Source organism: Aequorivita todarodis (assembly GCF_028561335.1).
Lineage (GTDB): Bacteria > Bacteroidota > Bacteroidia > Flavobacteriales > Flavobacteriaceae > Aequorivita > Aequorivita todarodis.
The window spans coordinates 115,343-173,013 of the sequence record NZ_JAQQTG010000006.1 but is presented as its reverse complement, the minus strand read 5'-3'; the positions used below and the strand labels follow the sequence as shown (position 1 = coordinate 173,013).

Genomic DNA, 57,671 nt, shown 5'->3' with positions numbered 1-57,671 from the left:
AGGAAATAAAAAAAGCAGAAAAGGCCATAAAATCCAACGAATACACGGAAGCATTGACCTATTTAAGCGAAGCAGAGCCAATGCTTGGCTCAGTAGATAATGACGTAAAAGCCCAATATTACGCAGCAAAGGGAGAGGCATTATTGGGTTCTGGTGTCTCAGATTACACCAAATTAAAAGGTGCGGCAGAAGCTTTCAACAAAGCACTTGAAATGAATCCAAAAATGGACGCCCAGTTAGCTGGCCCAATACAAAATCTTCGCGCGGCATTGATTAATGGTGCCGTAAAGGATCAAAATGCAGGTCAGTACCAAATGGCAACTGATAAACTTTATACCAGTTATTTGGTGAGCAAAGATCCTTCCGATTTATATTATGCCGCGAGCAATGCAGTTAACGGGAAAGATTATGACGCAGCCCTAAAGTATTATCAAATGGCTTTGGATTCTGGCTATACTGGTGAAACTGAAGAATTTGTCGCAACAAATAAAGAAACAGGGGAGGTTGAGGCCTTTGAAAGTGAAAACATACGAAATATTGCAATAAAATCGGGACAATATATTAAGCCCGAAAAACGTGTGACCGAATCTAGAAAAGGTGAAATTCTTAGAAATATGACCCTTATTTATATAGAAAAAGGCGATAACGAAAAAGCAATGGAATTAATGAAGGATGCCCGTGCAGAAAGCCCTAATGATATTTATCTTATGCGTGCTGATGCCGATATGAGTTATAAAATGGGTAATGTGGCGAGGTATAATGAGTTGATGGGCAAAATTGTGGCATCTGACCCTGAAAACCCAGAAATCTATTTCAACCTTGGTGTTGGCAGTGCAGAAATTGGAAATAAGGAAGAGGCTATCAAATATTACGAAAAAGCGTTGGAATTGAATCCCGAGTACGAAGCGGCGTTAATTAACATAGCCGTTCTAAAACTTTCTGGGGAAGATGCTCTGGTTGAAGAGATGAACAGTTTGGGAAATTCTAGGGCAGACAACCAAAAATATGATGAATTGAAGCAACAGCGCAAAGACATATACACAGATGCGTTGCCATATTTGGAAAGAGCGCTCAAATTGAAACCGGATAGTCAAGAAGTTGTCAGAACACTAATGAATATTTATGGACAACTTGCAGATGATGCAAAATATAAGGAAATGAAGGCTAAGCTTGAAGCCTTGGAAAAACAAGGATAACAAGCGGTATTCCTAAATAGAAAAGCAAAAACCCCTGAAATTTCGGGGGTTTTTCTTTTTAAAGCCGCATTTTTAGGGCGTATGACCAAAATATCCCAAAAGCAATTTTTGCTATTTATGAATGTGAAAATTGGCTAATTATATTAAATAATTCTCTTTATAACCCGCAGCTTATGTGTGTGATTGCGCAGTTCATAATTAAAAATACCGCTGTGGTCCAATCTGTCAATGCGCACTTTTCCGTGGGCATGGATAATGTAGTTGTCTGCCATAATAATACCGACATGCGTAATTTTTCCTTCTTCGTTATCAAAAAAGGCCAAATCGCCCGGCTCACTTTCTTCAATAAAACTCAAGGCTTCTCCCTGTGTAGCTTGTTGGCTGGCATCACGGAGCAATTCGTAGCCGTTCAGTTTATAGACCATTTGGGTAAAACCACTACAGTCAATGCCAAAAGGCGTTTTGCCGCCCCACAAATAAGGTGTGTTTAAATAAAGCAGTGCGGTTTCAATTAAATGTTCCTTCGGAAGTATTCCAGAAACCGATTTTCCTTCAAAATGATTTTTTAAATATGGAGCACCGGAAACATTGCTTCCCAAACAAATAGAAAAAAGTTGATTGTCTGAAGTGGTAATAAAATCAACCAAATCTGAGGAAAGTCTCAGTTCCTTCCTTTCAAAATCTGAATAATCCGCTTCCGCGATGGTTAGATATTGCTTCTTGTCTATCCATCCTTCATAGTTGTCAAAAGCCAAACGGATACGGCTCCATTTTTTTCGGGTTTCCAGTATTTTGAAATGTTCGCCGTAAAGCACTTGCGTTACCATTTCGCTCACATCGGAAGCCTCGGCACGAAGTGGGACAATGCTTAAATTGCAGATACCGTAATCCATTCAGAAAGTATTGAAATACGGAATTAAATTCTTTCAATTACCATTGCAGACGCACCACCGCCCCCATTGCAGATTGCCGCGGCACCAATTTTGGCATCGTTTTGTTTCAAGACATTCAAAAGCGTTATCAAAATACGGACACCACTGCAACCAAGCGGATGGCCCAAGGAAACGGCGCCACCGTTTACGTTTACGTTGCTGTCGTTCAATCCTAAAATCTTCATATTGGCAAGACCCACTACCGCGAATGCTTCGTTGAATTCAAAATAATCCACATCCTTAATATCTATTCCGGCTTTTGCAATTGCTTTTGGAAGTGCTTTTGCGGGGGCGGTGGTAAACCATTTTGGCTCCTGGGCGGCATCGGCATAACTTTTTATATATGCCAAAGGTGTTAAGCCCAATTCTTTCGCCTTTGCCTCGCTCATCAAAACCATTGCCCCGGCACCATCATTTATGGTTGAGGCGTTTGCGGCCGTAACCGTTCCGTCTTTGGTAAAGGCAGGGCGCAAAGAGGAAATCTTGTCCATCTTTACGTTTTTGTATTCTTCGTCTTCCGAGACTATAACGGGTTCTCCACGACGCTGTGGCACTTCCACGGGAACAACTTCCTCCTTAAATTTCCCATCGGCCCAAGCTTTTGCGGAACGTTCGTAAGATTTTATGGCAAATGCATCTTGGTCTTCCCGTGAAAAATTATATTCGGTAGCGCAAAGATCGGCGCAGGTGCCCATTGCGTTATGGTCGTAGGCATCTACCAGACCGTCTTTTTGCATGCCGTCAGTCAAAGTTGCGGGTCCAAATTTTGTTCCGCTGCGCATATGTACGTAATGGGGAATGTTGCTCATGCTTTCCATTCCGCCTGCCACCACGATATCGGCATCGCCAAGCGCTATCGTTTGTGCGGCCTGCATCACGGCCTTCATTCCAGATGCACAAACCTTGTTTACGGTTGTACACGGTACTGCATCTGACAGCCCCGCACCCAAAGCAGCTTGCCGTGCAGGCGCTTGGCCCACGCCAGCTTGTACCACATTGCCCATAAAAACTTCCTGGACCAAAGCTGGATCGAGCTTTATTTTTTCCAGGGCGCCTTTAATAGCCGCAGAGCCCAGCTGGGTTGCGGTCAAGGAAGAAAGGCCTCCCATAAAACTTCCAATGGGGGTTCTGGCTGCGGATACGATAACTACTTTATTGCTCATGCTACTGTTTTTTAATTTGAAATAAGGACTGCGAAATTACGGATTTCCATCTTAAAAATCAATCTTTACAACTATTGGTTTTGGGATAACTCGTTCCTTATTTATACCTTTACTTTAAGTTATCATTTTATGAAGAACCTTTTTTCTTTGTTCGCCAAAAACCAATCCCTTATTTACAAGGTTTTTCTTTTTATAGTTGCCACGGTCTTAATTATTTATCTCTTGCCGAAAGGCGGCCAGTTTAAGTACAATTTCCAGAAGGGAAAACCTTGGCAGTATGAAAACCTGTATGCGCCCTTCAGTTTTACCATTAAGAAAAACGAAGACACCTTAAAAAAAGAGCGGGAGGAAATTCGGGCCAATGCCATTCCATATTTTGAATATAACAGTGATGTGCAAGCGGATGTTGCTGAAAACTTCCGAAGCGATCTCGAAACAAAATACATAGACAGCCTTTATAAAACACCAGAAAAAACCGTTGAAAGACTGGGCGAAGCCTTTATTGCCGAAGCCTATAAAAATGGCGTTACCGATGAAATTCACGCATACGATGACGACAAACTTATTTACCTAAAAAGAGGAAACGAGATTGAGGAGCGCAGCTACTCACAATTGTTCAAAAAGGAGAATTTGAACAAGAGGGTGCGCGAGTTGGTAGAAAAAAATAAAGTTGAAGACGTTCAGGTACTCCTTTATAATATTTTGAACGAAGTTTTTGAGCCAAATGTAAAATTAAATTCAAAACTGACCGAAGCTGCCATAGACGCTGAAATAAAAGCGCTTAACCCCAACCGAGGCATCATTGAAAAAGGGGGGCGTATTATCGCAAAAGGCGAAGTGGTGGAAGGCGATAAATTCCAAATTCTTGAATCGCTGAAGGCCGAATTTCAAAGCCAGATTTGGAGCAAAAACAATTATCTGTGGCTTTTGGTGGGCTATTCCATGCTGGTTTCTTTGGTGTTTTTAATGCTTTTTCTTTTTCTGAAAAATTACAGGCCCTACATATACAACAATAATACAAAGGTCACTTTTATCTTCTTCAACATCTTTTTGATGGTTTTTCTTACCACGCTGGTGCTGAAGGTCCATTCCGACTATGTTTATGTTGTGCCAATATGTATTCTGCCGCTGATCCTGAAAGCATTTTTTGACCCGCGCGTGGGGCTTTTTGTGCATGTGCTGACCATTCTTTTGCTCGGCTTTATCGTCCCGAACAGTTTTGAATATATGTTCCTCCAGTTTATTGCGGGAATCGTTACTATTCTTACCGTTTCAGAATTATACAAAAGAGCAAACCTCTTCATTTCCGTAGGGCAGATAACGCTTATTTACATCCTTGGCTACTTTGCCTTTTTTGTAATTCAGGAAGGAAATATTCAAACATTGCAGTGGGAGAATTTTGGATATTTCATCTTATGTGGCTTGGCAACCCTTTTTGCGCATCCGCTGATTTATTTTTATGAAAAGATATTCGGATTGGTTTCCGATGTTTCGTTGCTGGAACTGAGTGATACCAATTCAAAATTGCTGAAAGAGCTTTCAAACAAAGCGCCGGGAACATTCCACCATTCCTTGAACGTGGCAAATTTGGCGGAAGCTTCCGCAAACGAGATTGGCGCCAATAGCATGTTGGTCAGGGTAGGGGCACTCTATCACGACATTGGAAAAATGCTGAACCCGACTATGTTTACCGAAAACCAGGCAAATTCAATCAATTCACACAACGAATTGGATCCGAAGGAAAGTGCCAAAATAATTATAGACCATGTAATTAAAGGCATCGAAATAGCCCGAAAGAACAATCTGCCAGACAGGGTTATTGATTTTATAAGAACCCACCATGGCACCAGTTTGGTCTATTATTTCTATAAAAAGGAACGGGAGCAACAGGGCGAGGCAAATAAGGAAGATTTTATATATCCCGGACCGATTCCCTTTTCAAAGGAAACAGCAATTTTAATGATGGCGGATAGCGTGGAAGCGGCGAGCAAAAGTTTGAAGGAGCCCTCTTCGTCCATTATAGATGAGTTTGTTGAAAAGATAATCAACAACCAAATGGCGCAGGGCCAGTTTTTGAACGCGAACATTACTTTTAAGGAAATTGAAATGATAAAGAAAGTTTTGAAAAAGAAGCTGAACAATATTTACCATCTTCGGGTGGAATACCCTGAATAAAATGCACATTTCCCGTAACGGAGCATTCCGCATTTCATTTCATTTTTTTAGTTTAAGATGGTTTTTTACTTATTGAATTTTTTGTATTGTAATATCCGAATAATTAGGTAAAAAAGACGGAGAGGGTGTTGTGCCCTTTCAGCGGGCTATTGCCGTAAACTCACTACAACACCTGCATTAAGTTCGATGCTATCCGGCGATTGATAATACCCCAAATATCCATCATTTAAAGTAGCACTGTCCTGAAAGGAAGTTTAGGCTTTATTAAAAGTGCATTAACATAAATTCTAAAAATTAATATGATTGTATTTTCTGGGGAATTATTTCTTAGGGCTTAGGGACCAAAGGCAGGCACAGGATGATGCCCCAGATAATGATGTGGAGGGTGGGGGTTAGGTATTTTGAATCTATTGAAAATTTCATTGCCATACCTTGTAATAATGACTATAAAATTAACAAATTCAACAGTTTGAATAGGGAAGTGGCCACATAAACGATAAGTAAATATACCAAAGGGCAAATTGTTGCGACGAAACCCGAAAAACGCATTTTTGGCATTAGCCAATCAATCGGCAGAAAAGATATAGGCTTACAATTCAGACCTAACTATACATCCTTATTATACTTGTTCCTATATTCTACTGGGGTAAGCCCCGTTATTTTCTTGAACACGTTTCGGAATGCCTTGGTATCTGAATAGCCTACATCGTACATTACTTCGGTTATGTTCTTACGGGAACTTTCGAAGCTGCGTTTGGCCGCCTCTACCTTTACCCGTTGCAGGTATTCGATGACGGTGTTATCGGTGGCCTGTTTAAAACGGCGTTCAAAGCTCCTTCGGCTTACCGCGACCTTTTCCGCCAGCTCGTCCACGGTTATCTTTTCTTGATAGTTTTCCTCGATATATTCCTGTGCCTTTTTCACTTCGGCATCACTGTGGTCTTTTTGCCCCGTAAACATCATAAAAGCCGCCTGACTTTCACGATCGATGTCGATGGCGAAATACTTGGAGGCCAGTATTGCCGTGTCCCTGTCCGTATATTTTTCCAAGATGTACAGTAACAAATTCCACAAGGAGTTGGCCCCACCGCTGGAATAGATACCATTTTCCTCGGTAATCACGCCCCCGTCCACGACTTCCACTTCGGGAAACCGCTCCTTGAACTCGTTATAATATGCCCAATGTGTGGAGCATTTTTTCCCGTCCAAGAGTCCGGTGGAGGCCAATAAAAAAGCGCCTACACAGAGCGAGGCAACTTCTGCTCCATGCTTGTATTGATCGGTAATCCAAGGAAGGGCATCTTTATTCAGTGCGATTGCATTTTCCATATCCCCAAAAATGGGCGGCACGATAACCAGGTCGGCCTGTTTTGATTCTTTTAAGAGCACATCCGTAGTGATGGAATAGACGCCATCCTGCGCTTTCACATTTTTTTGGTTGCCGACCAATTGCACTTTGAACAAGGGCTCCTTTCCGGCTGCTTGCAGAAATTGGTTTGCAGTGGTAAAAAGATAACGGGGGCCTGTAACTCCCTCTGCTACGGCCGTTTCGGGAACTAATATGGCTATGTTTTTCATACTTCAAATATAAAAATTATTGGCGGAATCGCCCCTTTCATTCGCCGTTATCATACCCTATTATTTTAAATTATTGTTCCCAAATTTGTACTGTAAACATTTAAAAACAAATATCATGGAACGAATTACGGTTAAAAACACGGTAAAATCTTCAGCAAATAAAGTATGGGAATTATGGTCAAATCCTGAGCACATTGTAAAATGGAACACCCCATCGGAAGATTGGTACGCGCCCCGAGCTGAAAATGACCTGCGGGTCGGCGGAAAGTTTCTGTCGAGAATGGAGGCTAAGGACGGCAGTTTTGGTTTTGACTTTAGTGGGACTTATGATGAAGTCGTACCTCAAAAGCGCATAGCTTACACCATGGACGATGGTCGAAAAGTGGAAGTGGATTTCAAGGAGCAAAAGGGCGAAACGGAAATCGTAAGCACCTTTGACCCCGAGACCCAAAACCCGATTGAAATGCAACGGGACGGCTGGCAGGCCATTTTGGACAATTTTAAAAAATATGCGGAAAACACCAACTAAATATGAATACCACTATAAAACTAAAATGAAATGAAAACTAACAAGATCCTATTTTGGACGGCGACCATTATCATCTTCCTCTTTGAAGGTGTGATGCCGGCATTGACCTCACAAACGGAATTAGCAAAGGAAAGCATCCGCCATTTGGGCTATCCCGACTATTTTGGTGTTGCCCTCGTGGTTTTTAAGGTACTTGGGGCTTTGATTTTAATTATTCCATCCATACCCAAACGGTTAAAGGAATGGGCCTATGCTGGGTTCACCTTTGATTTCCTCTTTGCCTGCATCAGCAATTGGGCAGTGGACGGCTTTGGGTTCAACGCGGTTTTCCCATTGATCATTTTGGCCATTTTGATGGTATCCTACCGCTATTACCACAAAATAACTAAAGCCGCTAATCCCGAGGTAGATACGGCCAATGTTACATAATCAACTTGATTTGCCAATAAAGTCAACTTGTAAAGTCGAAGCAGGAGAATTTAATGAAAGAAAGAATGGGACAATTGATTACATACCTCACGTTTAACGGCAATTGCAGGGAGGCAATGGAATTTTATCAGCAATGTCTTGGCGGGGAATTGCGTTGCCAAACGGTCGGAGAATCCCCTAAAACGGATGAGCTACCAGATGAAATGAAAAGGTATATCGTACAGGCATTTCTTAAAAAGGACAATTTGATGTTGATGGGTACAGATATGACTGATGAAGAAGTATTACGGGGGAATTCGGTTTCCATTTTATTGGACTGTAACGATGAGAGCCGAATCAAAACCTATTATCAAAACTTGCAAAAAGGCGGACAAGCGACCCATCCCTTGCAGGAAACCCATTGGGGCGATCTTTTTGGGGAGTTGACCGATAAATATGGCAACCATTGGTTGTTTCATTGCAAACGAAAAAAGAAAATGCACAACATTAAAAATCAATTATTATGAGAACTATAAAGAGAATACAAAAAATCACGCCATTTCTATGGTTTGATAACCGCGCCGAGGAGGCAATGAACTTTTATGTAACGATATTTCCGAATTCGGAAATTACCCAACTGAAAAAATGGCCGGAAAAAACGCCTTTTCCAGCGGAATCGGCCAAACCCGGCACCGTACAACAAGGGGTGTTTACCCTTGACGGGGTTCAATTCTGTGCTTTCGATGCCGGGCCGATGTTTAAATTTAACCCCTCCATCTCATTCTTTGCCATCTTTGAGACCCATGTCGAGGTAGATGCCGTTTGGAGCCAACTTATCGATGGTGGCCAGATTCTAATGCCGCTCGACAGTTACGATTGGAGCGAACGCTACGGCTGGGTCAGCGATCGATTCGGGGTTTCGTGGCAAATCTATAAGGGCAAACTCAAGGACGTGGGCCAACGCATTAGCCCGCTTATCATGTATTCTGGGAAACAGCGTGGCAATGCGGAAGGAGCAATGGAACACTATATGTCCATTTTTAAAAATGCCTCATCCGAAGGGGTGGCCAAATACACCGCGGGCGAACCCGGCCCCGAGGGAATGGTCAAGCACGCACAATGCAAGCTGAACGGACAGACCTTTATGATGATGGACAATGGCACCGATGCCGATATTCCCTTCACCGAAGCTATTTCTTTCTACGTGAATTGTGAAGACCAAGAAGAAGTTGATTATTTCTGGGACCGTTTTACCAAGGAAGGCAGCGAATCGGTTTGTGGGTGGCTCAAGGACAAGTTCGGGGTGTCATGGCAGATAGTTCCCCAATTTCTTACCGAGAAACTCGCCCTTGACGAACCCGAAAAGCGGCAAAAACTTTTCGAAGCCATCAGCCAAATGAAGAAGTTAGACGTGGCGAAACTGGAAGAAGCCTATAATCGGTAGCCATTACTAAAAAATGTATAATTAATAAATTAGGAAAACGTGAAAATCCAATATGTAATACTTAAAGTAGATGACCAGGACAAGGCGTTGAAATTTTATACGGAAAAATTGGGTTTCGTAAAAAAGGAAGATGTTACGGGTGGAATGAGATGGTTGACCGTTATCTCAAAAGAGGGTATGGAAGGTATTGAACTTGTTTTGGAGCCCAATTTCCCACCCTCCGATAAGGTTCAAAAAATGCTCTTTGATGCTGGATTTCCTGCGGCCGTGTTGGGTTCGGACAACATTGAAGAGGAATATAAAAGGCTAAAGAAGAAAGGGGTAAAATTTCGAGGCAACCCCAAAACGTTGCCAAATGCTACTTTCGTTCCCTTCGAAGATACTTGTGGCAATATTATTATGTTGGTTCAACGCATTACTTAAAAAACACTAAAAATGGAAAACGCAAAAAAGATTTTGATTCGGGATATCGAAAACACTTTCGATACCCTTTTGGACGAGCTGTCCAAGTTTGAAAAAAAAACCCTAAACGAAGTTCCCTTCGAGGGAAGCTGGACGGCAGGGCAGACCGTGGAGCACATCATTATTTGCGGTAGCGGCATCCCCGATTTGCATACCACCGAAACGAATCGCCCTTATGATGAAAAAGTGGAAGCCATCAAAGACCTGTTCCTCAATTTTGACTTGAAATTCAAGGCCGACCCATCGCTTGAACCGCGTTCAACCTCCCATACAAAAGATGGGTTGGTCCAAAAAATTAAGGAAATCAAAGACCATCTGAAAAATATAGCCGAAACAAAAGAATTGAAAGCTCTTTGCGAAGATATGGAATTCCCTTCCTTTGGGTTTTTGACCCGCTATGAATGGCTTCGCTTTATCCTGTTCCATACGCAAAGACATATTCACCAACTCAAAAATATTGGTGGGTTTGTGAACGAACCCAAATCCTTATAAAAAAATTGATAAATTAGTTTTTGTTTTAATCTGTTCATAATGACCCGAGTCGATCGATCAATTGTGAAAAAGAAGCTACCGTTAAAGCGTGTAATTGCCACGGCTTTATTTGTTGGGACACTTGACATATCTGCTGCAATTATAAATTTTTTGGCACAAGGCGGGCAGGATATTACCAGAATTTTCAGGTTTATTGCCAGTGGGGTATTTGGTCAAGCCGCTTTTGAAAGTGGAAGCTACATCATCTTTATGGGAGTGTTTTTTCACTATTTGATAGCTTTTATTTGGACAGCTTTGTTCTTTTATGGGTATCCAAAGCTGAAATTTCAGAAGGCAAATCCTTATGTAGTAGGCATTGTTTATGGACTAATTGTCTGGGCAATTATGAACTTGATTGTATTGCCAATGAGCGGAATTCCAGAACTTAACCAAAAAATATCTCAAAAATTGATTGCGATTTCTATTCTTATTATTTGTGTAGGTTTACCAATTTCTTTGATTTACAGATCCAAGATAAAAACAACCAGCGTAAATTGAACTTAGAATTTATTCAATTACGGGGGTATTTCATACCAAAAACCTTCTAAGCAGAGGATTGGACGTGATCGCGACAGCTCCGAAATTTCGGAGGAACCTGTGACCACCCAGATTGGAAATCGGGATGGGCTATCCAGCAGAGCTGATTGGGTTTTAAATATTTTTTATGGCCATAATACGCTCAAAAAGAGAGTGCTTTAATTTTATGAAAAAAACGTAAAATTTTTGTTGCGTTATAGCATTTATAAAGTTACATTTGCAACCGCATTTTAGGATGACACGTTCATAAAAAACTGGAGAGGTGCCGGAGTGGTAACGGAGCAGATTGCTAATCTGTCGACGGGCAACCGTCGCCAGGGTTCGAATCCCTGTCTCTCCGCATTATAGAGTTAAAAAAACTCCAAAATTACAGTGAACAATAGTTAATTGCTGTTCACGGGGTGTAGCGTAGCCCGGTTATCGCGCCTGCTTTGGGAGCAGGAGGCCGCAGGTTCGAATCCTGCCACCCCGACAAAAACCGGACACACAGTTCGGTTTTTTTGTTTATTACCGGTCGCGTAGCTCAGCTGGATAGAGCATCTGCCTTCTAAGCAGACGGTCACAGGTTCGAATCCTGTCGCGATCACTTTAAATCCCCAATTTCAGGGGATTTTTTGTTTTTGGGATTTAAATTTTGGAACAAATCAACATTTCCTTTTTGTCCTCCATATTGGTTCCAAAAAATAAATAGACATCGCCACCATCTGTAATTTTCCACTTTTTGCGAAGCGTTTCCACAGATTCGGGAAAATTTCTTGTGGTTATATTCGCTTTTTTGAAGGAAAGCGCAGCCCGCATTTCAGACTTGGAATAAGGAATTACTTTTTCAATCGAAAAACTTCTTCCCGGGAAATCAACTAAGGTTTCACTCGTGTAAAGATGTGTGTTTTTGTGGAGCTTGTTTACTTTCAGTTTTTCGGAAATTAAATCGAAAGCCCCACTTTTTAAAATGGCAGCGTTTGGCTCGTACAGATATTTTTGCGGCAAACTGTACTTTGCTGTTGCGGCTTCGTTCCAAATAAAATCAAAATTTTCGGCACCCAATTTTGTAAAATTGATCGTTTTGATCTTTAGTTCTTTGGAATCGCCTTTTTTCAATAGCCAAAGCAATTCCTTCACTTCGTTGTCAATAGCAACAATATGAATCTCTGAAACGTCCTGCAACTCGTTTAAACCTACTGAAATATCCAGCATCGGCGATGTTTTCAGAAGAAATTGGTCACACTGCTTTACTATTTCAGAAATATTTTCAGGAATATTTGGTTCACAATCCGCAAGAAAAAAAACCTTTCCCTTACGGTCGTGGCGGCGGGACGGGTCTGCGTATATTATATCGTATCGATTGCCCATAACCGCTTGCAATCCATCCTTTACAAGACAACGGATATTTTTCCTTCCGAAAACTTCAAAATTGTGTTCCGATAATGCTGAAAGCGTTTCGTTTGTTTCAAAATGGTGCACGGTCCGGAATTTTTCAGAAAAGAAAAAACTGTCAACCCCAAAACCGCCGGTTATATCGGCAATCGTTTTACCGTTCACCAATGAAGTTTTGTATTCTGCAGTGATTTCAGAAGAAGTCTGCTCCAGATTTAGCTTGGGAGGAAATAAAATGTTTTTGGTCTTGAACCAAGTCGGCAATTTTTTTTCAACCCGTTTCCTGCTTTCTATTTGCTGTATCAGCTCTTGCGCCCTAACGTTTTCAAACGGGCTTCCTGCGAAAGCAAGTTTGGAAACATCCCCTTCAAAATTTCTGATAAAATCCTGTACTTCGCTATTTAAAAGTGCCTTATTGAACAAATTTCACATATTTCGGGTAAGCCGGTCAACAATTTTATATTCTGAAAGAAATTCCTTGGCAATTACCTTGAGGGCCGTATAAGTGGGAACGGCGAGTATCATTCCCGGAATACCAAAGACAAAGCCTCCAATGAGAATTACGATAAATATTTCCAGCGGGTGGGAGCGCACACTATGGCCAAAAATAACAGGCTGCGAAATGAAATTGTCAAAAAGTTGTGCAAGAGCATATCCGCCCGAAACGATAAGCAATATGGGCAAGAGTCCGCTGGAAAAATCAGCGCCAAGGTTGTTTGAAATTACTACGAGCAGCATTAAAATCCAGGCGATTATTGGGCCCAGATAGGGGACTATGTTTAAAAAAGCACAGATCAAAGCAACGGCAACCGCATCGCGGATATCCAGGTAGAGAAGCAATACGGAGTAAAACAGCGCCAGTATAAAAATCTGCAGCAACAGCCCGATGAAATATCGTGAAAGCAACTCTTTGATCTTTATTAGTATCCGTTTAAACTTTTCTTCATTTCCGCTTTTTGCAAAAACAAGAACACAGCGGGCTATTAAGTATTCGTCTTTCAGAAGAAAAAAGGAAATGAACAGTACCGAGAATATGCCTACCAGTGTCCCGCCAATATTTCCGAAGAAAATATCAATAAAGCTCGGGATGATTTCCTGATCAAAATTTCGGACGTATGTTGTGCGCTTTATGGCCTCGACTATCTGAAAATGATCTACGCCAAGGTAATCACTGGCCTGGATGTTCAGCTCGTTCAGGTCTCGTTTAACCTGTTCAAAATCAATCTGGGAAATATGTTTTCCCTGTTCAATAATGATTGGGACGAAAATGCTAAGCAGCAAAGAAAAAGTCCCTATGATAAATAAAAGTGTAATGACCGAAGCAAAAGTATTGCTGAATTTCAGTTTGCGTTTTAAAAACAAAACAACGGGACGGCCTATTAATGAAAGAACAAGAGCTACGCCAATGTAGAGAATAAGCGCTTGGATTTCATATAAAAACCAGATGGAAATAAAAATGCCCACCAGTACAGCCAGTGCTCTTAAAATACCAAGGGTTATTGCTTTTGCTGTGGTCTTCACTTCGTAAATATACTATATTCACAAGTAGAAAAAATCAAAATTTTGTTAAGGGTGTTGGGTGCTGGATGACGGGAAGTTCACGATTATGAAGTCAATTCTCAAAAACATATTTAATAATATTGGCGCCCATCTGCAATGCCTTCAACCTTACTTCCTGCGGATCGTTGTGCACTTCGGGGTTTTCCCAACCGTCGCCAAGATCGGTTTCGAAGGTGTAGAGTAAAACCAATCTGTCTTCCACAAAAATACCAAAAGCCTGTGGCCGGCCACCGTCGTGCTCGTGGATTTTGGGCATTCCCTGCGGGAAATTGTAAAAATAACTGAACAACGGGAAATTCGCGGGAAGTTCCTTCAATTCCTTGTTGGGGAAGATTTTTACGAGTTCCTTGCGGATGTATTGGTCCATGCCGTAGTTATCATCTATGTGCAGAAAACCGCCGCTCATCAAATAGTTTCTGAGATTCTCAGCCTCTTCGGCAGAAAAATAGACATTTCCGTGCCCCGTCATATGCACGAAGGGATAATCAAAAATATCTACATTCCCGGGGGTAACGGTCGGAATCTTTGTCTTTAAAGCCGTATCAATATGTTCGTTGCAGAATTTTGCCAGATTGGGCAAGGAGGTCGGGTTTGCATACCAATCGCCACCACCGCCGTATTGCAAAAGTGCAATTTCCTGGGCTGAAATGCTTCCGATGAAAGTTAAAAAGAAAACCGAAAAAAATGTTATCCGCATAGTTCTCAAAAGTACAAATTCAAAGAGAATATTTAAAGACCAAATCCCAAAGGTTTTCAAAACCTTTGGGGCTTACTTCCCATTTACAAAAGCAACGCTATGACAAGCCACAATTGCTGCAGTTTCCGTGCGCAAACGGCTTTCGCCCAAGCTGACCGGAACAAAGCCATTCGCTTTTGCAAGTTCAATTTCTTCGGAAGAAAAATCGCCTTCGGGACCGATCACAATCGTAATTTTTTGATTTGGAAGTAAAACAGCTTTCAGGGATTTTTTATCTGTTTCCTCGCAATGGGCAATAAATTTTAAACTTTCTGAAGATTTTCCTGAAACGATAAAATCCCTAAATGAAACAGCTTCATTCAAAAGTGGAAGATATGCTTTCAGCGATTGTTTCATCGCGCTTTGTAGGATTTTTTCGTAGCGTTCGGGTTTTATGGTTTTTCGTTCGCTGTGGTCGCAGATTATCGGGGTAATTTCTGAAATGCCGATCTCCGTTGCTTTTTCCAAAAACCATTCGTAGCGGTCGTTGAGTTTTGTGGGCGCTACCGCTACATGCAGTTGATAGGGCAGGGGTTGCTGCATTTCTTCCGAAAGAATTTTCACCAAACAACCCTTTGGATTTGCGTTTAAAATTTCCGCAGAAAAAAGAGAACCTTTTCCATTGGTGATGCTGAACGTATGGCCTTCCTTCATCCGCAATACTTTTACAATGTGGCGGCTTTCCTCTTTGTCAAAGGTTATTTCTTTGGTAGATTCGGAAATATTTGGATTGTAAAAAAGTTGCATTTGTTTTAGTTTTTCTTTTAAATATACCCCCCAGCCCATAAAGGGTAGAAGTCTCGCTCCCCTCTTAGGGGCCGGGGGTTACAATTTTGTCTTTGCGTGCGCAACGCCCATTTCGGCCCATTGCTGTAATTTTTCCTCGGTATCAAAACCTTGGGTTGTTACAAAAATAAATTCCTTCATCGGTTTGCCCGTAAAATCCATTGGGCCGACAAATGGATTGGTCAATACTTCCTCCATTTTTTCACGCGGCACGCGAACCATAAGCCGTTCCTTGGTTTCGCCAACGCACATTTTCCCTTTAAAAAGAAAGCAGGTACCTCCGAACATTCGCTTTTCTTCAATATCCTTTTTCCACGGATTGAGCGCGATTCTAATTCGTTTTAATATTGCTTCGGAGTTGGGGGTCATATTTTTTATTCTGTTGCTTTATAAGGCTCTAAGTGTATATAAATTCCTATAATAAAAAAGATTGTTAATGATGCAAAGCCGAAATTTTCACCTACAAATGGTAGGGCAAACCAAACTAATCCACAGGTACCAAAAATGCTAAATATCCATTCGCTGACATGTATTTTAATTGCATAAATTGCGTTTAAAATTAGGCTAAGAATTCCTACTGCCCAACCAATATTAAATAAATTAAAAATTGTTGTTTCTGAAATTTCAAACGCAAGAGATAAAAGCAGAAATGCATAACTAATAATTAAAGCTAATAAACCAAGGTATTTTAATAGTTTCATTATCAGCTCTTTCAAAACTTCATCCGCGCCGAAGCTACCACATTATTTTCAGCAAAATTTTGGGTCTTGTATTTCAGTTCGCCCACCATGGCAATCATTGCGGCATTATCGGTACAAAACTCAAATTTGGGGATGTGGGTTTTCCAACCGTACTTTTTTTCGGCTTCTTTTAAAGCGTTACGAATACCGCTATTTGCAGAAACGCCGCCACCTATGGCAACTTCCTTTATTCCGGTTTTTTTGACGGCATTTTTCAGCTTGTCCATTAAATAATCTACAATGGTAAATTGAATACTGGCGCAAATATCTGCTATGTTTTCCGAAATAAAATCAGGGTTTTGGGCCACTTCCTTTTCAACAAAATAGAGCACGGAAGTTTTCAGACCGCTAAAACTGAAATCCATCGGGCCAACTTTTGGCTTTGGAAATTTAAACGCTTTTGGGTTTCCCTGTTGGGCATATTTGTCAACCAACGGACCGCCGGGATAGGGCAGGCCGAGTATTTTCGCACTTTTGTCAAAGGCTTCGCCCACGGCATCGTCTATGGTTTGGCCTATTATTTCCATTTCAAAATAATCGGTCACTTTCACAATCTGCGTGTGGCCGCCGCTGATGGTCATCGCCAAAAACGGAAAGTTAGGGGCTGTTTGTCCTTCGGCCTTAATGAAATGGGCCAAAATATGTGCCTGCATATGGTTCACATCTATCAGCGGAATGCCCAAACCCAAGGCCAAAGATTTTGAAAATGAGGTGCCTACAAGCAAGGAACCCATCAAGCCAGGTCCGCGTGTAAAAGCGATGGCGGATAACTGATTTTTATCGATATTTGCTATGCGTAAGGCTTGGTGGACCACAGGCACAATATTTTGCTGGTGGGCGCGGGAGGCAAGCTCGGGGACCACCCCGCCGTATTGTTCGTGAATTGCCTGTGTGGCAACAACATTGCTGCGTATTTCACCGTTGTTGATTACGGCCGCCGCGGTGTCGTCGCAGGAAGATTCAATACCGAGGATGTAACAATTTTTTTGTGTCAAAGCAAAAGGGGTATATTTATTGGTCGTAAAATTAAAACTTTAAAAGCGTATCAAAAAACTTCGGAAAATAATAGTTCGCACCTTCGTAATCATTGTATTGCTGCTCGTGCTTATAGTGATTATTTTTTCCATTCCCGCAGTGCAAACGTGGGTCGCCAAAAAAGTGACCACCAATCTTAACGAAACCTACGGAACCGATATCAACATAAAACGGTTGGGCCTAAACTGGAAGGGCGAAGTGGATATCCGCGAGGTTTATATTGCAGACCATCACCAGGATACCCTAATTTACAGTAAGGAAGTACAGACCAACATCATCAGTTTTCAAAATTTGATACAGGGCGAACTAGGCTTTGGAAATATTGAGCTGGACCACGCCAAACTCTACATTAAAACGTATAAGGACGAAGAAAACGACAACCTTTCCATCTTCGCAAAAAAATTTGATACCGGCAAGCCAAAAACTTCTCCTTTTTCACTTTTTAGCAATGATGTAACCTTAACCAATAGTAGGGTTAAAATGACGAATGAAAATCTGGAAAACCCTGAAATTTTCATTTTAGAAAATGTAAATGTGGTTGCGGATAATTTTAATATTGAAGATACAGATGTAAAGGCCAATATCAAAAACCTATCCTTAGCTGCTTCTTGGGGAATAACCATAAAGGATATGCAGACGGATTTTTCATATACTGAAACGAATATCACGCTGAAAGACCTCAACCTTGAAACCGCAGCATCTAAAGTTATGGGAGATGTGGATTTGGACTATTCCAAAAATGGCATGGCTGATTTCGTAAATGATGTTGTGATTACCGCAAATTTGAAGGATTCAAAAATTGCAACAAACGATTTGAACGCCTTTTATAATGAATTTGGTCCCGATCAGCTGATTTTACTGGATACCGAGCTAAAGGGAACTTTGAACCATTTTACGGCAAGCAACCTTAAATTTCGCACGGACGGTACAAATATTGAAGGCGATTACACTTTTGAAAACATCTTGGATCCCGAAAAGGAATATGCCATTGTCGCCTCCAAACACAATATTTCCACCAATTATTTTGACCTGAGAAGGTTCATGCCAAGGGTTTTGGGCGATGTGGTCCCCGTTGAGCTCAAAGAATTGGGCAATTTTAACCTGAGTGGGAATACTTCAATAAGGGGCAATGAACTTATTACAAAAAGCAATTTGTTAAGTGGAATTGGGCAGGCCAATGTAGATTTAAAAATGGGCAACATCAACAATATAGACAACGCCTATTATAAAGGAAACGTGGTTTTGAAGGAATTTAATCTCGGCAGGATTGCAAATACCACTTCGCTCGGAAAAATGACCGCCAACCTTGATTTTGACGGCAGTGGCTTTAACAAAAACACCGTAAACACCGAAATTTCGGGTACGGTTTCTTCCTTTAATTTTGAAGGATACAACTATAAAAATATCGTGGTTTCCGGGAATCTGAAAAATCCGCTTTTTGACGGCGAACTTTCCATAGACGACCCCAATTTGAAACTTGAATTTAAGGGATTAATAGACGCTTCTGCTAAGACAAACCATTTGGATTTTGAGGTTGATGTGGAATTTGCAGAATTGAATAAACTGAACTTGATAAAGCGCGACAGCATATCAGTTTTCACGGGAAAAGTGGTTGTGGATATGGATGGAAAGACAATTGACGACGTTGTGGGGACCATAAATTTCAGCCAAACGTTTTATCAAAACGAACGCGACAACTTTTATTTTGATGATTTCACGGTAACTTCTTCTTTTGATGGCCCAAAACGGACCATTGAAATTAACTCGCCCGATATTATAAATGGCCAAATCTCTGGAGAGTTTTTAATTGAAGATATACCCAATCTTTTTCAAAACGGGATAGCGAGCATTTATGCAAACTACATACCGCAAGAGGTTACCACGAACCAATACATCGATTATGAATTTGTGGTTTACAACAAGATTATTGATGTCTTTGTGCCCCAGCTGCAACTTGGAGACAATACCCGTGTGAAAGGTTCCGTGTCTTCTGATGAATCCAAATTCGAGCTCGATTTTCGCTCCCCGGAAATTATTCTTTTTGATAATTATATTAGCAAACTAAACATTCAGGTAGATAATGATAACCCACTGTATAACACCTATATATCTGCGGATTCGGTTTATACAGGTTTTTATAATTTAAAGGATGTAAACGTCATCAACAAAACTTTGAATGATACCATGTATGTAAGGTCCGAGTTCAGGGGCGGGGAAAAGAAAGAAGATCTTTTTAACCTTTCGCTTTACCATACTATTAACCCTGCGGGGAAATCTGTTATAGGTGTAAAAAAGTCTGACATTACCTATAAGGACAACGTTTGGTACTTAAATGAAAACAATAACCGATTGAACAAAGTTGTTTTCGACGATAATTTTAAGGAAATTAGAATAGATTCCTTGGTGCTGAGCCACAATGAACAATTGATACAAATGGCGGGCGTACTGCGGGATTCCACGTATAAAGACTTAAAAGTACGTTTCAAAGACGTAAATATTGGCGACATTACCCCAGAGATAGATAGTCTTCGACTTAAAGGAAATATGAACGGAAAGTTTGATTTTCTTCAAAAAAATGGGGCGTATTATCCCAACAGCGCCGTTACCATCGACGACGTAATTATTAACGAAATTCCCTTTGGCGATTTGGATTTGAAAATAGACGGCAATGAAGATCTTACCAAATACAGAATAAACACTTCGCTGACCAACAACAAGGTAAAGTCAATCAACGCGGTTGGCGAGATAGACGTTTCTGCCAAAAATCCGCAAATACAGCTAAATTTGGACCTCAACCAGTTCAATATGCAAGCCTTTAGCCCCTTTGGCGGCGATGTGATAACGGACATCCGTGGACTGATATCAGGTAATGCCCGGGTTTCTGGCAATTACAAATCGCCCGATATTTTGGGGCGTTTTACTATGGAGCACAGCGGATTGAAAATACCCTTTCTGAATACCGATTTCGACATTGAAAACAATGCACAGATCATTGTAACCAAGAATAAATTTGAAATTGCCCGTACAAACATAAAGGACACAAAATATGAAACCGAAGGTATTCTATACGGAAATGCCACGCACAATAATTTCGGAAATTGGGGACTGGATTTACACATAGAGGCCCCTGAAAGATTATTGGTCCTGGACACGCCACCCGAGGAAGATGCTTTGTATTACGGAACCGCATTTATTAGTGGAAGGGCAGATATTAACGGCCCAATTGACGAGTTGGTCATAGATGTTGAGGCTACTACCCAACGCGGAACCACGTTTAAAATTCCTATTAGCGACACGGAATCTATTAGTGATGATTCCTTTGTACATTTCCTTTCACCAAAAGAAAAGGAAGCGCGTATCAATGGGGAAACATTAATCAATGAGGAATCAAAAGGATTATCGCTCAATTTTGAATTGGATATCAATAAAAACGCCGAAGTGGAGGTTGTTGTGGACCAACAAAACAATTCTACCTTAAAAGGACGCGGGGCAGGGATTCTTCTCATTGAAATTAATACCAATGGAAAATTCAAGATGTATGGCGATTTTCAAATTTATGAAGGGGAATTTGATTTTAGGTACGGCGGCGTAATCCAGCGCAAAATTGGTGTGGTCCCTGGCGGAAACATAACTTGGGACGGTGCCCCTGAAAAAGCAAACCTAAACTTGAGCGCAATCTATAAAACGCAGGCCAATCCATCTATTTTGCTGGACAATCCTTCCGTAAATAGAAAAATTCCCGTGAATGTTATTGTAGGATTAAATGGAGAACTTGCCCAACCGGCTCTAAAATTTGACATAGAGTTTCCAAATGTAAGCTCAACGCTAAAAAGCGAGTTGGAGTACAAACTTAAAACCGAAGAGCAGAAACAGAACCAATCCATATTTTTATTGGCAACCGGTAACTTTGTGAATGATAATTACGGTGGTTCCAATGCTTTTGCGGGAACTTTGGCAGATAGGGTTTCAAGTTTGGTAAATGACCTTTTTGCAGATCAAGATGGAAAGTTCAGTCTTGGCGTTGGCTACACCGTTGGCGACGATACCCCCGATCGAGAAACCGCTGATTATGTAGATCTTACAATCTCCACCAAAATTACGGAACGAATCCTAATCAACGGAAAGGTGGGCGTGCCCGTTGGTGGCGCCAACGAAACTTCCGTCGCGGGCGATATTGAGGTGCAATGGCTCATCAATGACGACGGAAGCCTGCGGATGAAGTTCTTTAACAGACAGGCAGCTTTACAGTTTATAGGGGAAGACCAGATATTTGAGCAAGGGGCAGGTATTTCGTATTCGGTCGATTTCAATACTTTTCAGGAGCTGATGCAAAAACTATTCAATAAGAAAGTTGAATTGGAATCTGAATTGCCGGTAACTCCCGATGATAATACGTATCCAGTTGACTTTAATCCAAAAGCAACGAAGACGGAAGAGGAAGAAACGGGAGAGTAGTGCTTAGGGGTTTATTCTAAATTTCATAATGTTTAAGAAAGGGCAAAAAGTAATTTTCTTCGCTAATTTGTTACAATAGTCCTAAAAGTCAAATTAACTTTTTTAAGACATGGGCGGGATGCCTGCGCCAGCGCTGCAATGTATGTGATGTTAATATTTAAAAAAAAATGTCATAGTGCAAAATCAATTCCGTAAAAAATTACTTCATAAATGACGATTGATGTAATCCATTTGTACTCATTTTCATTCGGTTCTCTGAGTAATTTTAATAAGTCTGCATATACCACTTCTCTTTTCCGAACAATATCTTTCTCATAAGGGTTTACTGCGGGAAAGTCATATAACCGATTTCTCACAAAATTTCTTCTATCAGTGTTCTTTACCACATATGCAATTTCCTGTCCTTGGATTTTTACAATATAAGAACTCAAGGAGTTTTGATTTCGATTTATAGAACCTATATTTTTGTTATCCATATCTACCAAATTAGTTTGATTGACAATTTTGCCCAAATACGAACCATTATATTTTATCAATGTTTCACTTCCGGAGTGGTCGTAATAGATTTCAAAATCACTTGTTACCGCAATGATTCTTGAGGTAGCATTTGAAGCTCCTCTGTCTATTCTCCTAAATGAAATTATACGCTCATCATTTAAAGTTTTGATATATCCATTAAATTTTCTGGTAAAACCCTTTTTGAAATTATAGTCTAAATTATTTGAAATTTTCTCAATAGATTTTGATTCCCAATCAATTAAATTTTTCCTTTGAGAACGCGCCTTCAAGATCAATTCTTTTTTTTCCCTATCAAGAAGTTGGATTGATTGTTCTGAGCTCGATTTTTTAATTACATATTTTACAAAGAATACAATTCCAATTATAGGAATTGAAATAAATAATATCAAGAATATGAGAAGTAATATTTGAAATGTTTCCAATTTGCTATCGAATTTTTAGAATAATTATCATTGGTTAAAGCAATCAAACGGAAAAATTTGTTTAACGGATTCTTATGGAATAGAATTCAAATATAAATTTAATTAAAATTCTCCATTAAAAATGGTAACAAACAATCATCAATCCCCATTTCAACTCCATATTCTCAAGAACTCTATCGCTGTACCGTGAAATCCAAAGTTCTATTTATAACGCCATAATTTTTCGCTATTTCTTAACAATCGTCCTAAAGGTCAAATTAACCCGAGGGGTATTTACTTTGGTGGTTGGCGGCAACCTGTGCAGCCAGTGCGTTTGTGTAGTGCCTTTCATAATCAAAAGGCTGCCGTGTTCCAGGTTTAGGGAAATGGTTTCCTTGGTTTGCTTGTGCTTAAAGGCAAACTTGCGTTCGGCGCCAAAACTTACCGAGGCAATGGCGCCGTTCTTTTTAAGATCCTTCTCCGCATCGCTGTGCCACGCCATGCCTTCCTCACCGGAATGGTAAAGGTTTAACAAACAACTGTTAAAAGTTTCGCCGCTTTTTTCTTCCACGGTCCTTTTTAGCGCTGAAAGTTCGGGTGTCCAAAGACTTGCTTTTTTTGTGATTTTGGAATAGGTATATTCAAACTCCGTATCGCCGTACCACGCTACCTTCCTTTTGGTGATGATTTTTTTTCCGAAGATGATGGCTTCGTCGTTTTTCCAATCGATTGTATTCAGCAGGATTTCAAAATAACGGTCGGCTTCTTCTTCAGAAAACACTTTTCCGAAGTAATTTACCGTGCCGTCCCTTGGAAGGAGGTTTTCTTCTGAATTTACTTTAAAGTTGAATAAATTTGTTTGGCACATGGATGTTAAGGATTATTCATTTAGAATCTCGGTGTAATGTTCCGGGAAGGTTTTACCACAGAGATTCACAGAGAACCACAGAGGTTCACAGGGAAAACTGTTCAAAAGTACTAAAACGCAATATTAAAATCCAGCCGGATGCGGTTGCCGTTTTCCTTGGCAATACCGTAAGGCACTATTTGCTCGACAGTAAAGAAGCGCATTTTTAAATCCATATTTTCGGCAAGGGCGTAGCCTGCCATAATTTCCAAGCCCTTAAAGTTTGTGAGCCTTCCGTCCGGAGAGTTTTGCGAAGTATAATCCCAGCGGGCCCAATCGTTTTGGGCAAGATAATCAACAGCAGCAAAACGCTCCAAATACGTATAGGTTAATTGCACTTTCCAATCGCCTTTCTTATTAAGCGCGCCGATACCTGCATTGGCAACATAACCCGTTTTTTGATCCCGTAAAACTTTCGGGATGGAATCGTTGCCATTGTAATCCTGTACGTTTTGATAATAGTCGAAACCAGCGGTTACTTTTGGGTTTTTCAGAAGCACAACATTGGTTCCAAGATGGACAACTGAATAGTCTATATTAAAAGTATCGCCGCCATCGGGAATGTCCGGCATATTTTTGAAATAGTAAAAAGCAGGGAAAAACTTCAGCCTATTTTGCCAATGCGAGGAAACGAGTTGGAATCCTTCAAAATAACTATCCTTTCCCAAAGAAGAATTGCTCATGGTAAAAATGAAATGCCCCGTATTCACTTTTAGGGATTGTACAAATTCATTCCCAAAATCGAATTTCCCCGAAAGGGAAACGCCTTCGGGAAACACATTATCGCTCCAAAAAAGCTCGTTCTGTTTCTCGAAAGGAAAGGTGTTTTTCCCAATCCAAGCGCTGAGCCAGTTATAGTTGAAGTTGGCATAAATCTTTTCAAAAGCAATGGGCACGCTGCTAAATTGATCCCCCAAAGTGAGCTGCGGATCCTGCTGTTTGTTGGGCTGCCCGGTACGGATGCGCATTCCGAAGGATACCCAATCTTTAAAGTCATAAGTTGCGCCCACTCTCGCCCGGTATCGCAAACGGGTCCGGTCATCGCGTTGCGAGCCGTCCGGTTTTTGGGAATCCCAGTCTTGCTCCACCCGAAATCTAAAATCGGCGGTAAACTGAAGTTTCTTTTGAATGCTGTCGTTTTGGGCGTTTAAAAAAATAGGAAACAACAGCAAAAGCAGGAGGTAGGTAGTTTTATTCAAAATTGCAAAAAATTGGTTGGGTGTTGATCATTTTGAAATTAAATGTAGTCGAAAATTATTTAGCCCCAAAATTTTAAACATAGTTGTAGTTTTAATAAAAGATAGTATCTTAGATGTTCAAAATGAATTGATTGTCTTCTCCTTTTTACGGCTAACCGGTGTTATTTGTAAACGATCAATAAATAACCAAAACTCTTTAAATATTTAATTATGGGTGTTCTATTACTTCTTTTAGGTGTTATAATAGTAATCGTTCTTTTGCTCGTTGTAATCTTCAACCGCTTTGTTAAAAACAAAAATATGGTGAAGGATGCCTGGAGCAATATAGACGTTGCGCTGAAACGCCGTTACGATTTGATTCCAAACCTTGTGGAAACCGTAAAAGGCTATGCCGCGCACGAAAAAACAACCTTGGAAAATGTTATCAATGCCCGTAATGCCGCAATGGCCGTGCCTGCTGACGATATTAACGGACAGATTAAAGCTGAAAACCAGCTGCAGCAAACCTTGCGCAGTATTTTCGCTTTGGGCGAGGCCTATCCAGATTTAAAAGCCAATGCTGGTTTTTTGGATCTTCAACAAAAATTGAACGAGATAGAGGAAAACCTGGAGCGCAGCCGTCGCTATTACAACGGTACGGTCCGCGAGAACAATACCTATGGCGAAAGTATGCCGGGCGTATTGTTTGCGGGAATGTTTGGCTATAAGCATTTCGATTATTTTGAAGCGGAGGCTGCCGAACGGGAAAATGTGAAGGTTAGTTTTAATTGAAAAAGTTTATGGGTTTATGGGTTTATAAGTTTATAGGAGATAATTCAAGAATCGAATAAGCCAAACCTAATCTGGAATGAGTAATAACACCATCATAAAAAAAGTAAACTTAAACTTTCAGTTTAATAAAAAACTGTTCCTGTTTCTTTTTGGGTTTTTATTTTTTCTGAAAGGATTTTCCCAAGGCTTTGACGTAAACCATTGTCAGGTTGATATTTACATCAATGAAGACGGTTATTTTGATGTGGTTGAAAACTACGATCTAAACTTTACGGAATACAAACACGGTATTTACAGAAATATTCAAGTGAAATACGATTTGCTTACCGAAGATGGAAAGCTTGAAAAACGCAGAATTAAAATCAGGAAGATTGATGTGCCATCCCACAAATATCAAGCAGATCCGGATTTTGTGCAAAAGCTTAGCAATAGTCTTCAAATTAAAATTGGCGATAAAAATAAAACAATTATTGGGCCGCAGCATTACCAGATAAAATACAGGGTTTACAACGCCTTTCTATTTGAGGATTCCCAAATTCGTTTTTATTGGAATATAAAGCCCGAGGGTTGGTATGCCGTGTTTCGGCAGCTCGACTTTACCGTGCATCTTCCCAAAGGCGTGACCGGCGACATAGACACTATTTTTGTTTACTCAGGAAATAGGGGTATAGACACCCCAAGCAATGATTTTGAGGTAAGTTATGATGACGGCGTTTATACCGCCAAAAGCGGCCCCAACTTTCTTTCCGTTCCCGGGCAAAGCGTAACCGTATTGCTCAATCTTCCTTTGGGTTCTGTAAAGGAACTGAAACCTTGGTGGCCTTTTTGGACCGATTATGGGTGGACGCTGATTCTGGGCGCCATGCTGTTTGCCTTTTATTGGGTTTGGAACAAATACGGAAAGGATGATAGGGTAGTAGCCACTACCAGTTATTTCCCCCCAAGTGGTGTGGATCCGGCAATGGCGGGTTTTTTAATTGACGACAGCGCAGATACTCCAGATCTTATTTCCTTGATACCCTATTGGGGCGCAAGAGGCATTATCAAAATGGAACAGATTCCCAAAAAGGGCTGGTTCGGAAAAGACGATACCAAGCTTACCCGGCTGCGCCCTTTGCCCGTTGATGCGCCCAAATATGAAGAAACTATCTTCCGGGGACTCTTTGGGATTGGTTCCGGTACTAGTGAAAAGGAAGTCTTGGTCAGCAGTTTGGTAGATAGCTTTTACACAACAATGAATTCCGCAAAGATGATTTTAAAGGACCAGGCCCAGATTTATTATGATGCACAGGCCAAAAAAATGCAGACCAAAACCGTGATAGGGGTTTTGCTTCTGGGGGTCCTGCTATTTTTTGTTTTTTTATTCTTTTGGGGACTTTGGGCAGCTTTGGCTGTAATTCCTGTTGTGATTTTCCTGTTGTTTATGACAGTTTATATGGTGAAGAAGAATGCAAGGGGCAATGATGTTTTCTCGGATTTAAAAGGTTTTAAAAACTTCATAAAGATTGCGGAGGAAAACAAACTGAAAATGCTGTTGAAGGACAGCCCAAACTATTTTGAAACCACGATGGGCTACGCGCTCGCATTTGGCCTTTTTGACCAATGGGCAAAGAAGTTTGAAGCGCTCGATATACAACCGCCCAGTTGGTACACTTCATCTGCGGGTGCATTTACGATGCACAATTTCTCCAATTCATTTTCAGATTCTATTTCATCGGCACAGTCCACGATGGTCAGTTCGCCATCCAGCAGTGGCTCTTCGGGAGGGGGAGGTTCCTCGGGCGGCGGTTTTGGTGGCGGCGGCGGCGGAAGCTGGTAATAGATCTAAGAGGAAAAACATAACTGCGAAGATTTTAATTTGTTTGCATATTTCTTAAGTGAAAGGCTTCGTTTTCAATTCGGATCTTTATAGACTGGCTTTTCTCAATCGTGTTTTGGTTCAGACAAATGACAATAGTTGTTTTTTGTTTCGTCCAAAGTCTGTGAAATCAGGCTGAAGCTTTCTTTTTTTACCAGTATCCCTTTTTTCAGCATAACAATTAGTTTCTATTTTTATTGAATGTTGGATACGGAATAAAATCGGTTTCGTCGCCTTCAATTTTAGGAAAGGATTGTGCTTTCCATTTCTCCTTGGCGTCCTCAATGCGTTCCTTGCTCGAAGAAACGAAGTTCCAGTCTATAAAGCGTTCCTCGGGAAAAGGTTCGCCGCCAAAAATATAAATGGTGCTGTTTTCCTGAATGGTAAATTCGCAAAGTGTGCTATCCTTGGCCACCAATAATTGTTTGGGCTCATAGACATTTCCTTCACTTTCAATGGCGCCTTTTAGAATATAAAGGCCCGATTCGCCATAAAGTGCTTCGCCGATATTCACGACCTGCCGGGTCTTGCTTTTTATTTCAATCATAAACAGTTTGCTGAAAACGGGTACCGGTGATTTTCTTCCGAAGGCTTCGCCAGCAACGAGTTTAAATTGAAGATCGCCCTCGGTCCAACTGGGAATTTCCTGTGCTTCAACGTGCGTAAACTGAGGCTCCATTTCCTCTAAATGTTTTGGCAATGCTACCCAGATCTGCAGTCCGTGCATGTGCAATTTTGAAAGTCTTAGATATTCGGGGGTGCGTTCGGAATGGACAATTCCTTTGCCCGCCGTCATCCAGTTTACCGCGCCGGGTTTTATTTCCACTTTGTTGCCAAGAGTGTCGCGGTGCATAATACTGCCCTCGAATAAAAAGGTGAGGGTAGAGAGGCCAATGTGCGGATGCGGCCACACATCGAAATTTTCCCGCTCGCTTAATTTTACGGGACCCATATGGTCTATGTAAATAAAGGGTCCCACCATTCGTTTTTGACGGAATGGCAATAACCGCCCCACCATAAATTTCCCGATGCTGGCGGCTCTTTCTTCTATTATCAGTTTGATGTTTGACATGTGGTTTGAAAATCAAATTTAACGTTTTTCCAATTGGCTCTGCAATTTGTTTTCAACAACCGTCAAGAGTGCTTGGAAATTGTTACCGTATTCTGAAGCAAAAGGCTTCCGGTTAGGGAAATGGTCAATCAGGAACATTACAAATACAGAAAGAAATTTACCCTTCAGTGTTTCTCTTCCGAAGATTGGATAACGCTCATACAGAACCATCCCGAAATTATGAAACAGCCCATAGCGCTGCGGGGCAATAAAACCCTTTGGGTAAAAACCCCGACGGATATTATCTGGATTTAAGCCATTTTTTGTAACTTAACTTTTAACGGCCAATCATGTTTACATCGTTGGTTCTATATTGCTTCCCTTGAATCCCCGCTACAACTTAAAAGTCATAACCGGAAGTTTTGATTGGTTGGCCAGATCTTCGGAAATACTTCCCCTTAAAAGCCGATTCAATCCTTTTCTCGCGTTTGTGCTTATCGCGATTACGTCCGCATTGGTTTCTTCGGCATATTGCATTAACCCGTCCTCAATGGTATGCCCCGCTATAAATTTGACCTTATTCGCACCTCCTGCTTCGGAAAACTTTTTCAATTTGGCGGAAAATTGCTTGGAACTGAGAAAATCGTTAAACGGGCGGTTGACATATACCGGTTGGATCTCGCAGCCCAATTTTGACAGAAGTGACTTTGCCTTTTTGTAGGCGGGTACACTTTCTACGCTCATATCGGTCGCAAAAATCACGTTTTTAAGACTGAAATTTTCTGGGGAAGATTTTATAATTAGCACGGGAGTACTGCTGTTCCGCACCATTTTTTCGGCATTTGACCCTGCAAAAATTCCATCTTGTATTGAAAGGCCTTGGGAACCCATAATTATTAAATCGGCATTTATTTCGTGGGCCAAAGCATCAACCTCATTGTACACTTTATGACGCTTGATTACGGGGATTACGTTAATGCCTTCCAAATACTTCTTGTCCAAAAACGGCTTGAGTTGCTTTTCGGCCAATGCGAGCATGAAGAGCATTTTGTTCATATTTTGGGAATCCGATTTTGAAATTATGGATTCAGATAACTCCAACATGTGCAAAACATGAAGGGTAGCATTGTGCTCTTTGGCCAAAATGGCGCCCGTTTCCAGCGCAAATTCTGATTGTTTCGAAAAATCAACAGGAATAATAATGTTTTTCATTTTCTATATATTTTATGGTTTATTCTTAATAAATTTTGGCCAAATTGCCGTCAATAACCATAGTCTTCGCGGGTACGAAGGCTTTGCCATAGCTATAAATTTTTTGGACCAAAATGAAGCAATGCTGAATTATATCAAACTGCTATATTTCAGGAGTTGTGGAAACAGGAATTAATCATCCCATTCTGCACGGATTTCCTTCATGAGCTCATCGTAACGTTCTACCAAATCGGCCGATATTTTTTTGGAAGATTTGTGCAGTTTTCTTAATTGCAAGGATAGCAAAATGCTGAAAAGCCCCGCAAACAGGAAACTTAAGGCTACTAAAATAACAACGCTCAAGCCTGCGAACAATGGGTTCCAAAGAAGGATGAATGATACAATGGTACCAATAATACCCAGGACCAAAAGGCCACCCCAATTACTGCTGCCATATTTTTTGATGTCCATGGCAAAACCGATTGTGGAAATGGAACGGAATAGAATTACGAAACCGATATAGAAAGCGAGAACGGTTAACGATAGGGCAGGGTTTAACAATAACAGAAATCCTACTATTAAAGTGATGATACCCAATGCCAAGGACCAACCCCAGTTGTCCAAATGGTTTTTGTTGGCGAAGGCGAAAATGCTTTCTGACAATCCACTGAACAAGAATGAAAGCGCAAACAATAATGATAGGGCCATTAGCGAACCTGCCGGCGAGGAAAATACCACAATGCTCACCACCACAAAGAAAATACCCACGAGCAAAGGAATATACCAATGTTTAATGGTTTGTTTTAAGGTTTTAAGAAATGATGTTTCCATAATTTTATTTTTTATTTGTTAAGGATTAAACCTTTTAAATACTCTGTGCAATCAAGCCATTTTTTTAATCTTGTGGATCACGCCACCATCTACCAAAATATCTGTACTGGTAATAAAACGAGCGGCATCACTGGCCAAAAAGTATATTACATCCGCAATTTCTTCCGGTTGTCCGTTGCGTTTTAAAGGTGTGGCCTGTTTTATCATTTCCATTCTCTCGGGATGTTCTTCTGCAGCTTTTAACGCCATTGGTGTTTCAATAACCCCTGGTGAAACAGAAACGATTCTCGCTCCTTTTTCTCCCCATTTATCAGCGTTTTTATGTGTTAATAATTGCACGCCCCGTTTTGCAAAATTGTACATAAGGTCCGAATCATTATCCACAAACTGACTCACAATATCAAAAGATCTTGCTCCTTGCGGATTTGCAAGTGCCTCATCATATTTTTCATTGGCAAGAACAGTATGTGCCATCATTGAAGAAAGCAGAACTGCTACCGAATCTGTACCGGCAAGCTTGTAAAAGGCATCTACCAAAAGTTCCGTCGCCACCAAATCTATGGTATAAACTTTTTTTAGGTCCTTTACCGTTCCGCTTACCCCGGCGGTATGGATCAATGCTTTTAGTGATCCATTATCGGCCACATATTGGGTCAGTTTTTCTATATCTTTTTTACTCGTAATATCACAGGCAATTCCTGTGGCGTCTATACCTTCTTTTGCCAATATTTCTATTGTTTCATCAACCTTTCCTTGAGAGTAATCCGTTATAATTATTGATTGATTTTTAAAAGCTCTGGCACAAGCCTGACCTATGCCTCCCGCTCCTCCTGTGATTACTATTACATTTTTTTGACCTTTCATTTTACTAGCTTTTAAATTATCCGATTGAAATATTGTTACGGTTTCAAAACCCTAAAATTTTGAAAATCTCATGCAAAGGGTTTGCCCACTTTTACTTATGGAAAAAGAAATTGAAATCAACGCAACCCCTTATGCATATTTTAGTAGTGAAGCATTTAATCCTTCATAGCTTTCAAAATTTGACCATTTGAGCTGTAAGTTATTCTTAGGCTTTCGTTCCAACTTTTATCCAACTCAACTTCAAAAGTTGTTATTCCATCTTTTTCTATGGATTCAACGGACTCAATTTTATAATTAGGATAATCCCTTTTGATGATTTCCTTTAAGTTGGCCGGCATTTGGGAAATGGTAATGTGCTTTTCCACTTTTACCATATCACCGTATTTATTAAACCATATTTTGTGTTCCATTCTTCCCACATCAAAATTTACTTTATAATCCGTACCTCTTTTCTCCCACTCAATATCCGTAGCGGTAGGATAGACATTTAATAGTCCGGTCGTAAAATTTTGGGGCACTTCGTTTGAAGATATGTCCTGGGCCTGTATTGCTGCCGTTAAAAGCAAAGCCATTCCAATTGTAATAATCTTAAATGTTTTCATTTTTTTGTTTTTTAAATGTTTAACTAAATTGTTTATATAATTCTTTTCAAAAAATCATTTCTTATATTTTCAAGGATCACTTTACAGTTTCCCTTATTTCTATGCGATTCGATATAAATATTATTCTAAAATCACAATATAGTCATACGAAGAATCAAATCCTATGACTTTGGTCAGTTGGTAGCATGATACATCCCAAATTCCCATTCCACTCTTTTGGATAGCTTTTCATTAGTAATTTCAACTTCCCCTTAAGAACAAAAACATAGATGCCATTTCCTTCTTTTTTTATTTTGTGTTCATCGGTGTTTCCTTTTGTAAATTTTTCTATGAAATCTAATATGGTTCTTTATATGGCAATAATAGTGGGCTTTGCCCGTGATTTCGAAAAGAGGTTCACAAACCGTCAATAAAAGATAATGGAATAAAATTTTCAACTAAAAACTGGTTGGAGAGCATTATTGCAAATCCAAACGATTTTTCAGTTTCAATAGCTCGGTGCATCTGCCCGGAGCAACAAAGAAAATTTGTTGGTCTGATAAGTCGTAGGTGTTCAAGTCTATTTTATGCAGCCCTCTTGCCTTATTGACAATTAATACCGTATAGGAGTTGTGTCTGTGGGGTTCGTCAACTTCTCCGCTGCGTTTTGTAAGAATATCTTCCATTTTCGATATTCCAAAACTCGCGCTTCCCTTTTAAGTATTTATTTTTTTGATATGTTTTGATCACGTGGATTTTTAATTGACCATAACTTCACAATAAATACATTCAAAATTCCCTTCAACGTTATATTGTTGAGGTTCAAAGTTGATAATTATAGTTGTTACGGGAATATTGGTAAAAAGTGTTCCTATACCGTTTTTTCAAAAATTACTTTAGGAATGGGAACAAACAAAATTTTATGGATTTGTTGCGGGAAATAGGGCACAGAACCCAGAGAAACTATTTTACATATTAGTTTTTTGGGCGGATGTTTCGGCTGAAAAAGGTTCTATGGTTTCTCTTTAAAAAGAAGCGACCACAGAAATCTCCACATTTACGAACTTGGGCAGATTGGCAACCTCTACAGTCTCGCGGGCTGGGGCAGTGGCTTCGTTAAAATACGTGGCATATACCTCATTGATGGCAGCAAAGTTGTGCATATCGCTAATAAAGATGGTGGATTTTAAAACGTTCTCAAACGTCATTCCAGCTTCGGTAAGGATAGCCTTTAGGTTTTCCATTACCAATTTGGTTTCGGCTTTAATATTATCCGTAACCAAATTTCCGGTTTTTGGGTCAATGGCTATCTGCCCGGAAGTGTAGAGCATGGTGCCGTTAAGAATTGCTTGGTTGTATGGGCCAATTGGGGCAGGGGCGTGGGGGGTGGTGATTATTTTTTTCATTGAAAGATGCGTTTGTTAGTTTGTGAATCTGTTAGTTTGTAATTAGCAATATTACACATTATTCATTATTAATGAATCAAAGCCTCTTATCGCTCTCCCTACGCTTGTCATACTTAATATCACTAAGCACTGAGGATTTTATCCCTATAAAGAAATACCAGGCGGTATTGATACTTCCTATGGGCGTCCAGTTGAAGCTCATTTGCCAGCTCTCCAAATCACGCTGGAACCGGAACTGCGTAAGGGTAACCCCCTTGTTCTTAAAATCATACCCCGAGGAAACGCCAACGGTCCAGCGCGGTGCCAGTTCCATATTGGTACTCATCATAAACGATTGGCTGGATATTTCATTCTGCCGCTGTGCATTGCCATAGGTGATGGTATAGGCAAAACGCACGTCCCATGGAATGCTGTAATTATACCATTCCACGTTGGTTTTGTCAACATCCTCTTCCTTGTCCTTATAAATCTGTCCGTCATAAATATTGGAAGCTTCGCCAAAAAGATCATCGGGCCGTCCACCGTTGCGGAAGGTTTCATTGTCTATTCGGTCCATATCTTTGGTTTGGGGTTCAAAATCCTTGCTGGAGAAGGAATAGTTGATGCTAATGTTGGCATTGGTAAGCCTAAAAAGACTTCCTCCATTGTTAATATTGAAAACGTCTATTTTCCGATTGTTGTTGTCCAGGGCATATGGGTCCAACGCACCACTGAAGTTGAAATCCAGTTTTGGCACGATGGGGATGCTTCCGCTGAATTGCAGGGGGCTCCATTTTAAGGAATCACCAGCAAGATTATACGCCGTAGAAAAGTTCAGGTTGTTCAATAGCGTAACTTTTTTGGGTTCCAGGGCCGTGGTATCGCGGTCGCGTATTTTGGCTTCAAAAGTATTGCTCAAGGACATCCCGATACTGCTGGAATATACTTTGCTGGGCGGACCGTAGAGCGTGTTTTCAAAACGGGAGTATTGCACTGTTTCACCAGCGGCCTCGTTGGCTGTTTGGGGTATGATGAACTCGTCATAATACCTGTCAAAAGCAGGGTTTACGTTATACCCAATGGAAGGTCGCACCACATGGCGGATGGCTTGTATTTTCTTATCGTTTCCGAAGTTAAAAAGTCCGTACAACGTCGTTCCCAAACTGGTTGAAAAATTATAGGTCCGGTAACTTTCAAAACCTGCAACGGTGTCCATCACAATCCCTCCGGCACCATCAAAAGCGTTCTCATCATACCGTTTCCGCGTACTTTTCAACACCCAGGTTTCCCGATAGTTGGTTCCGGCGGAAGCACTTAAGTATTTGAGAATCTTAAAATTGGTAGTGATGGGAATGTTGTGTTGCGCCCCAATCTGCGCGCTGTTGAACATTTCCGGCTTAAAGAAAAGCGAATCGACAGTCTGGATTCGGTTTTCTGCGGAAAGATCATATTGAAAGTTTATATTCTGAATAATTCCTTTTTTAGTGCCATTCTTTGGCGCAAAAGGATAAATTCTGGAAACACTGGCATTCACATTTGGCAAGGACATGGCTATTTGCTGCGTGTTCGTATTCTGCGAATGGGTAGCCGCCACGGTAAAATTGACCTGGGGATCGCCCTCAAAACTCTTTGCGTAGGAAATGGAGGAGCTCAGCGTGTTCACCAATGCGCTGGCGTTGTTTGTTTGGTTTATAGACTGGTTGAAATACTTACTGCTTCCCAAATTCACCGAAGCCGAAAAACGCGAGCTTGGATTGCTCTTGGTGTCCTGCGTATGCGTCCAACGGATGTTATAGATAGCGCTTTCCTGAAAATTGGGGAAACCGCGCTCTTCCTGAACAAGATATTCATAGCGCGCACTGAAGTTTCCGCGATATTTATACCTCAGCACATAGGTAGATTCGCCGCGCAGGGCATAGCTGCCGTTGGTGTAATAATCGCCCAGCAAACTAAAATCCAGATAATCATTGATGGCGAAATAATACCCTCCATTTTGAAAAAAGAAACCGCGACTGTTGTTTTCGCCAAAGGAAGGAATAATAAACCCAGAGGTGCGGTCTTCCGTCAATGGAAAGTAGGCGAAGGGCAGTCCCACGGGCGTCGGCACGTCGGCAATGTACATATTGGTTAAACCTGTTACAATTTTTTTCTTTGGCACAAACTTCGCCTTTCGGGTGTAGAAATAATACTCCGGATCGTCGATGTTTTTTGAGGTGGTAAATTTCACATTCCGAAGGTAAACCACAGAATCGTTTACTTTTTTGGTCACTTCAGAAATTACCCTGAAACCGTTTTGTTCGGTCCGGCTATTATAGACCAGTGCCTTTTCCGTGTCAAAATTATACCGAATGGAATCCGGCTCCACTTTATTGGCGGCTTGCACAAATACAGGTCTTTGGCTGTAAACCCCCGCACTGTCTATTCCCTTGGCATATACTTCGTTCTTGTTGTAGTCAAGAATTATCAGGCCGGCATCTATACGCATATCTTCGTAAATAATATACGCTTTGTTGTACATATAGACCTTGTTCTCCTTTCTGTTGAGCAGCACGTAATCTTCGCCATAATAATCCACCACATCTGTCAAGGTTTCTTTGGGAGGCTTTATGGAATCGGTTTTTACGGTGTCTTGGGCTTGCTCGTTTATTTCATCAACAATCGGTTTTAGGTTTACGGAAATCGTGTCTTCTTTGGTGGTTTGGGGAATATTGGCTTCACGCTTTGGCGGAACGTCCTGTGCATGCAAAACCGCACTGCAAAGAAGCAGGAATGTTAAGAAGATTGTTAAGTAATGCCTGTTGGTTCGCAATGTGCTGATGCTATTATTTTGTAGTTTTGGCTCAGTATTTGAAACGGTCAAAAATAAACATATTTTTTCGGGTACGTTTTTTTAAATGAAGTTTTTGGGAAAAAGAAGTTTTCACTGAATAGAAACACGAACCACGATTAAAAATGAACCACGAGCCACGACTTAAATGACCCAAGAAAAAAAAGGATAATTGGTTTTTTCTATCTATACATTTAGAACAAATTGGGATCTGTCGTGTGTCGTGAAGCGAAGTGGTCGTGATTCAAACCGTCTTTTTAAAAAATAATAATCAATAATAACAATCGTTAACGGGTATATGAAAACGAAACTTTTTTCTTCTTTCGTATTAATTATAAGTATTTCATTATTGTCTATTTCTGCTTTAGCGGCGGAAAACCCTATTAAGCCATTTGTTGTGGTTTTGGATGCCGGGCACGGTGGCCACGATCACGGAAACAAGGGAAATGGTTATAAGGAATCTGAAATTGCGCTCAATATTGTCTTAAAAGTAGGAGCGGAGCTTGAAAAACTTCCCAATATAAAAGTAATCTATACCCGCAAAACAGACGTCTTTATTGAACTGCGTGAACGCGCGGCCATAGCCAATAGGGCAGATGCAGATCTTTTTGTTTCCGTACATTGCAATGCCCACAGCAGCAATGCGTATGGCACTGAAACTTTTGTCCTTGGATTGCACAAGAGCCAAGCCAACTTTGAGGTTGCAAAGAAAGAGAACGAGGTTATTTATTTGGAAGATAACTACAAGGAAAAATACGGTGGTTTTGACCCAAATGCCCCAGAATCGTTAATAGGAATGGTCTTGATGCAGGAAGAGTATCTGGACCAAAGCATACTTCTGGCAAGTTTGGTCCAAAACAATATCGTAAACAACCTGAAGCAGAACGACCGCAGCGTGAAACAGGCAGGATTTTGGGTGCTGCACAACACCTATATGCCGAGCGTTTTGATTGAAACAGGTTTTCTTACCAATAAAACTGAAGGGGCCTACCTTAATTCCGCCAAAGGACAGACAGATATGGCGCGTGAAATAAGTAATGCCATCAAAACATACATCAACAGCCTTTCCGTTGCGAACGATAATATTAAAGATCCCGAAGTAAAGGAACTGGAAGTTGAAAAAGTAGTGGAAACAACGAAAGAGGATATTTATGAAGGCGTAACCTTCAAGGTACAATTGGCCGCCAGCAGCAAAAAACAGGATCCGAAGCCGAGCAACTTCAAAGGGCTCAAAAATGTAACGCGCGAAAAGGAAGACGGCCTGTTCAAATACTACTACGCCGAAACCTCAGACTACAACAAAATTCAAGTAATGAAAACTTTTGTACAGCAAAAAGGGTTTCCATCGGCATACATTGTCGCATTCAAAAAAGGAAAAAAAGTTAATGTGCAAGAAGTGTTAAAATCGAAAGCCAATTAGCGTGCTTTCTTTATATTTATCGCTTAAATTTGTTCAAAATCTAAAATTGCACTCTTGAGACTATCCAAAGAAGTTAAAACCGGAATTCTCGCCATTGGCGCCATATTGTTATTGATTTTTGGCTACAGCTTTTTAAAAGGCACCAACCTTCTCGACAAAAACCGCGAATTTTATGTGAAATATGACAATGTGGAAGGTCTGGCACAAGCGGCCCCCGTTACCATAAACGGTCTCACGGTGGGCAAGGTGCAGAACATTTCCTTTGCCAATTCAAAGGGTGGGCTAATTGTGAAGTTTACAGTTGAAAAGGACTTCGACTTTTCGAAAAATAGCATTGTTAGAATTTATAGCTCCGGACTTCTCGGCGGAAAAAACTTGGGAATTTTCCCTGAATACGATGTAAATAATATAGCCAAAAGCGGCGATACCTTGCGTGGCGATGTAGAGGACGGAATGCTTACCGCCGTTTCCAAAGCACTTGGGCCTTTGGAAAAAAAAGTGAACAATACATTGGCGACCATTGATACCCTTTTATTGAGCGTGAACGATATCGTTGATGAAAAAACGCGGAAAAACCTAAAAGAAGCCATTGAAAACCTGAACAATACCTTGAATTCCTTTTCAGGTGTTTCGGAAAACCTGAATTATATTCTTTCCAACAACACCGGAAAACTGGACAATACGTTTACCAATCTGGATAAAACAGCAAGCAACCTATCGCAGCTGACCGATTCCTTATCGCAGCTGGAAACCGGAAAGTTGGTGTCGGACCTGCAAAACGTTGTGGACAAAATGGATAAAATTGTAGCGGGTGTTGATAATGGCGAAGGTTCCATCGGAAAACTTTTAAAAGACGACAAACTTTATGAAAACCTGGAAGGCGCCTCAAGGCAGCTTGAAGAACTTCTTCAGGACGTTAAACTAAATCCAAAAAGGTACGTGCATATTTCCGTTTTCGGAAAAAAGAGCAAAGAATACGAACCCCCGGCCAACCCAGACGAATAAACCATGCAGTACATCCCGAACATACTTTTCATCATCGCCCTTGCGGCGGGCATAGGCTATTTTACGCTGAACATCCGCAAAATAATTCGAAACATCAAGTTGGGACAGGAAGTGGATGCTTCAGACCACACAGGGCAGCGGTGGCGCAATGTGGTCCGAATAGCCCTGGGCCAATCAAAAATGGTCGTAAGGCCCATTCCCGGGTTGCTGCACCTTTTTGTTTATATAGGCTTTGTCATTATTAATATTGAAGTACTTGAGATTATCATAGATGGTATTTTCGGTACGCATCGCGTTCTTTCCACAGTGCTTCCGGCAGGATTGTACAACTTTTTGATCGGCTCTTTTGAAATATTGGCATGCTTGGTTTTGGTGGGCGTTATTCTTTTCTGGACCCGAAGAAACGTTCAAAAACTGAAACGCTTTTGGAATCCCGAAATGAAAGGCTGGCCCAAAAACGACGGAAATTTCATCCTTTATTTTGAAATGGTCTTAATGATATTGTTTCTAACTATGAACGCTGCCGACCAATCCTTACAGACATTGGGAGCAGCTCATTATGTTGAAGCTGGAGCCTTTCCTATTAGCAAATTCATCGTTCCACTTATGGACGGTTTTTCAGAAGCTACGCTTATGGCCATTGAACGCAGCGCTTGGTGGCTTCATATTTTGGGAATATTAATATTTCTTAATTATCTATACTTTTCAAAACACCTTCATATTATATTGGCATTTCCAAATGTTTACTTCGGAAAAGTGGTTCCAAAGGGGAAATTCAAAAATCTGGAATCGGTTACCAACGAAGTGAAGATGATGATGGATCCAAATGCCGATCCCTTTGCCGCTCCCGCTGAAGGAGCTGCCGAAGCTCCTGCAAAGTTTGGCGCCAGCGATGTATTGGATTTGAGCAGAATCCAATTATTGAACGCTTATACTTGTACAGAATGTGGCCGCTGCACCAGCGAATGCCCCGCAAACAATACCGGGAAGAAACTTTCGCCACGAAAAATAATGATGGATACCCGCGACCGTTTGGAAGAAGTAGGGAAGAATATCAACAAAAATGGCGAGTTCAAACCAGACGGAAAACAGCTGTTGGACGATTATATTACCCGTGAAGAACTATGGGCCTGTACCACTTGCAACGCCTGTGTGGAAGCGTGCCCCGTAAGTATTGACCCATTGAGCATTATCATGGATATGCGACAATATTTGGTAATGGAACAGTCTGCTGCCCCAACCGAACTGAACGTTGCCATGACCAATATTGAAAACAACGGTGCGCCTTGGCCATACAACCAAATGGACCGGTTGAACTGGAAGGATGAAAATTGATTGAACCTATTTAAAGAGAAGTGAAAATCATTGAAGAAATAAAATCCAAGAAAGAAGATTTTCGATCCTTATGTGAAAATCATAAGGTTGGAAAACTATATGCTTTTGGTTCTTCTATTCGTAATGATTTTTCTGAAAGGGAAAGCGACATTGATTTATTGATTGAGATTAACGTTGAAGACGCAATGGAACGAGGTGAGAATTTAATTTCTATTTGGAATAAGTTAGAGAGCTTCTTTCAAAGAAAAGTAGATTTATTGACCTATAAATCAATCAAAAACCCAATCTTAAAGAGAAATATTGATGCTACCAAAATACTGATTTATGAAGCTGGAAGTTGAGAAATTCTTGATGGATATTTCCTTATCAATAAATTTAATTGAAGAATTTATAAGTGATATTGATACTTTCGGCGATTATGAAGAGGATATAAAAACCCAAAGTGCTGTAGAACGGCATTTAGCAATTATTGGTGAAGCCTTAAATAAGTTGAAAAAAATTGATAACGATTTAATCATTGAAAATGAAGCTGAAATAATTGCAATGAGAAATCGATTAGTTCATGCCTACGACAGTATTGACTCATCAATTGTTTGGGTGATTATTAAAAAACATCTTCCAAACTTAAAAAATGAAGTCGAAGTTATTCTGAAAAAATAAAACATGAAAAAAGAAGAAGTAGAAAAAATGCTGCACGAGAAAGTAGAAAAGGGCGAACACGTAAGCCCGATTCTTCCCGAAGGGATAAAAAACTACTTGATTGATATTGACGGCACCATTACCGAGGACATCCCAAACGAAGAGCCCGAAAGGATGGCCACCTGCAAGCCATTTCCCGATGCCTTAAAAACCCTGAACAAATGGTACGACGAAGGCCATATTATCTGCTTTTTCACCTCCCGCACCGAAGCCCATCGCGAAGTAACGGAAACGTGGCTTAATAAACACGGCTTTAAATACCACAGCATGTTGATGGGAAAACCCCGTGGCGGCAACTATCACTGGGTGGACAACCATTTGGTAAAGGCAACCCGCTACAAAGGAAAATTCACCGATTTAGTGGAGAAAGAAGTAACTATTGAAGTATTTGAAGATTAACAAATATACCCCAGTCCTAAAGGGAGCCTTCGGAATAGCTCCCCTTTAGGGGCTGGGGGGTAAAAACATAAACAAATGAGTGAACCAATAAAAGTCCCAACAATGGCCGAATATATGGCCCAAGGCAAACAGCCCGAAGTGCTTTTTTGGGTAGGTTGTGCGGGAAGTTTTGACGATCGTGCCAAAAAAATAACGAAGGCCTTTGTAAAATTGTTGAACAAAGCAAATATAGATTTCGCCGTTTTGGGAACCGAGGAAAGCTGTACCGGCGATCCGGCAAAAAGGGCAGGAAACGAGTTTTTGTTTCAAATGCAGGCTATGACCAATATTGAGGTGCTCAACGGCTACGGAATAAGAAAGATTGTAACCGCCTGTCCGCACTGCTTTAATACCATCGGCAATGAATACCCTGAACTCGGCGGCAAGTATGAAATAATGCACCACACCCAATTCTTAAAAGCACTTTTGGATGAGGGCAGATTAAAAGTGGAAGGCGGAAAATTTAAGGGGAAGAAAATAACCTTCCACGATCCGTGTTATCTTGGTAGGGCAAATAACGAATACGAAGCCCCAAGAAATTTACTTGAAAAACTGGAGGGCGAATTGGTAGAGATGAGGCGAAACAAAAAACACGGCATGTGCTGTGGCGCTGGCGGAGCCCAAATGTTTAAGGAACCCGAACCCGGAAATAAGGACGTAAACGTAGCCCGGACCGAACAAGCCATGGAAGTTTCGGCAGATATTATCGCCACCGGTTGTCCATTTTGTATGGTAATGATGACCGACGGCGTAAAAGCCAAAAACGCCGAAGACAACGTGCAGGTAATGGACGTTGCCGAAATGATTGCAAATGCAGAAGATTTATAAAAACCAATAGATTGTTTTTTCCGGGTTCATGGAGCGAAGTTGAAATGAACAAGTTGGAATGAAACAATAAGACTGATTAATAATGCTGACAGATTTTAAAAACCTGCCCGATGATTCCAGAATATGGATCTATCAGGCCAATAGAAAATTGAGCGACGATGAAGTTGCGGAAATTGAAAAACTTACAGAAGAATTTTTGACGAAATGGACCGCCCACGGAGCCGAACTTGAGGCCGCCGTTGAAATAAAATACAACCGCTTTATAGTCATTGGCCTCAACCAGGCAAATGCTTCGGCATCGGGCTGCAGCATTGATGCCTCGGTACATTTTATCCAGTCGCTTCAGGAGAAATTTGATGTGGATCTGCTCGATAAAATGAACGTGACCTTTTATTCAGGGGAATACATCGCTTATAAACCTTTGGCCGATTTCAGAAAAATGGCAAAGGATAAATCGGTTTCAAAAAACACCATTGTCTTCAACAATCTTGTAAATACAAAAGCAGAATATCTTGAAAATTGGGAAGTTCCCGCCACTGAAAGTTGGCACAATCGTTTTTTATCATAATCCCGTTTCCAGTGCCATGAAGAAATTTTTGCTCGCCTGTATTCTTATAACTATATATTTCCCGACAATTGCTCAGGAAAACAATCCCTTAATCCTTAAAAACGATTTCCAAAACCAAAGAAAATGGGTCGATAGTATTTATGATTCAATGACTTTGGAAGAAAAAATGGGCCAACTGTTTATGGCTGATATTTTCAGTAGCGACCCTAAGGCGAAGACTGATAAAATAAAGGACCTGATTACAAACTATCACTTGGGAGGGGTAATTTTTTCCAAGGGCGGTCCCGTGCGACAAGCAAAGTTGAACAACGAATTTCAATCCTTGGCCAAAGTGCCTTTGATGATCGGGATGGACGCGGAATGGGGCCTGGCAATGCGGCTTGATTCTACCTATGCCTTCCCATGGAATATGACCCTGGGCGCCATTACCGACAACAAAATTGTTGAAAAAATAGGCCGTCGCATTGGCGAACAATCCAAACGGCTGGGGGTCCATATAAATTTCGCTCCGGTCGTGGACATAAATACAAACCCAAAAAACCCCATTATCGGCAACCGATCCTTTGGTGAAGATAGGGATAACGTAACCGAAAAAGCCCTCGCCTTTATGAAAGGCATGCAGAGCGCTGGCATTATGGGCAGCGCCAAGCACTTTCCCGGCCATGGTGATACTGAAAAGGATAGCCATAAAACTTTGCCCACGGTCGATTTTTCAAGAAACCGTTTGGACACTTTAGAACTGTATCCGTATAAAAAATTGATAAACCAAGGTTTGAATAGCGTAATGGTGGCCCATTTGAACGTTCCCGCTTTGGAACCGCAAATGAATTACCCTTCATCACTTTCATCAAAAGTGGTAACGGATCTTTTGAAAAAGGAAATGGGCTTCAACGGGCTTATTTTTACCGATGCCCTCAATATGAAAGGCGCTTCCGATTTTAAAAAACCCGGTGAAATTGAACTGGCCGCATTCCTCGCCGGAAACGATGTGTTGCTGATTTCCGAAGATGTCCCGAAAGCCATCGAATTTCTTATCAATTCCTACAACGAAGAAATAATTACAGAAAAACGCTTGGCGTATTCCGTGAAGAAAATTCTTTACGCCAAATACAAAGTGGGCCTAAATCATTACAAACCTGTAAAAACAACATATCTGGTTGAAGATTTAAACTCGGTGAATGATGATGCGCTATACGAAGAGGCCATGGACAATGCACTTACCATACTTAAAAACGATCGTGCCATTCTTCCCATAAAAGACCTTCAAAAGAAAAAGATTGCCTATGTCAATTTTGGGGATGATTCCGGGGAAGATTTCCTAAATGAGCTAAAAAAGTACGGCAATGTAGATTGGGTTAAGGCCAACAGTCTGGATGATTATATTCAAAAGTTGAAGGAATACAATTACGTAATTATCGGCTTTCATAAAAGCAATGAAAATCCTTGGAAAAATTTTGAATTTTCTGAAAATGAACTCGTTTGGCTTTATGAGATTGCCCGAACAAACACCGTGATCTTGGATGTTTTTGCCAGACCGTATGCCATGCTCGATTTAAAAACCACTGCAAACTTTGAAGGTGTGGTTATGTCCTACCAAAACAGTAAAATTTCGCAGCAGCTTTCTGCCCAATTAATTTTTGGCGCGCGCGAGGCGAAGGGCAAATTGCCGGTTTCATTGGGTGAGGACTTTCCACTGAATACTTTTTTGCAAACAAAATCCTTGCGAAGATTGCAATATGGAACTCCTGAAAGCGTAGGCATTAACAGCTATAAACTGAAAAAAATTGATTCCCTTGCAAATTTGGGCATTCGTGAAGGCATGTACCCCGGAGCGCAGGTTTTGGTGGCGCGAAAGGGAAAGGTTATTTACCAGAAAAATTTCGGCTATTTCGAATACGATAAAAAACAGGAGGTTCGCGACACCACGATGTACGACCTTGCCTCATTGACAAAAATTTTGGCAAGCTTACCTTTAGTGATGGAATTGGTAGATAAGAAAGAATTGAGTTTGAACACCAAACTTTCCGAAATGCTTCCGGAGTATAAAAACTCAAACAAAGCAGATGTTACCTTAAAGCAAATGCTTTCGCATTACGCGCGTTTTAAGGCTTGGATTCCTTTTTATAGACACACCTACAACGAAGAAAAGACGGGTGTTTCCTCAAAATATTACTCAAATATTCCCGGAAAGAATTTTAACGTGCAAGTGGCAGAGAACCTATATATGCGAAGGGATTATATAGATACCATATACAAAGACATTCGTGAGAGTGATTTGAACTCAAAGCTTGAATACAAATACAGCGATCTGCCCTATTACATTTTGAAGCGTTATTTTGAGCGGAAATTTGGCAAACCGATGGAGCAAATTGTTCAGGAAAACCTTTACGAATCCTTGGGCGCAAACTATATGACGTATCTTCCGTTGGAAAAATTTTCAAAAGACAATATTCCGCCAACGGAGCAGGACGATATTTTTAGAAAGCAGAAAGTTCAAGGCTATGTAAACGACCAAGGGGCGGCGATGCTTGGTGGCGTTAGTGGCCATGCGGGACTGTTCAGCAATAGTAACGATGTTGCAAAAGTAATGCAGATGTATCTATGGAAAGGTTTTTACGGCGGGAAACGCTATTTTAATCCGAAGATTTTAGACGATTTCAACACCTGCTATTACTGCGACAAAAACGTAAGAAGAGGCGTAGGCTTTGACAAACCGCAACTCGGCACCTCGGGGCCAACCTGTGGTTGTGTTTCGATGACCAGTTTTGGACACAGTGGTTTTACCGGAACATTTGCTTGGGCAGACCCAGAAGAGGAAATTGTTTACGTATTTTTATCGAACCGTACCTTTCCCGATCCGGAAAACCGAAAGTTGATAAAGAGCGATTTGCGAAGCATAATACAGGAAGCCATTTATGAGGCTATTGATTACTGAAAAAGGACTAAAGGGATACAAGACCGCTTCGCTACAGGAAACAAGACGGATTTTGATAAAACTAAAGATGTAAAGATTAAACAATAAATTGTCCAGTTTCCTTTTAGTATAGTTCCTGTTTTAAAAAAAAAAGCAACAAGCCGTCCTGTATCCCTTCAGTCCTGAGTCTTGTTTCAAAAATAAAAAATATGAAAATAGCAATAGTATGTTATCCAACCTTTGGAGGAAGTGGGGTAGTGGCCACCGAACTGGGCTTGTCGCTTGCCGAGCACGGCCACGAAATACATTTCATTACCTATAAACAGCCCGTTCGGTTGGAATTGCTTTCAAAAAACATCCACTTTCACGAAGTTTCAGTTCCAGATTACCCATTGTTTCATTATCAGCCTTACGAACTTGCACTTTCCAGCAAGTTGGTAGATATGGTCAAGCTCCACAAAATTGAGGTGCTACACGTACATTACGCCATTCCCCACGCCTATGCGGGCTACATGGCAAAAAAAATGCTGGAGGAAGAAAACATCTATATACCAATGGTTACCACGCTTCACGGAACGGATATCACGCTGGTTGGCAGCCATCCTTTTTACAAGACTGCGGTTACCTTTAGTATCAATAATAGCGATGTGGTAACTTCAGTTTCAAAAAGCTTAAAGGAAGACACACTTCAACTTTTCGATATTAAAAAGGAAATTCACGTAGTGCCGAACTTTATTGATATTCCCAAGAAAATAAATTCCTTTACCGAGTGCCAGCGCGATTTAATGGCAGATAAGGATGAACGGATCATTACCCACGTCAGTAACCTTCGAAAGGTAAAACGTGTAAAGGATGTGATTGAGGTCTTTGACCGCATTCAGAAAAAGGTACCTTCAAAGCTAATTGTTGTTGGCGAAGGCCCTGAGCGCGAAGCCTGCGAATTGCTCTGTAAAGAGAAGGAAATAGAGGAAAAGGTGCTCTTTGTGGGCAATAGCAACGAGGTTGATAAAATTCTTTGTTTTACCGATCTTTTCATCCTTCCTTCGGAAAAGGAAAGTTTCGGTCTTGCGGCCTTAGAAGCGATGGCTTGTGGAGTCCCCGTGATTTCAAGTAATACGGGCGGTTTGCCGGAAGTGAATATTCAAGGGGTCAGTGGTTTTTTAAGCGATGTGGGCAATGTGGACGAAATGGCCGAAAACGCCTTGAAGATTTTGGCTTCTGATGAAGTCTTGAACAAATTCAAGCAACAGGCCGTTGAATCTGCGATGGTTTATGATACCAAAAAAATTGTTCCGCTGTATGAAAAATTATATGAAGAAGCTATTTTTCAGAAAAACCATAGCTAAGGTCTAATAATTCCTTTCAATAAACTCCATTGCATTTCCGTGCATTACACGTTCCACTATTTCAGCAGCGTCTATTCTGTTGAAATCGTTTAACACGATTAAGTTTTTTGAAAGATAATCCTGTGCGTGGTTTAGCATTTCTTCGGCTAAATCCTTCATATTTTCCGCGGTCCAGAGCCCATTTATTGGATTTACGATTCCGTCAAAGTCACTGCCTATACTCTGTATTCCCCAACAAAATAAGCCATCCCGGTCCAAAACCTCTGCAATATGCTGCACTTGCCTCCAAACCAACAAGGCTTTTTTTCGCAACTGTTTCCTTTTGTTCGGAAAGAATATTTTACTTTCTGAAATGGCCGTGCTGCTGCCAATGCGGCGTTCGTCCAACTGGATGCCGAAAATACCGTTACTGCGGGCAATGCGGATGAATTCCTCATCATAAAAATTGATGTCGATATCGCAAAACCAATCCTCGTGCTCTATAATATCGGTCTTGTTCCACTGCACAATCGAGTGCTTTCCGTTACACGCGCCGTGACTGGCAATTACCGGAATATTTTCCGAGGCGTATTTCGTGTCGAGCAAATGGTAATAAGCTTTTCGCGAGGCCGTGCTCAAATGCTTCACATCAATCGGGATCCGTTTTCCTTCAGTATTGTCCAATAGCAAATCTATGGCTTCAATGCCAAGGTCGGTAAGGCCCGTATTTAAGCCACGATCTTGATTTTTCTTCAGCATTCCTATGGAAATGCTGCGCGCATGGCCGCAAAGTTCATTGTAAAAATGATGGGCGAGCGTGATGAACAACGGGCGATGTTCCCAATTTTTAATGGCCTTTATGTTTTCGATAACTTCGGTGCGGCTGGCCATATCCTTATTCATCTCAATACCCGTATTGAAGCTGTGTCCGCCTTCAATGGTAAGTATAATATTTATAATCTTTTTGGAATCTGATTCCTGGGCGAAATTATTTTTGATATCCTGAAAACTTCGCACCAAACGGTAGGTGTATATTTTTCCATCAATGTTTTCAACCTGATTGTGGAGCTGTTGATAATACTGGTATTCATCCATCAAATCCACAAAATAATCCTTATTGCTGCGTATGTAATCCATCCGCGATTGACTGATGCTTGCCGCAAAGTTTACCAAAACGTCGGTAACCCCTTTAATTCCCATTATTTCTTTTCCGAAAAAATGCTTTTCAAAAGGATAGAGCGAAACAACCACAACTTTGGTCTTAGCTTTTGCCAGAGCGGTAAGATCGGTTTGTGTGAACTTTGTAAGGGTTACCAAGCGGTTGATAAACTTTTCAAGAAAATTTGGCGGACTGTAGTGCCAAATGGAGTTTTTCCGATTCGGATCCAGCGCATTTTGTTTTATAGGCTGATATTTGAAACTTTTGCTGAAAGGTTTTAACGAGGGATGGCAATGTATATCTACATAATGCTTTTCCATAGGGTATCTTATTGAATTCTATAAAATTGCAATAAAAAACGCACCTATGAAACAGGATTTTTCCTGTTTTTTAAAAGGGGAAATGCCCCTTTTATATGTGGGGCATTTCTTTCAAAATAAAATCTATATTTCCTTAGAATTGATAACGGGCACTTATTCCCACATCAAAATTAACGTCATCGCGATAATTCAAATTCACTTGCGGTCTAAAGTCGAAGGAAACCAGCAGCGGGAAATCAAAGCTGTATTCTAAACCCACGTCGCCCGTAAAAAACGCAAATGCTTCCGAATCCTTGTTTCTGTAGTATGAATAATCGTCATCATAATACCGGTCATAGCTTTCAATCCCAGCGCCCAAACCGGGCCCGGCATACCAGTTGAAACCTCCGTCAATATTCCAGACCCATTGGTAGATTCCGGTAAATTTTACGTCGTCCCAATAGCGTTCGCTGTGCCAAGCCAGTCCTAATTCCAGCCTGTTGCTATCGCCAAGTGCGCGCTGGTAGTTAACCTCGGGGCCAAATCCGTTGCTTTCACTAAGGCGAATCCCAATTGCGTTTTTGGAGATTTCCTGCGCCTTGGCCTGAAACCCCAAAAGAGTAATTGCAATGATTAAAAAAGCTGCATTTTTCATAATTCTTGATTTTAGTTATAAACGCAGTAAATGTAGTGGTATTATAGCGTGCCAATCGTTAAGGCGATGCTAATCCATACATCAAATTTTACAAAGTTTTGTTAAGGAAGTTTTTTACATTTACAGTAAGGCAATGAAAGAGCAAATTCAAGTTTTTCAGAAAATATTCAATGGGGAAATTTTCACCGATTCCCTCCAGACAGCATTATATGCCACGGATGCCTCGGTGTACCGAAAAATTCCACTGGCGGTGGCTTATCCCAAAAACGCTCGGGCAATCAAGCAGCTGGTGGCCTTTGCGGAAGAACATAATACTTCACTCATACCCAGGACCGCCGGCACTTCCCTTGCAGGGCAATGTGTGGGCGAGGGAATTGTGGTGGACGTTTCAAAACATTTCACCAAAATCCTTGCGGTGGATAAGGAAAACCGAACGGTTACGCTCCAGCCGGGCGTAATTCGCGATGAATTGAACCAACGTTTAAAGCGGTTTGGACTTTTTTTTGGTCCCAACACTTCCACCAGCAACCGCTGTATGATTGGCGGAATGGTGGGCAACAACAGTAGTGGGACCACCTCCATTCAATACGGCGTAACGCGCGACAAGGTTTTAAAACTGAAAACCATTCTTTCCAATGGCGAGGAAGTGGTTTTTGAACCGCTTTCAAAAGAAGATTTTTTGAAGAAAACCGAGCTAAATTCCCTGGAAGGAAAAATCTATAAAACTCTTTACAATGAATTGCGTTCGGAAGCGACCCGGCAAGAAATTTGGCGGGAATTCCCAAAACCCGAAATCCACCGAAGAAACACGGGCTACGCGGTTGACAGCCTGCTCAATACTTCCGTTTTTGGTAATTTTAATGATGAAATCAATCTCTGCAAATTGCTCTGCGGAAGCGAGGGAACCCTTGCTTTCACTACAGAAATAACACTTCAACTTGACCTGTTGCCACCGAAATATACTGCAATGATTGCAACACATTATGAAACGCTCGAAGCTTGCTTAAACGATGTGATTGTGGCAATGCAGCACAACCTGCATACCTGCGAAATGATGGACGACGTAATTCTGGACTGCACTAAAAAAAGCAAGACCTACGAGCCCTACCGTTTTTTTGTAAAGGCCAATCCAAAGGCAATCCTGCTTTTGGAATTGAAGAGCGAATCCGAAGAAAACCTACAGGAGCAGATAGCGGCGTTGCAAAAATCGCTCGCGCTTTCCAAACACAGTTACCACAGCCCAATCCTGCGCGGAGCGGAAATTGAAATGGCACTCGAACTGCGCAAGGCCGGCCTCGGGTTGCTTGGAAATATGGTCGGCGACCGCAAGGCCGTTGCCTGTATTGAAGACACGGCCGTGGCCTTGGAAGATTTGCCCAGTTATATTTCAGAATTTTCGGCTTTGATGAAAAAATACGGGCAACAGGCCGTTTATTATGCACACGCCGGCGCGGGCGAGCTCCACCTGCGGCCAATTTTGAATTTAAAGGAAGAGGAAGGGGTGGATTATTTCCGAAAAATCACGACAGACGTGGCCATCCTCTGCAAAAAATACAAAGGCTCTTTTAGCGGCGAACACGGCGATGGCATCGTGCGGGCCGAGTTTATACCGTTGATGATTGGCGAAAAAAACTACGAACTTTTAAAGCGGATCAAATCGGCTTTTGACCCTCAAAACATTTTCAATCCGGGAAAGATCGTAAATGCTTATAAAATGGACGAATCGCTTCGGTACGCACCGGGCCGAGAGGAGCCAAAGGTTGAAACGCTGATGGATTTTGGTGATTACCAAGGCATACTCCGATTGGCCGAAAGCTGCAACGGCAGTGGCGATTGCCGAAAAAACGCAGATTCGGCGGGAGCCATGTGTCCCAGCTATCACGCCACAAAAAACGAAAAAGATACCACCCGCGCCCGTGCCAATGCGTTGCGGGAAGTTTTGACAAATAATGAGTCGGTCAACAAATTCAATTCCAAAGAATTAAAGGAAGTTTTTGACCTCTGTCTTAGCTGCAAGGCCTGTGCCAGCGAATGCCCCAGCAATGTGGATATCAGCACGGCAAAAGCGGAATTTTTATATCAGTACAACAAAGCGAACGGGGTAAGTCTTTCGAATAAACTCTTCGGAAAAAGTACAAAACTGAATAAGATGGCTTCCAAATTTCCCAAGCTTTCCAATTGGTTTTTTGCGAATGGCTTCACTTCAAAAATTATAAAAAATATAGGCGGCGTCCATCAAAATAGATCCCTTCCGAAGATTTCAATTAGAAATTTCAGTAAGGAATTTCAAACAATTAAAAATGAATATGTTACAATAAATAATAACAATAAAAAATTAATACTATTTATAGATGAATTCAGCAATTATTTGGATGCCGAAATTGCCGTGGATTCGTTTTTACTTTTAACCGGTTTGGGCTATGATGTAGATGTAATTGACTCTTTGGATAGCGGTCGCGCCCTGCTGTCCAAAGGTTTTTTGGAAGAAGCGAAATTGGAAGCGAATAAAAACATTGCATTTTTAAAACAAAAAGTTTCAGAAAATGTTCCGCTTATTGGCATCGAACCTTCGGCAATCCTGTCCTTTCGCGATGAATACCTGCGTTTGGCGGACGATAAAGAATCGGCAAAAACCATTTCAAAAAACACATTTTTGATTGAGGAATTTTTGGCTGCCGAAATTCAAAACGGAACCATTTCCGCGGCACAGTTCACTTCCGAAGAAAAACAAATTAAAATCCACGCTCACTGCCATCAAAAATCACTGAGCAATCAAAAAGTAACTTTCGACATATTAAACCTTCCCAAAAATTACAAACCCACTATTATTCCTTCGGGCTGCTGCGGGATGGCTGGCAGTTTTGGGTATGAAAAGGAGCATTACGACGTGAGTATGAAAATAGGGGAGTTGAAGCTATTTCCCGTCGTGCGAAAAGCTACCGAAGACACCCTTATTTCGGCCAATGGCACGAGTTGCCGGCATCAAATTTTGGACGGAACGGGACGGAAAGCTTTGCATCCGGTTACGATTCTTAAAAATGCGCTCTTGTGATTTCAACTGTTAGAACCCCAATCGCTACGCTTCACGTATCACGTAAACTTAAGTTAACCTGGTTTTGTATATTTACAAGTAGCCAGTAACTCGAAAACCACCGGAATGCCCATAGAAAACATACCCGAAATTTACCTTGACAACAAACAAAAAAGACCGGATCTTTTCGTCTATGATTTTAAAATGACGCATAATGTGGTAAAGAGCAAGGTCAATTTGGGGATGAATATGTTCAGTTTTTTGCAGGTTGGGAAGAAGCAAGTTCACTTTGCGGGAACATCGGTTGCGGTAAACAAGGACCAATCCTTGCTTCTGAAAAAAGGAAATTGGCTTTGGACGGAACTACTGGACACAGAAGCCATTTACTACTGTAAGCTCTTCTTTTTTTCAGAAAAAAGACTCCTTGAATTTTTAGCGAAACACACAGCGAACAAAGGCATTGCAAAGAGCGAAGTGCCGTATTTCATAATAGGAAATGATGCGTACATTACCTCGTATCTAAATTCATTATCCACAATTAGCGATGCTCCGCCAATTTTTATGGAGAACCTTCTTTCCGTAAAGTTTGAGGAATTGATGCTCTACCTCATTCAGAAATACGGAAGAAGATTCGAGCAGTATTTATATTCCTTAATAAGCAGTGAAGGTTCCACTTTTAAAAAAGTAGTTGAAAGTAAGGTTCACTCCAACCTGCGATTGGCCGAGGTCGCGTTTTTATGCAACATGAGTTTGTCAACGTTCAAAAGAAATTTTATAAAGGAATACAAAACCTCTCCGGGGAAATGGTTTCAGGACAAACGGCTCCAAAAAGCGAAAAGGCTTTTGGAAGAAGGGATTTGTAAACCCTCTGAGTTGTATCTGGAATTCGGGTACAATAACCTTTCGAATTTTAGCATTGCCTTTAAAAATAAGTTTGGTTTTAGCCCGAGCGGGAGTTCCTCATTGTGATTAATCTATAATCAACCAATTTCAAAAATTGACCTTTTTTCATAAACTATTGACCTGTTTTGGTAATTCAAGAAGAGGACTTCCGCGGTACATTTGCATCAGAAATAATAACAAATTAAACACAGAAAATTATGAATATTACATTAGCACAAGCAGAAAAAGCACTTGCAACGGCAAAGGAAAAAGCCAAGGCCATAGATACTAAAATGAACATCGCCATTGTGGATGCAGGGGCAAATCTGGTAGCATTTGGCCGTATGGACGACGCTTGGTTGGGCTCGCTGGACATTTCAATTAAAAAAGCAAAAACAGCCCGTTATTTCGATATGAACACTGGAATTGTTGGTGAATTATCGCAACCCGGCGGTTCCCTGTACAACATTGAGCATTCCAACGGAGGTTTGATTACTTTCCCAGGAGGTATTCCAATTAAAAACGCAAAAGGCGAAATAATAGGAGCCATTGGCGTAAGCGGAAGCTCCGTTGAAAATGACCATGCAGTTGCCGAAGCCGGTTCAAAAGCAATTTAATAAATAGTATTTTATTTCCTCAGAGGATAATCGTTTTTTGATTATCCTCTTTTTCATATAAAAAAATATCAAATCCAAAGGCATTGAAAAAACCTTTGTATTTTACAAACCAAATAATTGCAATTCCAAAATGTTTATTATATCCATTATAATAGCTACATACGATACTTAAACTATGAAAAGTGAGCGCTTAAATACACATCATTTAATAATTGGCGCAGGGCCCGTTGGTTTAGCGGTTGCAAAATCGTTCAAAGCGGCTGGAATTCCATATCACCAAGTAGATGCAGATGATGATGTAGGTGGCAACTGGTACCACGGCACCTACAAATCGGCACATATTCTCTCTGCCAGAAGTGTAATGGAATATCCCGATTTTAAAATGCCCGGGGATTATCCCGATTTTCCGAGTAGTGGGCAAATGCTGGCGTATTATCAAAGCTATGCCTCGCATTACAGGTTAACTGAGTCCATTCAATTCAACACTAAAGTAATACGCATTAATCCTATAACCGAAAATTTATGGGAAGTAACCTTTTCAGATAAAACAGCCAAAACCTTCAAAGGAGTAATAGTTTGCAATGGCCACCATTGGAGCAAAAATTTCCCAAAGTATGATGGTGATTTCACGGGTGAGACTTTTCATTCCAAAGATTACAAGTCGTCCGATCAATTAATAAACAAGAGGGTTCTGGTAATTGGCGCGGGCAATTCGGCCTTCGATATTGCTTCGGAATCAGCCCGGGTAAGTTCCAAAAACTTTTTGAGTGTCCGCCGTGGTATCTGGATCTTTCCAAAAACGTTTATGGGCAAGCCATTGGCATCATTAAAAGTGCCGCCAATACCCGATTGGCTCAGGGAAAGTTTAATAAAAATGATGCTTAAGCTTACCATTGGGAGCCATAAGGAATACGGACTGCCCAAACCAGAATCGAAGGTTTTCGACAGGCATCCTACGGTGAATACCGAAACCCTTATGCACGTGAAGCATGGAAGGACCATAATTAAAGGTGCCGTAAAAAGATTTTTAGGAAATCAAGTAGAATTTGAAGATGGCAGTAGGGAGAATGTTGACACCATTGTTTACGCAACCGGCTTTAAGACAGCTTTCCCCTTTCTTCCAAAAGAACTCTGTAGGGTTGAAAAAGCACATGTAAAAGTTTACGGTTTTAGTATGTACGATACCTACAAGGGCCTTTATTTAGTGGGATGGATGCAACCAAGAGGAGGCGTGGGCTCCCTGATAACACCTTATGCAAACTTATTGGCCAATTTCATAAAACTTCAGGATAAAGTAAACTGCCCCGTTGGAATGATACTAAAAAAGATGGGAGAGCCTTTGCCGACCAGCCATTTATTTGGAGGTGCCCAAGTAATAAAATGGATCGAAAAAACTGAAAAAAGAATGGATACAATAGAGAAGGAAGGATTAAAGATTGATAAACACCTCGATGATTTTATGAATAAGCCACTAGAGCCCAATTCTGAACCACTTCAAATAGGGATGCAGGTTTATTGATTGCGAAATTTTTCCAGCCTTGATTCGTTTTCGTCTAGGCTCCCTTACGTCTTCGTCCATTTCAATTGGCATTCGCAGAATTTTGAACGCAAAATCGAGAATCCTGAATTTTAAACCGTGAATCTTGAATAATTAAACCCGAAAGTTTACATTTGTTGAAAACCAACCTATGGCGGGCAATTCCTTCGGAAAGATTTTTAAACTCACCACCTTTGGCGAATCGCACGGAGCGGCCATTGGCGGAATTATAGACGGTTGCCCCGCCGGACTTTCCCTCGATTTTGAAGCGATTAATACTGAAATGCAACGCCGCAAACCCGGCCAGTCCGCAATCGTTACCCAACGGAAGGAAGAGGACGCGGTAAAGTTTCTCTCAGGAATTTTTGAAGGTAAAACCACTGGCACGCCCATCGGTTTCCTCATTGAAAATACCGACCAAAAAAGCAAGGATTACAGCCATATAAAAGACGTTTACCGCCCGTCGCATGCCGATTTTACCTATGATAAAAAATACGGAATCCGCGACTATCGCGGCGGCGGCCGTTCCTCGGCGCGCGAAACTGCTTGCAGGGTTGTGGCGGGAGCAATCGCAAAACAGTTGTTGAAAGGCATCAAAATCAAGGCATACGTTTCTTCCGTAGGCGAAATGGAACTTACAAAACCTTATTCCGAAGTAGATTTTTCAGAAATCGAAAAAAATCCGGTGCGATGTCCCGATGCCGCAATGGCTTCCAAAATGGAAAATTACATAAAATCCATTCGAAAAGAAGGCGATACCGTTGGTGGAACCGTTAGCGGTGTTATCCAAAATGTGCCCGTCGGTTTGGGAGAACCGGTTTTCGACAAACTGCACGCCGAGCTTGGCAAGGCAATGCTTTCCATAAACGCCGTAAAAGGTTTTGAATACGGAAGCGGTTTCGCAGGAACAGCAATGAAAGGCAGTGTCCACAATGATTCATTTAACGAGGACGGCAGTACAAAAACAAACCACAGCGGGGGAATTCAGGGTGGAATCAGCAATGGGGAAGACATCTATTTTAAAGTGGCTTTTAAACCCGTAGCTACCATTATGCAAAAACAGGAAACTATAGATAGCAAAGGAAACAAAGCCACGGCAGAAGGCAAAGGCCGTCACGACCCCTGCGTTGTGCCGCGGGCCGTGCCAATTGTGGAGGCAATGGCAGCATTGGTCCTTGCCGATTTTTGGCTGTTGAATAAAATTTCGAAACTTTGACTTTTGAATAAAATAAATATTAACTAAAAAGATCCCCGTCTGCGCGGGGAATAGCTATGAAAAAACTCGCACTTCACTGGAAAATAATCATCGGACTTATTTTAGGGATCATTTGGGCCTTGCTCAGCAGCCAGTTGGGGTGGAGTGAATTTACGATAGACTGGATAGCACCCTTCGGGAAAATTTTCATCAATTTGTTGAAATTGATTGCCGTGCCTTTGGTTTTGGTTTCCATTATCAGTGGAGTGGCAAATATTGGCGATCCCACAAGTCTGGGTAGAATGGGAGGGAAGACGCTTTTGGCCTACCTGATTACCACTCTTTTTGCGGTTACTATGGGATTACTATTGGTAAACGTCATTAAACCCGGAAAACTGATTGACGAACAAAGCAGGATCGATAATCGTATAAGCTATGAAATCTGGTCGGCTTCGGAAGGCCACGAGGTAAAGGACGGCATCAATTATCTGCAGGATCCGGCATTCTTTGAAAGAGCCCAGAAAATAACAGACCTTTCAAGAGGGGAGCTAAAAGATGCCTCGGTGGCCGAAAAAATGGAAACCGCCCAAAAGACCAAAGAAAGCACCCCCCTTCAACCTTTAGTGGATATAGTGCCCGAAAACTTTTTCTTTTCCTTGACGGACAATGGATTGATGCTGCAGATTATTTTCTTCGGAATATTTTTCGGCGTCTGTCTGCTGTTGATTCCGAATGAAAAGTCAAAGCCCGTGACCGATTTTATGGACAGTGCCATGGAGGTTTTCCTAAAAATGGTCGATTTGGTGATGCAGGCCGCTCCCTTCTTCGTATTTGCACTATTGGCAGGGGTTGTGAGCAAAATGGCAGGCGACGATATAGGGAAAGTGTATGAAATATTTAAGGGGCTAAGTTGGTACTCGCTTACCGTGTTTTTGGGCCTTATGTTGATGATTTTTATAGTCTATCCATTACTGATGAAACTTTTTGTAAAGAAAATTCCCTACAAAGGCTTTTTTAAAGCGATGGCTCCCGCACAGACCTTGGCATTTTCCACCTCAAGCAGTGCGGCCACCCTGCCCGTAACTATGGAATGTGTAGAGGAAAATCTGGGGGTGGATAAAAAAATAACCAGTTTCGTCCTGCCCATCGGCGCCACCGTAAATATGGACGGAACCTGTCTGTACCAAGCTGTTGCCGTGGTCTTTCTTGCCCAATTGCATATGATTGATTTAACTTTAGGGCAACAACTAACCATTGTACTTACCGCAACATTGGCATCAATTGGTTCCGCTGCGGTGCCAAGTGCGGGCTTGGTCATGCTTATCATCGTTTTGGAATCGGTTGGGTTGAACCCAGCCTGGATTGCTATTATTTTTCCCGTAGATCGTATTTTGGATATGTTCCGCACGGTCGTGAACGTTACCGGCGACGCCACGGTTTGTACCATAATCGCAAAAGGGGAGGACATGCTGAATTATGTACCCCACGAGAATCCTTCGGAAACTTTTGATCTGGATTCATAACGAGTATTCAATTTCTTGAATAAATCATTTTAACCTTCATTTTTTCTTTGGAGGCCACTTTTGTTTCCCTTAATTTATCATTTTAAATATTTTGTAGGAAAAAAAGTTTTTATTAAATTTATAATTCTCCCCAGAAACATAGACCCAATCTATATTTCTGAACCGTTTCCTTCTTAGCTATGTAAAACACATAGTTATGAAAAATTCACTTTTAA

Annotated in this window: 53 protein-coding genes and 3 tRNA genes (2 of these 56 running past the window's edge); 33 read left to right on the top strand and 23 right to left on the bottom strand. The window is 41.1% G+C overall.

Annotated elements, in window-relative coordinates; translation table 11 throughout:
- A protein-coding gene (locus POV26_RS02685; RefSeq protein WP_272854949.1) for a tetratricopeptide repeat protein crosses the window boundary here: on the top strand, nucleotides 1–1,196 show its 3' portion. 64 nt of this gene lie to the left of the window's left edge; the window shows 1,196 of its 1,260 coding nt (coding positions 65–1,260); its start codon lies off the left edge, out of view; the stop codon is at nucleotides 1,194–1,196.
- Nucleotides 1,197–1,339: 143 nt separating this feature from the next.
- Here the strand turns inward: POV26_RS02685 and POV26_RS02680 are convergent, their stop codons facing one another.
- Nucleotides 1,340–2,089 (bottom strand): C40 family peptidase, encoded by a 750-nt coding sequence (locus POV26_RS02680; protein WP_272854948.1) that lies wholly within the window; start codon nucleotides 2,087–2,089, stop codon nucleotides 1,340–1,342.
- Nucleotides 2,090–2,112: 23 nt separating this feature from the next.
- The gene (locus tag POV26_RS02675) at nucleotides 2,113–3,291 is read right to left on the bottom strand and encodes an acetyl-CoA C-acyltransferase (protein ID WP_272854947.1); all 1,179 of its coding nucleotides are present in this window, start codon (nucleotides 3,289–3,291) and stop codon (nucleotides 2,113–2,115) included.
- A gap of 129 nt (nucleotides 3,292–3,420) precedes the next feature.
- Here POV26_RS02675 and POV26_RS02670 point away from each other — a divergent pair, with 129 nt between their 5' ends.
- Nucleotides 3,421–5,466: an HD family phosphohydrolase gene (locus POV26_RS02670; protein WP_272854946.1), complete on the top strand. Its 2,046-nt coding sequence runs from the start codon at nucleotides 3,421–3,423 to the stop codon at nucleotides 5,464–5,466.
- A 606-nt stretch (nucleotides 5,467–6,072) separates the two neighbouring features.
- Here the strand turns inward: POV26_RS02670 and POV26_RS02665 are convergent.
- Complete coding sequence (locus POV26_RS02665; protein WP_272854945.1) at nucleotides 6,073–7,044, bottom strand: GlxA family transcriptional regulator; 972 nt, start codon at nucleotides 7,042–7,044, stop codon at nucleotides 6,073–6,075.
- A 115-nt stretch (nucleotides 7,045–7,159) separates the two neighbouring features.
- On the opposite strand from POV26_RS02665, the gene POV26_RS02660 reads away from it, so the two are divergent.
- The 10 genes from POV26_RS02660 to POV26_RS02615 all read left to right on the top strand — a co-directional run bounded on the left by POV26_RS02660 (nucleotide 7,160) and on the right by POV26_RS02615 (nucleotide 11,541).
- Nucleotides 7,160–7,573, top strand: a complete 414-nt coding sequence (locus POV26_RS02660; RefSeq protein ID WP_272854944.1) for an SRPBCC family protein — start codon at nucleotides 7,160–7,162, stop codon at nucleotides 7,571–7,573.
- Between the two features lie 30 nt (nucleotides 7,574–7,603).
- The gene (locus POV26_RS02655) at nucleotides 7,604–8,002 is read left to right on the top strand and encodes a DoxX family protein (protein WP_272854943.1); all 399 of its coding nucleotides are present in this window, start codon (nucleotides 7,604–7,606) and stop codon (nucleotides 8,000–8,002) included.
- Between the two features lie 53 nt (nucleotides 8,003–8,055).
- Nucleotides 8,056–8,508: a VOC family protein gene (locus POV26_RS02650; RefSeq protein ID WP_272854942.1), complete on the top strand. Its 453-nt coding sequence runs from the start codon at nucleotides 8,056–8,058 to the stop codon at nucleotides 8,506–8,508.
- Nucleotides 8,505–9,425, top strand: a complete 921-nt coding sequence (locus POV26_RS02645) for a VOC family protein (RefSeq protein ID WP_272854941.1) — start codon at nucleotides 8,505–8,507, stop codon at nucleotides 9,423–9,425. The genes POV26_RS02650 and POV26_RS02645 overlap by 4 nt, the downstream gene beginning before the upstream one ends.
- 39 nt (nucleotides 9,426–9,464) lie before the next feature.
- On the top strand, nucleotides 9,465–9,848 hold the full coding sequence (locus POV26_RS02640; protein ID WP_272854940.1) for a VOC family protein: 384 nt from the start codon (nucleotides 9,465–9,467) through the stop codon (nucleotides 9,846–9,848).
- A gap of 12 nt (nucleotides 9,849–9,860) precedes the next feature.
- On the top strand, nucleotides 9,861–10,379 hold the full coding sequence (locus POV26_RS02635; protein WP_272854939.1) for a DinB family protein: 519 nt from the start codon (nucleotides 9,861–9,863) through the stop codon (nucleotides 10,377–10,379).
- A 63-nt stretch (nucleotides 10,380–10,442) separates the two neighbouring features.
- On the top strand, nucleotides 10,443–10,916 hold the full coding sequence (locus POV26_RS02630; protein ID WP_272854938.1) for a DUF1440 domain-containing protein: 474 nt from the start codon (nucleotides 10,443–10,445) through the stop codon (nucleotides 10,914–10,916).
- A 295-nt stretch (nucleotides 10,917–11,211) separates the two neighbouring features.
- Nucleotides 11,212–11,295 (top strand) — tRNA-Ser (locus POV26_RS02625).
- Nucleotides 11,296–11,352: 57 nt separating this feature from the next.
- A tRNA-Pro gene (locus POV26_RS02620) sits at nucleotides 11,353–11,427 on the top strand.
- Nucleotides 11,428–11,467: 40 nt separating this feature from the next.
- Nucleotides 11,468–11,541: transfer RNA gene (locus tag POV26_RS02615), tRNA-Arg, on the top strand.
- A 41-nt stretch (nucleotides 11,542–11,582) separates the two neighbouring features.
- Here POV26_RS02615 and POV26_RS02610 read toward each other — a convergent pair.
- The 7 genes from POV26_RS02610 to tsaD form a co-directional block, all read right to left on the bottom strand.
- Nucleotides 11,583–12,752: a THUMP-like domain-containing protein gene (locus POV26_RS02610; RefSeq protein WP_272854937.1), complete on the bottom strand. Its 1,170-nt coding sequence runs from the start codon at nucleotides 12,750–12,752 to the stop codon at nucleotides 11,583–11,585.
- 3 nt (nucleotides 12,753–12,755) lie between these two features.
- On the bottom strand, nucleotides 12,756–13,850 hold the full coding sequence (locus tag POV26_RS02605; RefSeq protein WP_272854936.1) for an AI-2E family transporter: 1,095 nt from the start codon (nucleotides 13,848–13,850) through the stop codon (nucleotides 12,756–12,758).
- 91 nt (nucleotides 13,851–13,941) lie between these two features.
- Nucleotides 13,942–14,586 (bottom strand): DUF4159 domain-containing protein, encoded by a 645-nt coding sequence (locus tag POV26_RS02600; protein ID WP_272854935.1) that lies wholly within the window; start codon nucleotides 14,584–14,586, stop codon nucleotides 13,942–13,944.
- 72 nt (nucleotides 14,587–14,658) lie between these two features.
- Nucleotides 14,659–15,372 carry a 16S rRNA (uracil(1498)-N(3))-methyltransferase gene (locus POV26_RS02595; RefSeq protein ID WP_272854934.1) on the bottom strand — a complete coding sequence of 238 codons (714 nt, stop codon included), beginning with the start codon at nucleotides 15,370–15,372 and terminating at the stop codon, nucleotides 14,659–14,661.
- Between the two features lie 78 nt (nucleotides 15,373–15,450).
- Nucleotides 15,451–15,780 carry a TfoX/Sxy family protein gene (locus POV26_RS02590; RefSeq protein WP_272854933.1) on the bottom strand — a complete coding sequence of 110 codons (330 nt, stop codon included), beginning with the start codon at nucleotides 15,778–15,780 and terminating at the stop codon, nucleotides 15,451–15,453.
- Nucleotides 15,781–15,785: 5 nt separating this feature from the next.
- Nucleotides 15,786–16,112, bottom strand: a complete 327-nt coding sequence (locus tag POV26_RS02585; RefSeq protein ID WP_272854932.1) for a hypothetical protein — start codon at nucleotides 16,110–16,112, stop codon at nucleotides 15,786–15,788.
- Between the two features lie 11 nt (nucleotides 16,113–16,123).
- Complete coding sequence (gene tsaD, locus POV26_RS02580) at nucleotides 16,124–17,146, bottom strand: tRNA (adenosine(37)-N6)-threonylcarbamoyltransferase complex transferase subunit TsaD (protein ID WP_272854931.1); 1,023 nt, start codon at nucleotides 17,144–17,146, stop codon at nucleotides 16,124–16,126.
- Between the two features lie 163 nt (nucleotides 17,147–17,309).
- On the opposite strand from tsaD, the gene POV26_RS02575 reads away from it, so the two are divergent.
- Nucleotides 17,310–21,641: a translocation/assembly module TamB domain-containing protein gene (locus POV26_RS02575; protein WP_272854930.1), complete on the top strand. Its 4,332-nt coding sequence runs from the start codon at nucleotides 17,310–17,312 to the stop codon at nucleotides 21,639–21,641.
- 170 nt (nucleotides 21,642–21,811) lie between these two features.
- Here the strand turns inward: POV26_RS02575 and POV26_RS02570 are convergent, their stop codons facing one another.
- The 3 genes from POV26_RS02570 to POV26_RS02560 form a co-directional block, all read right to left on the bottom strand.
- Nucleotides 21,812–22,582, bottom strand: coding sequence for a hypothetical protein (locus POV26_RS02570; protein ID WP_272854929.1), 771 nt, complete (start codon nucleotides 22,580–22,582; stop codon nucleotides 21,812–21,814).
- Between the two features lie 226 nt (nucleotides 22,583–22,808).
- Nucleotides 22,809–23,429, bottom strand: coding sequence for an alpha-ketoglutarate-dependent dioxygenase AlkB family protein (locus POV26_RS02565; RefSeq protein WP_272854928.1), 621 nt, complete (start codon nucleotides 23,427–23,429; stop codon nucleotides 22,809–22,811).
- A gap of 110 nt (nucleotides 23,430–23,539) precedes the next feature.
- A complete protein-coding gene (locus tag POV26_RS02560) occupies nucleotides 23,540–24,667 on the bottom strand; it encodes a putative porin (protein WP_272854927.1) in 1,128 nt (375 codons plus the stop codon).
- A gap of 210 nt (nucleotides 24,668–24,877) precedes the next feature.
- On the opposite strand from POV26_RS02560, the gene POV26_RS02555 reads away from it, so the two are divergent.
- Both POV26_RS02555 and POV26_RS02550 read left to right on the top strand, forming a co-directional pair.
- Nucleotides 24,878–25,438: a LemA family protein gene (locus POV26_RS02555; RefSeq protein ID WP_272854926.1), complete on the top strand. Its 561-nt coding sequence runs from the start codon at nucleotides 24,878–24,880 to the stop codon at nucleotides 25,436–25,438.
- A gap of 76 nt (nucleotides 25,439–25,514) precedes the next feature.
- The gene (locus POV26_RS02550) at nucleotides 25,515–27,257 is read left to right on the top strand and encodes a DUF2207 domain-containing protein (protein ID WP_272854925.1); all 1,743 of its coding nucleotides are present in this window, start codon (nucleotides 25,515–25,517) and stop codon (nucleotides 27,255–27,257) included.
- A gap of 220 nt (nucleotides 27,258–27,477) precedes the next feature.
- Here POV26_RS02550 and POV26_RS02545 read toward each other — a convergent pair whose 3' ends face one another.
- On the bottom strand, nucleotides 27,478–28,368 hold the full coding sequence (locus POV26_RS02545) for a pirin family protein (protein WP_272854924.1): 891 nt from the start codon (nucleotides 28,366–28,368) through the stop codon (nucleotides 27,478–27,480).
- A gap of 120 nt (nucleotides 28,369–28,488) precedes the next feature.
- On the opposite strand from POV26_RS02545, the gene POV26_RS02540 reads away from it, so the two are divergent.
- Nucleotides 28,489–28,662, top strand: a complete 174-nt coding sequence (locus tag POV26_RS02540) for a hypothetical protein (protein ID WP_272854923.1) — start codon at nucleotides 28,489–28,491, stop codon at nucleotides 28,660–28,662.
- A 78-nt stretch (nucleotides 28,663–28,740) separates the two neighbouring features.
- Here POV26_RS02540 and POV26_RS02535 read toward each other — a convergent pair whose 3' ends face one another.
- The 7 genes from POV26_RS02535 to POV26_RS02505 all read right to left on the bottom strand — a co-directional run bounded on the left by POV26_RS02535 (nucleotide 28,741) and on the right by POV26_RS02505 (nucleotide 36,059).
- Entirely contained in the window at nucleotides 28,741–29,559 is an 819-nt protein-coding gene (locus POV26_RS02535; protein WP_272854922.1) for a universal stress protein, read from the bottom strand.
- Nucleotides 29,560–29,730: 171 nt separating this feature from the next.
- Nucleotides 29,731–30,369 (bottom strand): HdeD family acid-resistance protein, encoded by a 639-nt coding sequence (locus tag POV26_RS02530; RefSeq protein ID WP_272854921.1) that lies wholly within the window; start codon nucleotides 30,367–30,369, stop codon nucleotides 29,731–29,733.
- A 51-nt stretch (nucleotides 30,370–30,420) separates the two neighbouring features.
- Nucleotides 30,421–31,233, bottom strand: a complete 813-nt coding sequence (locus POV26_RS02525; RefSeq protein WP_272854920.1) for an SDR family oxidoreductase — start codon at nucleotides 31,231–31,233, stop codon at nucleotides 30,421–30,423.
- Between the two features lie 155 nt (nucleotides 31,234–31,388).
- Complete coding sequence (locus tag POV26_RS02520) at nucleotides 31,389–31,835, bottom strand: PepSY-like domain-containing protein (protein WP_272854919.1); 447 nt, start codon at nucleotides 31,833–31,835, stop codon at nucleotides 31,389–31,391.
- Nucleotides 31,836–32,293: 458 nt separating this feature from the next.
- Nucleotides 32,294–32,500: a cupin domain-containing protein gene (locus tag POV26_RS02515; RefSeq protein ID WP_272854918.1), complete on the bottom strand. Its 207-nt coding sequence runs from the start codon at nucleotides 32,498–32,500 to the stop codon at nucleotides 32,294–32,296.
- A gap of 339 nt (nucleotides 32,501–32,839) precedes the next feature.
- On the bottom strand, nucleotides 32,840–33,220 hold the full coding sequence (locus tag POV26_RS02510; protein ID WP_272854917.1) for a Rid family detoxifying hydrolase: 381 nt from the start codon (nucleotides 33,218–33,220) through the stop codon (nucleotides 32,840–32,842).
- Nucleotides 33,221–33,296: 76 nt separating this feature from the next.
- The gene (locus POV26_RS02505; RefSeq protein ID WP_272854916.1) at nucleotides 33,297–36,059 is read right to left on the bottom strand and encodes a putative LPS assembly protein LptD; all 2,763 of its coding nucleotides are present in this window, start codon (nucleotides 36,057–36,059) and stop codon (nucleotides 33,297–33,299) included.
- A gap of 265 nt (nucleotides 36,060–36,324) precedes the next feature.
- Between POV26_RS02505 and POV26_RS02500 the strand changes: the two genes are divergently transcribed.
- The 10 genes from POV26_RS02500 (at nucleotide 36,325) to bshA (ending at nucleotide 46,579) form a co-directional block, all read left to right on the top strand.
- Entirely contained in the window at nucleotides 36,325–37,446 is a 1,122-nt protein-coding gene (locus POV26_RS02500; protein WP_272854915.1) for an N-acetylmuramoyl-L-alanine amidase family protein, read from the top strand.
- A 54-nt stretch (nucleotides 37,447–37,500) separates the two neighbouring features.
- Complete coding sequence (locus tag POV26_RS02495) at nucleotides 37,501–38,451, top strand: MlaD family protein (protein ID WP_272854914.1); 951 nt, start codon at nucleotides 37,501–37,503, stop codon at nucleotides 38,449–38,451.
- Between the two features lie 3 nt (nucleotides 38,452–38,454).
- Nucleotides 38,455–39,786 carry a 4Fe-4S dicluster domain-containing protein gene (locus POV26_RS02490; protein ID WP_272854913.1) on the top strand — a complete coding sequence of 444 codons (1,332 nt, stop codon included), beginning with the start codon at nucleotides 38,455–38,457 and terminating at the stop codon, nucleotides 39,784–39,786.
- 20 nt (nucleotides 39,787–39,806) lie between these two features.
- A complete protein-coding gene (locus POV26_RS02485) occupies nucleotides 39,807–40,127 on the top strand; it encodes a nucleotidyltransferase family protein (protein WP_052671353.1) in 321 nt (106 codons plus the stop codon).
- Entirely contained in the window at nucleotides 40,111–40,446 is a 336-nt protein-coding gene (locus POV26_RS02480; RefSeq protein ID WP_272854912.1) for a HepT-like ribonuclease domain-containing protein, read from the top strand. The genes POV26_RS02485 and POV26_RS02480 overlap by 17 nt, the downstream gene beginning before the upstream one ends.
- A gap of 3 nt (nucleotides 40,447–40,449) precedes the next feature.
- Nucleotides 40,450–40,884, top strand: coding sequence for an LNS2 domain-containing protein (locus tag POV26_RS02475; RefSeq protein WP_272854911.1), 435 nt, complete (start codon nucleotides 40,450–40,452; stop codon nucleotides 40,882–40,884).
- A gap of 75 nt (nucleotides 40,885–40,959) precedes the next feature.
- The gene (locus POV26_RS02470; RefSeq protein ID WP_272854910.1) at nucleotides 40,960–41,751 is read left to right on the top strand and encodes a (Fe-S)-binding protein; all 792 of its coding nucleotides are present in this window, start codon (nucleotides 40,960–40,962) and stop codon (nucleotides 41,749–41,751) included.
- A gap of 82 nt (nucleotides 41,752–41,833) precedes the next feature.
- Nucleotides 41,834–42,319, top strand: a complete 486-nt coding sequence (locus POV26_RS02465; protein ID WP_272854909.1) for an ABC transporter ATPase — start codon at nucleotides 41,834–41,836, stop codon at nucleotides 42,317–42,319.
- A 16-nt stretch (nucleotides 42,320–42,335) separates the two neighbouring features.
- Nucleotides 42,336–45,254 carry a serine hydrolase domain-containing protein gene (locus POV26_RS02460; RefSeq protein WP_272854908.1) on the top strand — a complete coding sequence of 973 codons (2,919 nt, stop codon included), beginning with the start codon at nucleotides 42,336–42,338 and terminating at the stop codon, nucleotides 45,252–45,254.
- 188 nt (nucleotides 45,255–45,442) lie between these two features.
- Entirely contained in the window at nucleotides 45,443–46,579 is a 1,137-nt protein-coding gene (gene bshA, locus POV26_RS02455) for an N-acetyl-alpha-D-glucosaminyl L-malate synthase BshA (protein ID WP_272854907.1), read from the top strand.
- A gap of 3 nt (nucleotides 46,580–46,582) precedes the next feature.
- Here the strand turns inward: bshA and POV26_RS02450 are convergent, their stop codons facing one another.
- The gene (locus tag POV26_RS02450; protein ID WP_272854906.1) at nucleotides 46,583–48,037 is read right to left on the bottom strand and encodes an amidohydrolase family protein; all 1,455 of its coding nucleotides are present in this window, start codon (nucleotides 48,035–48,037) and stop codon (nucleotides 46,583–46,585) included.
- A 133-nt stretch (nucleotides 48,038–48,170) separates the two neighbouring features.
- Nucleotides 48,171–48,671: a hypothetical protein gene (locus tag POV26_RS02445; RefSeq protein WP_272854905.1), complete on the bottom strand. Its 501-nt coding sequence runs from the start codon at nucleotides 48,669–48,671 to the stop codon at nucleotides 48,171–48,173.
- Nucleotides 48,672–48,804: 133 nt separating this feature from the next.
- Between POV26_RS02445 and POV26_RS02440 the strand changes: the two genes are divergently transcribed.
- From POV26_RS02440 to POV26_RS02410, 7 genes are all read left to right on the top strand, one after another.
- Nucleotides 48,805–51,723, top strand: a complete 2,919-nt coding sequence (locus tag POV26_RS02440) for an FAD-binding and (Fe-S)-binding domain-containing protein (RefSeq protein ID WP_272854904.1) — start codon at nucleotides 48,805–48,807, stop codon at nucleotides 51,721–51,723.
- A 105-nt stretch (nucleotides 51,724–51,828) separates the two neighbouring features.
- On the top strand, nucleotides 51,829–52,671 hold the full coding sequence (locus POV26_RS02435; protein WP_272854903.1) for a helix-turn-helix domain-containing protein: 843 nt from the start codon (nucleotides 51,829–51,831) through the stop codon (nucleotides 52,669–52,671).
- A gap of 131 nt (nucleotides 52,672–52,802) precedes the next feature.
- Nucleotides 52,803–53,201 carry a GlcG/HbpS family heme-binding protein gene (locus POV26_RS02430; protein ID WP_272854902.1) on the top strand — a complete coding sequence of 133 codons (399 nt, stop codon included), beginning with the start codon at nucleotides 52,803–52,805 and terminating at the stop codon, nucleotides 53,199–53,201.
- A 175-nt stretch (nucleotides 53,202–53,376) separates the two neighbouring features.
- Complete coding sequence (locus POV26_RS02425; RefSeq protein ID WP_272854901.1) at nucleotides 53,377–54,720, top strand: flavin-containing monooxygenase; 1,344 nt, start codon at nucleotides 53,377–53,379, stop codon at nucleotides 54,718–54,720.
- A 169-nt stretch (nucleotides 54,721–54,889) separates the two neighbouring features.
- Nucleotides 54,890–55,954 carry a chorismate synthase gene (gene aroC / locus POV26_RS02420; protein ID WP_272854900.1) on the top strand — a complete coding sequence of 355 codons (1,065 nt, stop codon included), beginning with the start codon at nucleotides 54,890–54,892 and terminating at the stop codon, nucleotides 55,952–55,954.
- Between the two features lie 56 nt (nucleotides 55,955–56,010).
- Nucleotides 56,011–57,456 carry a dicarboxylate/amino acid:cation symporter gene (locus POV26_RS02415; RefSeq protein WP_272854899.1) on the top strand — a complete coding sequence of 482 codons (1,446 nt, stop codon included), beginning with the start codon at nucleotides 56,011–56,013 and terminating at the stop codon, nucleotides 57,454–57,456.
- Between the two features lie 196 nt (nucleotides 57,457–57,652).
- Nucleotides 57,653–57,671 carry the 5' portion of a hypothetical protein gene (locus POV26_RS02410; RefSeq protein ID WP_272854898.1) on the top strand. It continues 776 nt past the right edge of the window, so the window shows 19 of its 795 coding nt (coding positions 1–19); the start codon lies at nucleotides 57,653–57,655; its stop codon lies beyond the right edge, outside the window.

What these genes read in the sequence shown, in the direction of transcription:
- POV26_RS02680 (WP_272854948.1), bottom strand. Translation starts at nt 2,089, where the DNA reads ATGGATTACGGTATCTGCAATTTAAGCATTGTCCCACTTCGTGCCGAG.
- POV26_RS02675 (WP_272854947.1), bottom strand. Translation starts at nt 3,291, where the DNA reads ATGAGCAATAAAGTAGTTATCGTATCCGCAGCCAGAACCCCCATTGGA.
- POV26_RS02670 (WP_272854946.1), top strand. Translation starts at nt 3,421, where the DNA reads ATGAAGAACCTTTTTTCTTTGTTCGCCAAAAACCAATCCCTTATTTAC.
- POV26_RS02665 (WP_272854945.1), bottom strand. Translation starts at nt 7,044, where the DNA reads ATGAAAAACATAGCCATATTAGTTCCCGAAACGGCCGTAGCAGAGGGA.
- POV26_RS02660 (WP_272854944.1), top strand. Translation starts at nt 7,160, where the DNA reads ATGGAACGAATTACGGTTAAAAACACGGTAAAATCTTCAGCAAATAAA.
- POV26_RS02655 (WP_272854943.1), top strand. Translation starts at nt 7,604, where the DNA reads ATGAAAACTAACAAGATCCTATTTTGGACGGCGACCATTATCATCTTC.
- POV26_RS02650 (WP_272854942.1), top strand. Translation starts at nt 8,056, where the DNA reads ATGAAAGAAAGAATGGGACAATTGATTACATACCTCACGTTTAACGGC.
- POV26_RS02645 (WP_272854941.1), top strand. Translation starts at nt 8,505, where the DNA reads ATGAGAACTATAAAGAGAATACAAAAAATCACGCCATTTCTATGGTTT.
- POV26_RS02635 (WP_272854939.1), top strand. Translation starts at nt 9,861, where the DNA reads ATGGAAAACGCAAAAAAGATTTTGATTCGGGATATCGAAAACACTTTC.
- POV26_RS02600 (WP_272854935.1), bottom strand. Translation starts at nt 14,586, where the DNA reads ATGCGGATAACATTTTTTTCGGTTTTCTTTTTAACTTTCATCGGAAGC.
- POV26_RS02595 (WP_272854934.1), bottom strand. Translation starts at nt 15,372, where the DNA reads ATGCAACTTTTTTACAATCCAAATATTTCCGAATCTACCAAAGAAATA.
- POV26_RS02590 (WP_272854933.1), bottom strand. Translation starts at nt 15,780, where the DNA reads ATGACCCCCAACTCCGAAGCAATATTAAAACGAATTAGAATCGCGCTC.
- POV26_RS02585 (WP_272854932.1), bottom strand. Translation starts at nt 16,112, where the DNA reads ATGAAACTATTAAAATACCTTGGTTTATTAGCTTTAATTATTAGTTAT.
- POV26_RS02565 (WP_272854928.1), bottom strand. Translation starts at nt 23,429, where the DNA reads ATGTGCCAAACAAATTTATTCAACTTTAAAGTAAATTCAGAAGAAAAC.
- POV26_RS02555 (WP_272854926.1), top strand. Translation starts at nt 24,878, where the DNA reads ATGGGTGTTCTATTACTTCTTTTAGGTGTTATAATAGTAATCGTTCTT.
- POV26_RS02550 (WP_272854925.1), top strand. Translation starts at nt 25,515, where the DNA reads ATGAGTAATAACACCATCATAAAAAAAGTAAACTTAAACTTTCAGTTT.
- POV26_RS02545 (WP_272854924.1), bottom strand. Translation starts at nt 28,368, where the DNA reads ATGTCAAACATCAAACTGATAATAGAAGAAAGAGCCGCCAGCATCGGG.
- POV26_RS02540 (WP_272854923.1), top strand. Translation starts at nt 28,489, where the DNA reads ATGGTCAATCAGGAACATTACAAATACAGAAAGAAATTTACCCTTCAG.
- POV26_RS02535 (WP_272854922.1), bottom strand. Translation starts at nt 29,559, where the DNA reads ATGAAAAACATTATTATTCCTGTTGATTTTTCGAAACAATCAGAATTT.
- POV26_RS02530 (WP_272854921.1), bottom strand. Translation starts at nt 30,369, where the DNA reads ATGGAAACATCATTTCTTAAAACCTTAAAACAAACCATTAAACATTGG.
- POV26_RS02525 (WP_272854920.1), bottom strand. Translation starts at nt 31,233, where the DNA reads ATGAAAGGTCAAAAAAATGTAATAGTAATCACAGGAGGAGCGGGAGGC.
- POV26_RS02520 (WP_272854919.1), bottom strand. Translation starts at nt 31,835, where the DNA reads ATGAAAACATTTAAGATTATTACAATTGGAATGGCTTTGCTTTTAACG.
- POV26_RS02515 (WP_272854918.1), bottom strand. Translation starts at nt 32,500, where the DNA reads ATGGAAGATATTCTTACAAAACGCAGCGGAGAAGTTGACGAACCCCAC.
- POV26_RS02510 (WP_272854917.1), bottom strand. Translation starts at nt 33,220, where the DNA reads ATGAAAAAAATAATCACCACCCCCCACGCCCCTGCCCCAATTGGCCCA.
- POV26_RS02500 (WP_272854915.1), top strand. Translation starts at nt 36,325, where the DNA reads ATGAAAACGAAACTTTTTTCTTCTTTCGTATTAATTATAAGTATTTCA.
- POV26_RS02490 (WP_272854913.1), top strand. Translation starts at nt 38,455, where the DNA reads ATGCAGTACATCCCGAACATACTTTTCATCATCGCCCTTGCGGCGGGC.
- POV26_RS02480 (WP_272854912.1), top strand. Translation starts at nt 40,111, where the DNA reads ATGAAGCTGGAAGTTGAGAAATTCTTGATGGATATTTCCTTATCAATA.
- POV26_RS02475 (WP_272854911.1), top strand. Translation starts at nt 40,450, where the DNA reads ATGAAAAAAGAAGAAGTAGAAAAAATGCTGCACGAGAAAGTAGAAAAG.
- POV26_RS02470 (WP_272854910.1), top strand. Translation starts at nt 40,960, where the DNA reads ATGAGTGAACCAATAAAAGTCCCAACAATGGCCGAATATATGGCCCAA.
- POV26_RS02465 (WP_272854909.1), top strand. Translation starts at nt 41,834, where the DNA reads ATGCTGACAGATTTTAAAAACCTGCCCGATGATTCCAGAATATGGATC.
- POV26_RS02460 (WP_272854908.1), top strand. Translation starts at nt 42,336, where the DNA reads ATGAAGAAATTTTTGCTCGCCTGTATTCTTATAACTATATATTTCCCG.
- bshA (WP_272854907.1), top strand. Translation starts at nt 45,443, where the DNA reads ATGAAAATAGCAATAGTATGTTATCCAACCTTTGGAGGAAGTGGGGTA.
- POV26_RS02450 (WP_272854906.1), bottom strand. Translation starts at nt 48,037, where the DNA reads ATGGAAAAGCATTATGTAGATATACATTGCCATCCCTCGTTAAAACCT.
- POV26_RS02445 (WP_272854905.1), bottom strand. Translation starts at nt 48,671, where the DNA reads ATGAAAAATGCAGCTTTTTTAATCATTGCAATTACTCTTTTGGGGTTT.
- POV26_RS02440 (WP_272854904.1), top strand. Translation starts at nt 48,805, where the DNA reads ATGAAAGAGCAAATTCAAGTTTTTCAGAAAATATTCAATGGGGAAATT.
- POV26_RS02435 (WP_272854903.1), top strand. Translation starts at nt 51,829, where the DNA reads ATGCCCATAGAAAACATACCCGAAATTTACCTTGACAACAAACAAAAA.
- POV26_RS02430 (WP_272854902.1), top strand. Translation starts at nt 52,803, where the DNA reads ATGAATATTACATTAGCACAAGCAGAAAAAGCACTTGCAACGGCAAAG.
- POV26_RS02425 (WP_272854901.1), top strand. Translation starts at nt 53,377, where the DNA reads ATGAAAAGTGAGCGCTTAAATACACATCATTTAATAATTGGCGCAGGG.
- aroC (WP_272854900.1), top strand. Translation starts at nt 54,890, where the DNA reads ATGGCGGGCAATTCCTTCGGAAAGATTTTTAAACTCACCACCTTTGGC.
- POV26_RS02415 (WP_272854899.1), top strand. Translation starts at nt 56,011, where the DNA reads ATGAAAAAACTCGCACTTCACTGGAAAATAATCATCGGACTTATTTTA.